This window comes from Bradyrhizobium sp. UFLA06-06 (assembly GCF_054820065.1).
On record NZ_JADFUD010000036.1, the window covers coordinates 1 to 57,671 of the forward strand.

Genomic DNA, 57,671 nt, shown 5'->3' on the forward strand with positions numbered 1-57,671 from the left:
AGTGATAGAGGTTCATGGTGCCGCGCGAATACAGCACGTCCTTCGGCGTCGAGCCGAGCGACGGGCCGGAGCTCGAGAAATACTCGACGCCCTTGATGCTGCGCTGGATCGCGCGCTGCACCTCGGACTGCACCCGCTCGGAGATCGAGGCGAAATCAAAGGGGGTGGGAGCATTCATTTGCTGCCTCCCTCCGCTGGCGGCTGCTTGGTGCGCGGTGGCCGCGGCGTTGCGCCGTGGCCGTCGTCCGGCGCCAGCGAATTGTGGTGCACCTGCTGCAGCAGCGTCTTGATCTCGTTGAGCTGGTTCTCCATCGATTGCAGGCGCTCGGCCATGCCGACGAGCTGAGCGCGGCTCGGCAGGTTCATCGCCAGCAGATATTTCTCCATCAGCTCGCCAAGCTGCTTCTGCGCGCCGGCCGCGACGCCGCCGGCCTGGTTCATCGCCTTGGAAAATTCCGGCGAGGTCATGAGCTGGTTGCCGAAGGAGTTGAACCCCTTCTCCATCTCGCCAATCATCGTCTGCCAGATCACGGCAGGGTCGTTGCCCTTGTCGGCCATGCGGCGCTCCTCCACACCAAATCCGAGCGCTTGCCGCGCTTCCATTTGTTTCTGCCATACGACACTGTTGCTGCTGATCGGTCAACTGCGCGGCGCGACCAGCGACGCCGAGGCTCTTCTGCGCTGCGTCAAACCGTGGCATAGAGGTTCCTGACCGCGACACCAGCAGGGGACGCCCGTGACCACGCTCGCCCATCAGCCGCCGCAGATCATCCGCGCCAATGGCATCGACATCTGCTACGAGATTTTTGGCGATGCGAATGCCGAGCCGCTGCTCCTGATCATGGGCCTCGGCGCCCAGATGATCCATTGGGACGACGAGTTCTGCCGCCAACTCGCCGCGCGCGGTTTTCGCGTCATCCGATTCGACAACCGGGATATCGGCAAATCCTCCCGCCTGAGCGGCGGCAAGCGGCTGACCGCGCTCGAACTGCTCAAGCTCCGCTTCCTGAAGATCCCGGTCGCAGCGCCCTACAAGCTGGCCGACATGGCCCGCGACACCATCGGGCTGATGGATGCGCTCGGCATCCGCACCGCGCATCTGGTCGGGGCCTCGATGGGCGGCATGATCGCGCAGGAGGTTGCCATCACCTTCCCCGAGCGCGTGCGCTCGCTGACCTCGATCATGTCGACCACGGGCAATCCAAAGATCCCGGGGCCGACCCGCGAGGCGACCGCGGTGCTGATGGCGCCACCGCCGAAGAGCAAGGAAGAGTATTTCGTCCGCTTCGGGCAGACCTGGAAAGTCCTGCGCAACGGATCGTTTCCCGAGGATGAGGCGCTCGATCCCGAACGCGCGCGGCGCACCTATGAGCGCGGCCTCAATCCCGAGGGCGTCGGCCGCCAGCTCCGCGCCATCCTCGCCTCCGGCAGCCGCAAGGAGCGCCTGCGCGGCGTCAAGGCGCCGACGCTGGTGATCCACGGCACCATCGATCCGCTGGTGCATCCTGAAGGCGGCAAGGACACCGCGGTCTCGATCCCGGGCGCGAAGCTTGTGATGATCGAGGGCATGGGCCACGCCCTGCCGATCCCGATGTGGCCGCAGATCATCGACGCCATCGACAAGCACGCGCATGGCGCGGCGGCGAAGGCGGCGTGAGGCCGGAGCGTTTTCGAGCGAAGTGGATCCCGGTTCGCGTGAAGAAAACGCCCCAAAGCCAGAATCGAGAGCCCCGTCCCGATTCAATCGGAACGGGGCTCCGGTATCTTCCGGTAACCATGTGAGCCAGGAGTGCGTTCTTCCGGGCGTGGCATGGACGCTGTAGAGAGCGCTATCCACCGCTCAGCCACCGGGAGCAACTAGATGAAGACCATCCTCCGGCCACGGACAGCCGTCGCCGCTCTCCTCCTCGCGCTGGCATCTTCATCGGCAATGGCGGCCGCCGGCGAGGCGCAGCAGGAGGCCAACCGCAAGGCGGTGCTGGCGTTCTACGAGAAGGGGCTGAACCAGAAGGACGCCGACGCAGCGCTCGCCTATGTCGGCAACCGCTATGTGCAGCACAATCCCGGCGCGGCCGACGGCCCGGAAGGCTTCCGCAAGTTCATCGGCTTCCTGCGCGAAAAGTTTCCGAACTCGCACAGCGAAATCAAGCGCTCATTCGTCGACGGCGACTACGTGATCCTGCACGTCCACGCCGTGCGCGAGCCCGGCACCCGCGGCAATGCGATCGTCGACATCTTCAAGCTCGAGGACGGCAAGATCGTCGAGCATTGGGACGTGGTGCAGCCAGTTCCGGAAAACCCGGCGAACAGCAACACGATGTTCTGAGGCATCGTGACGGCTTGTGCTCGGCCGCTGGCATGATCAGGCTGGCGAGCGCGCCGGGACGCCGGCTATTGCTTGACCGCGATCCAGATCACGTGGCGGACACCGCGGCCCCGGCCGGTGGCGCGGACGGCAATTTCGTTGACCGCGAACCCGGCCCGGGACAGCGATTTCGGGAACTTGGCATTCGGACCGGACGACCAGACGGCGAGCACGCCGCCGCGGCGCAATGCCGTGTGTGCGATCCTGAGCCCGGAGACATCATACAGCGCGTCATTGGCCGTACGGGTGAGACCTTCAGGCCCGTTATCGACGTCGAGCAAGATGGCATCGAAGCTGAGCGGTTGGCGTTCGATCACGCTGGCAACATCCTCCTCCCGGATGCTCACGCGCGGATCGTTCAGGCTGTCGCCGAAGATCTCCGCCATCGGGCCTCGCGCCCAGGCAACGACAGCCGGCACCAGTTCGGCCACCACGATTCTCGCCTCGGGCCCGAGCACGGCGAGTGCGGCCCGCAGCGTAAAGCCCATGCCGAGACCGCCGATCAGAAAATGCGGCCGTGCGACCTTCTCGATCTTCTTCGCGGCAAGCGTCGCCAGCGCCTCTTCCGAGCCCGACAGGCGGCTGTTCATCAGCTCGTTGGTGCCGAGCATGATCGAGAATTCGCGGCCACGCCGCATCAGACGCAATTCACCCTCGGTGCCGGGAATGCGCGCGGTATCGATCTTTTCCCATGGAATCATGCGGCGGCTTGTAACATGGCCGTCAGGGCGGGCGAAGCTCGCGTCCGGAGAATGCGAAATAGTGACTCACGAATGGCGCAACAAACTCAGTGTCGTCCCTGCTTTCGCAGGGACGACGATGGGGATGCATCACGCTCATCCTAGGTCGCAAGCCTACCCGCCTGCCCAGACGTCGAGCACGTAGCGGTTCCTGGTGCCCATTTCCTCGATCCAGCGCGCGGCGGCGTCAGTGTCGACACCGGTGCGCTCGCGATAGATCGACATCAAGGTCGCCTTGACGTCGGGCTCCATCTTGCCGCCGTCGCCGCAGACGTAGACGATCGCGCCCTTCTGGATCAGCTCCCAGACCCGGTCCTTGTGCGCGGCGACGAGGTGCTGCACATAGGTCTTCGGGCCATCGGCACGTGAGAAGGCGGTGTGGAGTTCACTGACGCCGTCGGCTGCGAACGCCTTCAGCTCATCCGCATAGATGAAGTCCTGCGCGGGGTGCCGGCAGCCGAAGAACAGCAGCGCCGGCCCCAGCGTCGCGCCCTGCGCCCTGCGCGCGGCGCGCTCCTGCAGGAAGCCGCGGAACGGTGCGAGCCCGGTGCCCGGCCCGATCATGATGATCGGCACGGCATTGTCATCGGGCAGGCGGAAGCCCGCCTTGGTCTCCTTGATGGTGGCGTGGACAGTGTCGCCGGCACGGCGGCGCGCCAGATAGTTCGAGCAGATGCCCTTGTAGATGCCGCGGCCGGAACTTGCCGGCGCCTCCACCACGCCCACGGTGACGCTGCAGCGCTGCGCCTCGCCGGCCGGAGACGACGAGATCGAATAATAGCGCGGCGCCAGCAGCGACAGCATTTCGAGATAGAGGTGGAACGGCAGCTCGCAGGCCGGATATTCCTCGAGCAGGTCGAATACCGATTTGCGCTTCGCCAAGACGTCGGTGCGATAGCGCGCGGCCGAGGCATCGTCGTCCCCGACATAGGCCATCAGCTTCGGCTTGGTCACCGGGCAGCGGGTGTGCTCGGCCATGATCTGGATCTGCTTGCGGGTCGCGACCTGCTGCAGCTCGACGAACTCGGTGAGCAGCCGCCCGACCGACACCGCATTGCCGACCGGCAATTGCGCGCGGCGGCCTTCCGAGACCTGCAGGCGGATCTGGTCGGCCGGCAGGAAGCCGAAGCGGCGCGCAACGGAATCGACCAATGTCGGGTCGTTGCGCGGCACCACGCTAAGATGATCGCCGACACGGTATTTCAGACTGGCCGGCAGCTCGACCTCGATATGCCGGGTCGAACGCTCCGACGGATTGGCGCCTGCCTTGGTCTGCAGCTCGCTGTTGGCGAGCACCTTCATCGGCACCGCGCCGCCCTGCGTCACGATGGTGTTGACCGCACCCTGCGCCACCGGCTCGATCGCATAGAGCGGCTCGTCCTCGGCGGTGCGGGTGAAATTCCAGTCGATGCCGAATTCCTTGGTCGCGACCTTGGCCGCCTCCGGGAACCATTTCTGGAACTGGCCGTCGAGATCGCTGCGCGCATCGCCCTCGCCGCGCGGATAGACCGCGCGTGCGCCATGTTTGGTGAGCTGCTCGTCGATGAAACGCGGCACCGACTGGTAGGTCGCCGCCCAATCGCTGTTGCCGCAACCGAACACCGCGTAGCGCACCTTGGCGAAGGCATCCTTCGGCAGGTCGCTATCGAGCCATTTGACGAACTGCGTGGCGTTGTCGGGCGCCGCGCCGTTGTAGGAGGCGCAGATGATCAGCACGCCGCCCTCCTCCGGCAGCTTGCCGACATAGTCGTCCAGCGGACCCAACCGCGTCGCGAAGCCGTTGATCTCCGACAGATCCGCCATGCGGGTCGCCAGTTCTTCGGCCGAGCCGAGATTGGAGCCGTACAGCACCAGCATCGGCGTGTTGTGGCCCGGGCGCGTGGCCGGCGCGCGCGGTGCCTTCGGCGCGGCCGCAACCGCGCCCGTGCCGCCGGCGAACGCGCCGCGGTCCTTGTCGTCGCGCGGCCGCACCTTGATCCTGAAGCCATCCGGCTTGACGGTCAGCGTCTCCTTCAGATGCATCTGATAGCGATGCACGTCGATCAGCTTGAAGCGTTGCAGGATCATCCCGATCGCCAGCGCCGCCTCGTGCATGGCAAAGCCGCGGCCGATGCAGGCGCGCTGGCCGTTGCCGAACGGCTTCCAGGCATTGATCGGGCGCTTGGCCTCCGCCTCGCGGCTGAAATTCTCGGGATCGAACACGTCGGGGTTCGGGCCCCAGACGCTGGGATCGCGGTGCAGCGCCATCACCAGGATGGTGATGAAGGTGTTCTTCTTCAGCTTGTACTTGCCGCCGATCATCTCATCGGCCAAAGGCGCGATGCCGTAGGCCGGCGCCGGCGGCCACAGCCGCAGCGCCTCCTTCAAACATTGCGTGATGTAGGTGAGCTGCGTCACCTGCTGATAGGTCGGCCGCGCGTTGACGTCGGGACCAAGGACGCGATCGACCTCCTCATAGGCCTTCTTCAGCACCTCCGGGTGCTTCAGCAGCGCGTAGATCGTGCACGACAACAGGCCGCTGGTGGTCTCGTGGCCGGCGATCAGGAAGGTGTTGATCTGGTAGCGGATGTTGACGTCGTCGAGCTGCTCGCCGGTGGCGCGGTCGACGCCGGTCATCATCGCCGCCAGCATGTCCTTCTTGTCGTCGGTCGCGGCGGTGTTGCCGCGCCGCTCGGCGATGATCTCGTCGACCATCTTGTTCATGAAGGCGACGTCGTCGGCCAGCGTCTTGCGCCGCTTCTGCATCCACAGACCCTCGAGCGGCAGGCCGCGGGTCATCATGATGGTTTCGAGCGAGCGCACCAGCGATTCCACGAACGGGTGGTAGTCGCGGCGGTAGAACGAGTTGAAGCGGTAGTCGAAGCCGCAGAGGCCGATGGTGTCGAGGGTGAGCGCCGTCATGTCGTGGACGACCTCGATCTCCTCGTCGGCGTTGAGGCGCTCCCATTTCTTGACCAGCTGCTCGGCGATGTCGACCATGCTCGGGTGGTACGATTGCATGGCGCGGTTGCCGAACGGCTGCATCAGGATGTTGTGCGCCTTGCTCCAGTTCGGCTCCCTGGTGTCGGCGGTGAACAGGCCGTCGCCGCCGACCGCGCGCACCCGGCGCAGCGAGCCGCGCACCGCCTTGTCGAAGCGCTTCTCGTCGGAGAGCTCGTCGACCAGATCGTGACCGGACACGATCACGAGCGGCGCGCCCATCATGTCGAGCCAGAAGATCGGTCCCAGCTCCTTGGAGAGCTTGACGAGATGCTGCACCGGCGCGGTCGAGTCCAGCGACAGCATGTTGCCGACCACCGGCTTCGTCGGCGGATGCGGAATCGGACTCAGTCTGTTGCCGGACGCCATGTCGAGATTGCCCCCTGTCACCTATTCGTCATTGCGAGGAGCGAAGCGACGAAGCAATCCATACATCCTCGTATGCGGACCGATGGATTGCTTCGCTTCGCTCGCAATGACGGCGTTGGTGTCCCGTCGTCACCCAAACCGCTTTCTGCGCCATTCGATCAGCTTCGCGCTGACTTCGTCAGGCTTTTCCTGCTGCGTCCAATGGCCGCTGTCCTTGACCAGGTACTTCTCGAGGTCCGGCACCAGCCGCTCCATGCCGTCGGCGGCCGAGGGCGGCAGCACCGCGTCGTTCTCGGCCATGATCATCAGCGACGGCACCCGGACGTGATGGTCCAGCCCGGCCGAGCGCTCCCAGTTGCGGGTGAAATTGCGATACCAGTTGATGCCGCCGGTGAAGCCGGTCTTGGTGAAGGTGTCGACGAACACCTTTTTCTCGTCCGCGGACAGGATCGGCGTGCGCGGATCATGCTTGGCGTCGTAATTCGCGATCATCTGCGGAAACGCCAGATTGAGCCGCGCCGAGGCACCGACGCCGGCGATCGGCTGTTCGGGCGGCGCGTCCGCCGGACGCGGCGCCGGCTTGCGCATGAAGGCGTCGAAGGTCTGCTCGACGCGGCTGCCGAAGATGCGGTCGGGCTCGCGCCCCGGATCCTGGAACTGGACGATGTACATGTGGTCGCCGAAGCGTTGGCGGAACAGCGCGACCGGGTCCATCGGCGCGCGGTCCCAATGCGGCGTGTTGACGCCGACGACGCCGGCGACCCGCGCAGGATGCCTGAGCGGCATCTGCCAGACGACAAAGCCGCCCCAATCGTGACCGGCGAAGATCGCCTTGTCGATCTTGAGATGGTCGAGCAGGCCGACGAGATCGCCGGTCAGGTGCTCCATGTCGTAGGCCTCGACCGGCTCCGGCCGGTCGGTCGCGCCATAGCCGCGCTGATCCGGCGCAATCACCCGGATGCCGGCCTCGCCCAGCGCCTTGATCTGGTGGCGCCAGGAGAACGCCAGTTCAGGCCAGCCGTGGCACAGCACCACCGGCGGCGTGTCGGTCTTGGGGCCTGCTTCATAAAACCCCATGCGGATGCCGTTCGTCTCGGCGAACTGCAGCGGTGGCATCTCAATCATCGGCAGGGATCCTTATTCGGCTGCGCCCTTGATGTCCGCAGGCGGGGGAGCGAACGCCGCCTCGAGTACATCGAACTCGAGCGGCAGCATGTCGCACATCACCTGCACGTGGGGAATGATGTTGGCGCCCACGATGAAGCCGAAATCGAGCTGATCGCGGTAGCTCTGCACGGTGATGTTGAGCGCCACGCCGTGGGTCGAGATCGAGACCGGGAAGATGTGCAGCAGCTCGGCACCCGCCGCATACAGCGTCTGCCGCGGCCCCGGCACGTTCGAGACCGTGATGTTGGTGGCCGGCGGCAGCACGTTGGAGAGGTCGGAGCGGCTGTAGAGCAGCGCCAGGATCTGCACCAGGATCGGCGCCCCCAGCAGCGAGATGTTGGTGACCTGCGGCACCAAGGCGCGCAGCGGATGCGACATCTCCTTGGACCTGGTCGACTGCGCGATGATGGTTTCCAGCCGCTTCCTGGGGTCTTCGATGTCGGTCGCGATCGAGCAGATCATGCCGAACACCTGGTTGTTGGATTCGGCATTGCCCTCCTCGCGCAGCGAGATCGGAACACCTGCCGTCAGCGACTTGTTCGGCAGCGCGCCCTGGCTGATCAGATAGCGCCGCACCACGCCGGAGGCGAGCGCCAGCACGACGTCGTTGAGCTTGCCGCCGGACGCCTTCGCCAGTGCCTTGGCACGCGACAGCGAGATCGAGGTGCCGGCAAAGCTGCGTTCGGACGAGATCGCCTTGTTGAGGATGGTCGGCGGCGAGGCCATCGCCTGCAGGCTCTCGCGCGACCTCGGATCGGCGACCTTGGCGACGACGTCGGACAGGCTCTTCATGACCGTCGGCATCGAGCCGGCGAACTTCACCGCGCTCTCGATCTGGAACATGGCGTTGTCGAACAGGATCGAGCCGAGGTCGCTCTTGCCGGAACGCGGCAGCTCCAGGCTCTTCTGCGCGGCGGCAGCGGCCTCGAACGGCTGGGTCCAGAGCTGCTGATAGGCATCGATCAGATTGGCCGCGATGTCGCGCGGCTCCTGCGCGACTTTCTTCGCGCTCGGCGGCTCGATCTCGCGCGGCACCGGCGTCAGGTCGTAGATCATGCTGGTCAGCGCCGCGCCGGCGCCGCCGTCGATGCAGGCATGGTGCATCTTGGAATAGAGCCCGATCTCGTTGTCCTTCATGCCCTCGAAGACGTAGAACTCCCAGAGCGGGCGGGCGCGGTTCAACAGCTTGGCGTGCATCCAGCCGACGATACGCTCCAGCGTCGCGCGATCGCGCGGCGCCGGCAGGCTGGCGCGGAAGATGTGACGGTCGATGTCGAACTGATCGTCCTCGACCCAGGACGGATGATCGATGTCGAGCGGCGCCTTCTGCAGGCATGCCTTGAGGATCGGCGCGATGTGCAGCCGCGAGGCGATCATCGCCTTGAACTCCTCGAAGAAGTCGCCCTTGTAGCCGTCGGGCAGGCGGAAGATCGCCATGCTGCCGACATGCATCGGCATTTCCGGCGTTTCCAGATAGAGAAACGATGCGTCCAGCGAGGACAGCTTCTTGGCGTCGCTCATGATCTCCTCCCGAGAGCCTACTTACGCGGGCGCCTTGGGCGGCGCTTCTCGTCTTTTGGTCAGGATAGTGCCTGTTCTGCCGGCCCGTAGGCAATGGCAAAGGGGCCCGAGCGGTCAAAATGCCGGAATTCCCCTTCCGGCTGGGCCAGCCGGTCCGCAATCGCCCACAGCGCCGCGGGATTGACGCCGAGGCCGATATGGCTGGCGAAATGCACCTCGATGTTCTCGGCGGTGGCCGACGGCCGCACGCGCGAGGTCCGCCAGTTCACGATGCCATCGGTGCGGGAATAGATCGAGGTTGTCGGCACCGGCATGTCGCCGGCGATCGCGGCGCGGATCTCAGGGATGTCACCCACAGCTTCGCCGGACAACAGCTCATAGAGCCGCGTCGCATTGGTGGCGCGGATGTCGTCGGCGAACGGGCTGCCCAGCGTGATGATGGAGCGCACCAGCTCCGGCATCTGCGACGCCAGGTCGCGCGCATAGACGCCGCCGAGGCTCCAGCCGATGATCGAGACCTTGCGCCCGGACGCCTCATGGACCCGCTTCAGCAGGTCGCGCAGCGCAGCCCGCCTGCTGGAAATCCCGCCGAAATTGCGGCCCATGTTCCAGGCATAGGCGTCGTAGCCGAGCTCCTTCAGATAGCGCCGCATCGGCGCCATCGAAAGGTCGCTGGCGAGGAAGCCCGGCAGCGCGAGCACCGGATGACCATCGCCTCTCGGCGCCCGCATCAGCAAAGGCGACAGCAGCAGGCTCGAATTGAGCTCGAGCACGCCGCGCGCCTCCGCCAGCATCAGGAACAGGCTCGGCGGGCGCAACCGGCGTTCGGTCCCATCAACGCTCCTGTCCATGCCGGCCACTATTTCTTCTTGCTCGCGCCGCCGAAGCCGGCCATCGCCACGAACATGTCCTGGAAGCGCTCGGCGAGCTTGGGATCGAAGGTGAACCAGCTCTGCATCAGCGATTCCGGCGAAATCTTCTCGATGTTCGACAGCATCTGCTGCTGCAGCTTGTCCATGACGGCGGTTTGCATCGGCGCCACATCCGGCAGGCCGAAGAACTGCCGCGCTTCGAGGGGCGTACAATCTATCTCAACGTTGACCTTCATATCCGCCTCCTCAAATGCGCCTTGGCCCGCCATAGTATCGCCGCGACGGGGCGAGTTGCGCAAGCGAGCCGTACCTGCCCCGGGGGGCAGTCGGCCTCAATCATCCGTTATGGTCAACCAAACCGTTTGGAGCCGCTGCTCCAAACTGGTTGGAGCGGCCGGCATAACGCGGCGCGCCCGCGATCATTCCCGGGAGCGACAAGCGGGCACTCCGAAAGTCGAATGTCACGCGTTCGCGCCTGCCGCCTGCTCTTAGATCGCTTCATTGCGCTGCACCCGCGCAAACCGGTTAACCCTTTGGCAAATCGCGCTTGCGCAGCCGGTAAACTCTGGCAACATGGATCGATAATACCAGCCGGACACAGCAGCCGGCGGACAAAAACGGGGACGCGGGATCACATGTCGGTACGTTGGAGTTTTGCGGCGGCTGCCGTCGCATTCGTTGCCTTTGCTTGGCCGGCATCGGCCCAGACGTTGAAGTATGCGAACCAGGGCGAGCTGAAGTCGCTGGATCCCTACACGCTGAAGGAAACCACGACGATCGCGCACCACGCCCACGTCTACGAAGGCCTCACCGCGCGCGACAAGGACCTCAAGATCATTCCGGCCCTGGCGGAAAGCTGGGAGACGCTGAGCCCGACCAAATGGCGCTTCCATCTGCGCAAGGGCGTGAAATTCCACAATGGCGACCCCTTCACCGCCGACGACGTGCTGTTCTCGGCCGAGCGCGTCCGCGCCAAGGGCTCGAATTTCCTCAGCAACGTCCCGGCCGACGCCAAGTTCAGCAAGGTCGACGACTACACCGTCGACGTGACGCTGGACTCGCCCAATCCCATCCTGATCTCGCAGTGGGATAGCTGGTACATCATGGACAAGAAGTGGTCCGAGGAGAACAACTCGGTTGCACCGACGCCGGCCTCCGCAACCACGCCGAGCTACGCGGCGCTGCACGAGAACGGCACCGGCCCCTTCACGATCGAGAGCCACCAGCCAGGCGTGAAGACCGTGTTCAAGGCGTTTGCCGGCTATTGGCGCAAGCCCGAGCATAATCTCAAGGAGATTATCTTCACGCCGATCGGCTCCGACGCCACCCGCGTGGCCGCGCTGCTCTCGGGCGAAGTCGACGTGATCGAACCGGTTCCGCTCCAGGACATCCAGCGCGTCAATTCCAGCGGCGTCGCCACCGTCATGACCGCGCCGGAGATTCGCACCATCTTCATCGGCATGGATACGGCGCGCGACGAGCTGCTGTATTCCAACATCAAGGGCAAGAATCCGTTCAAGGACATCCGCGTCCGCGAAGCATTCTACAAGACCATCGACGTCGATCTGATCAAGACCCGCGTCATGCGCGGCATGTCGACCCCCTCGACGTTGATGATCGCCCCCGAGCTCTATCCGCTGTCGAAGGAATTCACCCGGCCGAAGCTCGATCCCGATGGTGCCAAGAAGCTGCTGGCCGACGCCGGCTATCCGAACGGCTTCGAAGTCACGATGGACTGCCCGAACGACCGCTATGTCAACGACGCCGCGATCTGCCAGGCGGTGGTCGGCATGCTGGCCCGCATCGGCGTCAAGGTGAACCTGCTGGCGCAGCCGAAGGCGCAGTATTTCGCCAAGGTGCTGAAGCCCGGCGGCTACCAGACCTCGTTCTTCATGCTGGGCTGGACGCCCGCGACGTCCGACTCGCACAACGTGCTGCACGACATCCTCGGCTGCCGCGACGATCCGAAGGATGCCACCCGGGGCGAGGCCAATCTCGGCGGCTATTGCAACAAGGAAGTCGACGCGCTCACCGACAAGGTCCTGATCGAGGGCGACACTGCCAAGCGCGACCAGTTGATCAAGCAGGCCTACGACATCGTCATCAAGGATTACGGCTACATTCCGCTGCATCAGCAACCGCTGGTGTGGGGCGTGTCGAAAAAGGTCAAATTGACCCAGCGCGCGGACAACCAGGTGCTGCTCTACTGGGCGACCAAACAGGGTGAATAGTGGCTCTGGCGAATTGGGTCCCGGAAGCGCAGGCTTCCGGGACCGCTCGTTTTCCGGCCGCGCAAAGCCGCGCGCCGAATGTCAAAAGCAGTGAAAGGTAGAGATGCTGGCTTTCACTCTTCGCCGCTTCCTGCAGGCGATCGGCGTGATGCTCGCCGTGGGCGTGATTGCGTTCGCGATGTTCCGCTTCGCCGGCGACCCGGTGAACCAGATCGTCTCGATCGACACCTCGGCCGCGCAGCGCGCTGAAATCCGGCAGTCGCTCGGCCTTGACGATCCCGTGCTGGTGCAGTTCGGCCGCTACTTCATCAATGCGCTGCAGTTCAAGTTCGGCGTGTCCTACCAGTTCCGCCTGCCGGTCTCCTCGCTGCTGGCGGAGCGGCTGCCGGCGACGCTGGAGCTTTCGATCTGCGCGACGCTGTTCGCGATGGTGGCCGGCATCCTGATGGGGGTCTATTCGGCGCTGCGCCGCGACACCGTGCTTGCCAAATTATTCCAGGCGGTATCGCTGATCGGCATTTCGCTGCCGACCTTCCTGATCGGCATCCTCCTGATCTATCTGTTCGCGGTGACCTTGGGCTGGCTGCCCTCGTTCGGCCGCGGCGAGGTGGTGAAGCTCGGCTGGTGGACCACCGGACTGCTCACCGTCTCGGGCCTGAAGGCGCTGATCATGCCGGCGATCACGCTCGGGCTGTTCCAGATGACCCTGATCATGCGGCTGGTGCGCGCCGAAATGCTGGAAGTGTTGCGGACCGACTATATCCGCTTCGCCCGCGCCCGCGGGCTGACCACGCGCGCGATCCATTTCGGCCATGCGCTGAAGAACACCCTGGTTCCGGTGATCACGGTGGCCGGCCTGCAGTTTGGCTCGGTTATTGCTTTCTCGATCATCACCGAAACCGTGTTCCAATGGCCGGGCATGGGACTTCTGTTCGTGCAGGCCGTGCAAAATGTCGATATCCCGATCATGGCCGCGTATCTGTTGATGGTCTCGCTGATCTTCGTCACCATCAATCTCGTGGTCGACATCCTCTACACCGTGGTCGATCCGCGCTTGCGCTCGACCGTCGGCCGCGCGGCGTGAGGGGCTGACCGATGTCCGACGCCGTCGTCCCCCATCGCTCCGAAGGCCACCAGGCACCCGCCGGCTGGTTCAAGCGCGCGCTCGACAGCGACATCTTCTATTCGTTCCGCCGCTCCAGGCTGACGATGGTCGCCGCCGTGATCACGCTGCTGTTCTTTCTGCTCGCAATCTTCGCATCATGGCTCGCGGTGCAGAACCCGTTCGACCCGGCGCAGCTGCAGCTGATCAACTCGCGGATCGCGCCGCTGTGGACCGCCGACGGCCAAAGCCCGTTCCTGCTCGGCACCGACGAGCAGGGCCGCGACGTGCTCTCGGCGATCCTTTACGGCCTGCGCATCTCCCTTGCGGTCGGCTTGGCCGGCGTGGTCTTTGCCGGCGCGCTCGGCATCGCCCTCGGGCTGATCGCAGGCTATTTCGGCGGCGTGGTCGACACCGTGATCATGCGGATCGCCGACGTGCAGCTCACCTTCCCCGCGATCCTGATCGCGCTGCTGGTCAACGGCGTCGCCAAATCGCTGCTCGGCAACCGGCTCGACGAGATGAGCACGCTCGGCGTCCTCATCATCGCGATCGGCCTCAGTTTCTGGGTGCAATATGCCCGCACCGTGCGCGGTTCGGTGATGGTCGAGAAGAACAAGGATTACGTGGCCGCGGCGCAGCTGATCGGCCTGCCGGCGCCGAAGATCATGCTGCGGCACGTGCTGCCGAACACGATGGGCCCGATCCTCGTCATCGCCACCATCAACCTCGCGCTCGCGATCATCACCGAGGCGACGCTGTCATTCCTTGGCGCCGGCATGCCCGACACCATGCCCTCGCTCGGCACCCTGATCCGGATCGGCAACAACTATCTGTTCGCCGGCGAATGGTGGATCGTCGCCTTCCCCGGCATTGCGCTGGCCGGCCTGATCCTCTCCATCAACCTGCTCGGCGACTGGCTGCGCGACGCCCTCAATCCAAAGCTCCGATGACCAAGCCTGTTCTTTCCGTGCGCAATCTCGAGGTGGAATTCGTCACCCGCCGTGCGACCTTGCGCGCCATCAACGGCGTGTCGTTCGACATCGCCAAGGGCGAGGTGCTCGGCGTGGTCGGCGAGTCCGGCGCCGGCAAATCGGTCACGGGGCTAGCCGTGATCGGGCTGATCGATCCGCCCGGCCGCATTTCCGGCGGCGAGATCGAACTATCGGGCACGCGGATCGACCATCTTCCGCCGGAGGAGATCCGCCGCATCAGGGGCAAGCGGATCGGCATGATCTTCCAGGATCCGCTGACCAGCCTCAATCCGCTCTACCGGATCGGCGACCAGATCGTCGAGACCATTCGCACCCACAGCAATCTCAGCGAGAGCGCCGCGCGCAGGCGCGCCATCGATCTGTTGGCCGAGGTCGGCATTCCTGCGCCGGAAAAGCGCATCGACGGCTATCCGCACGAATTCTCCGGCGGCATGCGCCAGCGCGTCGTGATCGCGCTTGCGATCTGCGCCGAGCCCGAACTGATCATCGCCGACGAGCCGACCACCGCGCTCGACGTCTCCGTGCAGGCGCAGATCATCGCGCTGATCAAGCGGCTCGGCCGCGACCACGGCACCGCCGTGATGCTGGTGACCCACGACATGGGCGTGATCGCCGAGACCTGTGACCGCGTGGCGGTGATGTATTCCGGCCGCATCGCCGAGATCGGCCCGGTGCAGGAGGTGGTGCGCAACCCGCTGCATCCCTATGCCAAGGGCCTGATGGGCGCGATCCCGACCCTCGCCGGCGAGGACAAGCGCCTGGTGCAGATCCCCGGCTCGATGCCGCGGCTGTCGGCGATTCCGCCAGGCTGCCCGTTCAATCCGCGCTGCGCGTTTGCCTTCGATCGCTGCCACGTCGAACGCCCCGAGCCGATCCGGCAGGGCACGCAATCCGTCGCCTGCCATCTGTTCGAGCCGGCGAAGGAGACGGCGGCATGAGCGGGACATTGATCGAGGTCAGGAACCTGCGCCGCGTCTTCGACGTCTCCAAGCCGTGGCTCAACCGCGTGATCGAGGGCGGCCATCTCGAATTCCTGAAAGCCGTCGACGGCGTCTCTTTCGACATCAAGCGCGGCGAGACCTTCGCGCTGGTCGGCGAATCCGGTTCCGGCAAGACCACGGTCGCGCGCATGGTGGTCGGCCTGCTGCCGCCGAGTTCGGGCGAGGTCGTCATCGACGGGGTCTCGATGACCGACCCGCGGCAGGGCCAGGCGCGCCGCCGCTTGCGCCGGCGCATCCAGATGGTTTTTCAGGATCCCTATGCGAGCCTCAATCCGCGCTACCGGGTCGCCGCCATCGTCGCCGAGCCGATCCGCGCCTTCGACCTGATCCAGGGCGAGCGCGACATCAAGGCCCGGGTCGGCGAATTGCTCTCGCTGGTCGGCCTGCACCCCGACGACGGCCAAAAATTCCCGCACGAATTTTCCGGCGGCCAGCGCCAGCGCATCGCGATCGCCCGCGCGCTGGCATCCGAGGCCGAGTTCATCGTCTGCGACGAGCCGACCTCAGCGCTCGACGTCTCCGTGCAGGCGCAGATCCTCAATCTGATGCGCGACCTGCAGGACAAGTTCGGCCTCACCTATCTCTTCATCAGCCACAATCTCGCGGTGGTCCGCCACATGGCGAGCCGGATCGGCGTGATGTATCTCGGCCGCATCGTCGAAATCGCCGAGGGTCGGGAATTGTTCGAGAACCCGCGGATGCCCTACACGAAGATGCTGCTCGGCGCGGTTCCGGACCTTGCGATGTCCGGCCGCCAGCGCATCCCGGTGAAGGGCGAGATTCCAAATCCGATCGATCCGCCGCAGGGCTGCTCGTTCAACCCGCGCTGTCCCCTCGCCTTCGATCTCTGCCGCCAGAAGACGCCGGAACTGATCGACGGCGTCGCCTGCCATGCCGTCAACAGTCCCGCCGCCGTTCCGGCATGATCACGCGGATGGGAGCGGCCATGTCCACCAAGCGGTTGGCATACCAGCCGGCCTGTGATCAAGTGCGCCCGCCGAAGAGGTCCAACAACAAACCGACGAACGGTCAATCGCCATGAGCAACATCAACCCCGATCCGTTCACAACGCGGCCCGAGATCGAAGGCACCTTCGGCGTCGTCACCTCGACGCACTGGATCGCCACCGCGGTCGGCATGGCAACGCTGGAGAAAGGCGGCAACGCCTTTGACGCCGGAGTGGCCACCGCCTTCACGCTACAGGTGGTCGAGCCGCATCTGAACGGCCCCGGCGGCGACGTGCCGATCATCGTGCACGACGTCAAGCGCGGCAAGAGCGAGGTGATCTGCGGCCAGGGCCCGGCGCCGGCGAAGGCAACCATCGCGCATTACCGCAGCGAGGGGCTCGAGATGGTGCCCGGCACCGGCCTGCTTGCGGCCTGCGTGCCCGGCACATTCGAATCCTGGACGCTGCTGCTGCGCGACTACGGCACCATGAAGCTGCGCGACGTGCTGGAGCCCGCGATCGCCTACGCCCGCGACGGCTACCCGCTTGTCGAGCGTGCATCGGCCACCATCAAGACCGTCGAACAACTGTTCCGGAAATACTGGACCACATCGGCCGACGTCTATTTGCCTGGTGGCGAGGTGCCGAAGCCCGGCACCATCTTCACCAACAAGAAGCTCGCGGAAACTTACACACGCATCCTCGATGAGGCAGAGAGCGCCGGCAGTGACCGCGTCGCGCAGATCGAGCGCGCGCGGCAGGCCTGGTCGAAGGGCTTCGTCGCCGAGGCGATCGACAAGTTCTGTCGCACCCAGGAGGTGATGGACGTTTCCGGCTCGCCGCATCGCGGCGTGCTGTCGGCCGACGACATGGCACGCTGGCAACCGACCATCGAGGCGCCGCTCACCTATGATTACGGCCGCTACACCGTGCAGAAGGCCGGGGTCTGGAGCCAGGGTCCGGTGATGCTGCAGCAGCTCGCGCTGCTGAAGGGTTTCGAGCTCGACGGGCTCGATCCCGCAGGCCCCGATTTCATCCATCTGCAGATCGAAGCCGCCAAGCTCGCTTATGCCGATCGCGAGACGTTCTACGGCGATCCGAAATTCACCGCGATCCCGATCGAGACGCTGCTGTCCGATGCCTATAACAACGAACGGCGCAAGCTGATCTCAAAAGACAAGGCTTCGCTCGACTTCCGCCCCGGCTCGGTCGAAGGCTTCGGCGGCGTCGTAAAGTTGCGACACGCCGAAGGGCATCGCGAAGCGGTCGGCGCCATGGGCGCGGGCGAGCCGACCGTCGGCCGGTTCGGCGAGGTGCGCGGCGACACCGTGCATTTCGACATCATCGACAAGGCCGGCAACATGATCTCGGCGACGCCGTCCGGCGGCTGGCTGCAGTCCTCGCCGGTGATTCCCGAGATCGGCTTCTGCCTCGGCAGCCGCGCCCAGATGTTCTGGCTCGAGGAGAACCACCCTGCCTCGCTCGCGCCGGGCAAGCGGCCGCGCACCACGCTCTCGCCGACCATGGCGCTGCGCGACGGCGAGCCGTATCTCTCCTGGGGCTCGCCGGGCGGCGACCAGCAGGACCAGTGGATCACGCAGTTCTTCCTGCGCCATGTCCACGCCAAGCTCAATCTGCAGGAGGCGATCGACGCGCCGGCCTGGCACTCCGAGCATTTCCCGATTTCGTTCTGGCCGCGCACGTCGCGGCCCGGCGTGCTGGTGCTGGAAAACCGCGTGCCGAAATCGACCATCGACGAATTGAAGCGCCGCGGCCATGTGGTTGAGATCGGTCCCGATTGGTCGGAAGGCCGCCTCACCGCGGCCTCGAAGGTCGGTGCCCGCCGCCGCGCCGCCGCCAATCCGCGCGGCATGCAGGGTTACGCCGCAGGCCGCTAAGCACGAAGGTTTGAGATGACCTGGTCGATCATCGCCCGCGACAGCGCCACCGGCCAGCTCGGCATCGCCGTCGCGACGCGGTTCTTCGCGGTCGGCGCGCTGGTGCCGCACATCGCACCCGCAATCGGCGCGGTGGCGACGCAAGCGCTGGTCAATCCCTATTACGGCATCGACGGCCTCGCGCTGTTACGCGGCGGCAACAGCCCGTATGAGGTGATCGCGGCGCTGATTGCGCCCGACAGCGGCCGCGAGAGCCGGCAGGTCCATGTCATGGACGCCAGGGGCCGCATCGCGGCGCATTCCGGCAAGGACTGCATCGACTGGTTCGGCCATATCGCCGGCGACGGGTTCTCGATCGCCGGCAACATGCTGGCCGGACCCGCAGTGCTCGACGAGACCGCGCGCATTTATGCCGAGAACGAGAAGCTGCCGTTCGCGGAACGGCTGATCAAGGCGATGTTCGCCGGCGAAGCGGCCGGCGGCGACAAGCGCGGCAAGCAATCGGCGGCGCTTCTGATCCACGGCGCGGAGGAATGGCCGGCGCTCGACCTGCGCGTCGACGACCACGCCGATCCCCTGCGCGAGCTTGAGCGGCTGGAAGCCGTCAGCCGTGAGCACTGGGTGCCGTTCCGGAGCTTCATGCCGACCCGCGGCAACCCGGCCGGAACCAGCGATCGCGCCACAATCGACGCCGGCATCGCCACGGCAACCACGAGCCGCGAATGACGGCAGGCCCGCTGATCGAGATCGAAGGCCTGCGCGTCACCTTCCAGGGCGATGACGGCCGCAAGACGCATGCCGTCGACAGCGTCGATCTTTCCGTCGCCAAGGGCGCGACGCTCGGCCTCGTCGGCGAGTCCGGCTGCGGCAAGAGCGTGACCTCGCTCGCGATCATGGGGCTGTTGCCGAAGCAATCCGCCGCGGTCTCCGGCGCGATCCGCTTCGACGGCTTCGACCTGCTCGACGTGCCTGATACGACGCTGCGCGACCTGCGCGGCAATCGCCTTGCGATGATCTTCCAGGAGCCGATGACCTCGCTCAACCCGAGCTTCACCATCGGCGACCAGATCACCGAGACCATCTTGCGCCACCGCGGCGGCTCCCGGCGCGCGGCGCGCGAACGCACCATCGAGCTGCTGCGCCGCGTCCATATCCCCTCGCCCGAGAAACGCATCGACGAGTTTCCGCACAAGCTGTCCGGCGGCATGCGCCAACGTGTGATGATCGCGATGGCGCTGGCCTGCGATCCGCAGCTTCTGATCGCCGACGAGCCGACCACCGCGCTCGACGTCACCTTGCAGGCGCAGATCCTCGATCTGATGCGGGACTGTCTCTTATACACATCTGACGCTGCCGACGAACTATGTGTATAAGAGACAGTCCCTACACTGTCGGCCTGCTCGGCTCGATCCCGCGGCTCGACCGCCGCACCAGCCATCTCGCCACCATCGAGGGCATGGTGCCGAATATGGCCAACCCGCCCGCCGGCTGCCGCTTTGCCGCGCGCTGTCCGTTCGTGGAACTTGCCTGCACCCAAGCGCCGCCGCCGCTCGCGATGCTGAGCCCGACCCACGCCTCGCGCTGCATCCGCGCGCCGCTGGAGCGGCTGGTGTCATGACCGCGCTGCTCGAGGTCGAAGGGCTGGTGAAGCATTTCGTCGCCGAACGCTCGCTGATCGGCCGGCCGACCGCCCATGTGAAGGCAGTCGACGGCGTCAGCTTCACGGTCGAGGCCGGCAAGACGCTGGCGCTGGTCGGCGAATCCGGCTGCGGCAAATCCACCGTCAGCCGGCTGGTGCTGCGGCTGATCGAGCCGGATGCCGGACGGATCCGCTTCGAGGGCCGCGACCTCGGCACGCTCAATGCCGGGCAGCTGCGCGCATTCCGCCGCGACGCGCAGCTGATCTTCCAGGACCCCTACGCCTCGCTCAACCCGCGCATGACGGTGAGCCAGATCCTGACCGAGCCGCTGGCGCTGCATAGTCTCGTCCCGGCCGCGGACCGCCGCGCGCGGGTCGAGGAGCTGTTGCGTCTGGTCGGGCTCGAGCCGCGCTTCGCGCGGCGCTATCCGCATGAATTCTCCGGCGGCCAGCGTCAGCGCATCGCGATTGCCCGCGCGCTTGCGGTCGAGCCGAAGCTGATCATCTGCGACGAGCCGGTGTCGGCGCTCGACGTCTCGATCCGTTCCCAGATCCTGAATTTGCTGCGCGACCTGCAGGATCGCCTGAAGCTTGCCTACATCTTCGTCTCGCACGATCTGGCCGTTGTGAAGCACATCGCCGACCGCGTCGCGGTGATGAATCTCGGCACCATCGTCGAGACGGCGGATGCACAAGCGCTGTTCGCCGCGCCGCGCCATCCCTATAGCCGCGCGCTGCTGTCGGCGATCCCGGTGCCGAAGCCGCGCGCCAGGCGCAGCCGCATCGTGCTGGAGGGCGAGCTGCCGAGCGCGCTCAATCCGCCCTCCGGCTGCCGCTTCCATACCCGCTGCCCCTATGTGATCGCGCGCTGCCGCAGCGAAGTGCCGCAGTTGCGCGAAGATGGCACCGGATATGCAACGGCCTGTCACCGAACGGGCGAGCTGCCCGGCGCGGAGGCGATCGTGCCCTCCGATGGCGGGTTCTCGCCGACACTGGAAAAGCTGGTGGCGGCGTTCAATGCGGCGGAAGCCTCGGGGCAGCCCGGGGTTATTTCACAGGGAACAAAGGCGTAGGGAATAAGGGGTTGGCGATGAGATTTTGGCGCTTGGCGGTCCTGATGGCGGCCCTCGTGACCTGGTGCGGAACGAGCGCGCGTGCCGAGACGACACTTCGCATCGGGCTCGCCGAGGACCCCGACATCCTCGATCCTTCAATCGGACGCACCTATGTCGGCCGCATCGTCTTTTCAGCCTTCTGCGACAAGCTGTTCGACATTGACGAGAAGCTGAACATCGTTCCGCAGCTCGCGCTGTCCTACGAGAACTCGGCCGACGGCAAGGAGATGACGATCAAGCTCCGGCCGGGCGTCAAGTTCCACGACGGTGAGCCGTTTGACGCCGAAGCCGCCAAATTCTCGCTGGAGCGCCATCTGACGCTGCCGACCTCGTTTCGCAAACCGGAATTGGCTGCGCTCGACCACGTCGACGTCGTTGATCCCCTGACCATCAAGCTGGTGCTCAAGACGCCCTACTCGCCCCTGATCGCCCAGTTGACCGACCGCGCCGGCATGATGGTTTCGCCGAAGGCGGTGAAGGAAGCGGGCGACAAATTCGGGCTGCATCCAGTCTGCGCCGGACCCTACAAGTTCGTCGAACGCGTGCAGCAGGACCGCATGGTGTTCGAGAAATTCGGGGATTACTGGAACAAGGACAACGTCTTCATCGATCGCATCGTGTTCCTTCCTATCGTCGATGCCACGGTGCGGCTCGCCAATCTGAAATCCGGCGGGCTCGATCTGATCGAGCGCGTGCTCGCCACCGATATCAAGGACGTCCGAGCTGACAAGCGGCTCGTGCTGTCGACCGCACCTGAACTCGGCTATCTCGGCCTCACCATCAACATCGGCAACGACAAGAGCAAGGGGCCGCTCAGCCAGTCGGAAAAGGTGCGCCAGGCGCTCGATCTGTCGATTGACCGCGAGGCGCTCAACCAGGTCGTCTTCAACGGCGAGTTCACGCCGGGCAATCAGTGGGTCAGCCCGACGCATCCTTACTATCAGAAGGCGTTTCCGGTTCGCGGACGCGACATTGCCAAGGCCAAGGCGCTGCTGAAGGAGGCCGGTGTCACGCTGCCCGTCGCCATCGACTACATGGTCCCCAAAGGCGCCGAGAACGAAGCCGTAGCCCAGGTCGTGCAGTCGATGGCGGCCGAAGCAGGCTTTGACATCAAGATCCGCGTGGTCGAATTTGCGACGACTTTCAAGCAGGCCCAGGCCGGCGAATTTCAGGTGTTTCAGATCAACTGGAGCGGCCGGATCGACCCTGACGGCAATTCCTATGTCTTCCTGCACACCAAGGCGCCGCAGAACGATGGCGGCTATTCCAACGCGGAAGCCGACAAGTTGATGGAAGATGCGCGGCTGATCAATGATCCCGCCCAGCGCAAGGCAATCTACGAGAAGATGACTAGGGTCGTGCTCAATGACGAGCCGATCATCTACATCTATCACCGCACACTCCTGATCGCGCACTCCACCAAGGTCGAGGGTTACCGCCAAATGCCGGATGGATTGGTGCGCGTGGTCGGGCTGAAATTGAAATGATCGCCGCAGCGCAGGACACGCGGGGCCTACAATGCTGAACTTCCTCGCCAAGCGGCTGGTTCAGCTGGTCCCGACGCTGTTCTTCGTCTCGCTCCTGATCTTCTCGCTGCAACATTTGCTGCCGGGCGATCCGGCACTCGTCATGGCCGGCGAGGAGCGCGATCCGGCCGTCATCGAACAGATCCGCCAGCAATATCACCTGGATCAACCGATTCCGGTGCAATATGCCTATTGGGTCAAGGGCGTGCTCATGGGCGACCTCGGCGAGTCCCTGCGCAACAAGATGCCGGTGTCGAGCCTGATCGCGCAGAAGCTGCCGGTTACGATGCAAATCGCCGGCATGGCGATCGTGGTCGCCTTCCTGATCGGCATTCCCGCCGGCATCATCTCGGCGGTGAAGATCGGCACTGCGTGGGACTATGGCGCCAATTTATTCGCGCTGTGGGGTATCTCGACGCCAAATTTCTGGCTCGGCATCATGCTGATCTTCCTGTTCTCCGTCGAACTTGGCTGGCTGCCGGCCTCGGGCTACGTGCCGCTCAGCGAAAACTGGCGCGCGAGCCTCGCCGCGTCCGTCATGCCGGCCTTCGTGCTCGGCAATGCGATCGCGGCGATCCTGATGCGGCATACGCGAAGCGCGATGCTGCAGGTGCTGGAGAGCGACTATGTCCGTACCGCGCGGGCGAAGGGCCTGTCCGAGCGCACGGTGATCCTCAAGCATGCGATGCGCAACGCGCTGACACCGATCATCACGCTCGGCGCGCTCGAGCTCGGCACGCTGCTGTCGGGTGCGGTGCTCACCGAGCAGATCTTCTCGATCCCGGGCTTCGGCAAGCTGATCGTCGATGCCGTGTTCAACCGCGACTATGCCGTCGTGCAGGGCGTGGTGCTGACAACGGCGACGATCTACATCACGCTCAATCTGATCGCTGACATCGCCTACATCCTCGTCAACCCGCGGCTGAGGGGCTGATCGGATGACCGACGCTGCACTCGGCCCCCTCGCTCCGCTTGCCGCCGCCGAAACGCTCGAGAGCCCGGCGCGGCGCGCCTGGCGGCGGCTGATCCGGCGCAAGGGTGCCGTGCTCGGCCTCACCGTGATCGCGCTCTTTATCCTGCTCGCCGTGTTCGCGCCGCTGATCGTGCCCTATGATCCGGTCGCGACGAGCTGGTCGCTGGTGCGCAAGGCGCCGTCGGCGCAACACTGGTTCGGCACCGATGAACTCGGCCGCGACGTGTTCGCCCGCGTCGTGTTCGGCGCCCGCGCCTCGCTGCTTGCCGGCGTCATCTCGGTCGGCATCGCGCTTGCGATCGGCGTGCCGCTCGGCCTCGTCGCCGGCTATCGCGGCGGCTTCATCGACGCGCTGATCAGCCGCATCACCGATGCCATGCTGGCCTGCCCGTTCCTGATCCTGGCGATTGCGCTCGCGGCGTTCCTCGGCCCGAGTCTTAGCAATGCCATGATCGCGATCGGCGTCTCGGCGACCCCGATCTTCATCCGCCTGACCCGCGGCCAGGTGATGAGCGTCAAGGTCGAGGATTATGTCGAGGCGGCGCGCGCCATGGGCAATCCGCGCTGGCGGATCGCGCTGGTCCACATCCTGCCCAACATCCTGCCGGCGCTGCTGGTGCAGGCGACGCTGTCGATCGCGGCCGCGATCATCGCCGAGGCCGCGCTGTCGTTCCTCGGCCTCGGCCAGCAGCCGCCGGCGCCGTCCTGGGGCAGCATGCTCAACGCCGCGCAGCGCTTCCTGACCAGCGCGCCCTGGATGGCGGTCTGGCCGGGGCTTGCGATCTTCCTGGTCGTGCTGTCGTTCAATTTGGTCGGCGACGGCCTGCGCGACGCGCTTGATCCGAAGGCGCGGTGACCGGTCGGCCGTATCGAGCGCGCGCCATTCTTCCCCGTCACCCTGAGGAGCGCGGAACGCGCGTCTCGAAGGGTCGACGGCCCGGCTGGTGGCCGTGCATCCTTCGAGGCTCGCTTCGCTCGCACCTCAGGATGACGGGGAGAGTTGCGTGACACCAAGTTCTCGTCATTGCGAGCGAAGCGAAGCAATCCATCATCACCGAGCATGCGGAGCTATGGATTGCTTCGTCGCTTCGCTCCTCGCAATGACGACGGAAGCTAAATCACGACCTCGCGCAACACCCTCCTGCAATCCATCTCGTATTCGAGATCGACCACCGGCGGGCGGCAGAAGTGCCAGGTCAGGCCGGAGCGGGTGGCGCCGCGGCGGACCAGTTCGTCGACGAGCACCGGATGGATGTCGTGCACGGTGTAGGCCTGCACCGCCGTCGTCTCCTGCCAGCCGAAGCTGAACTCCGCCAGACGCCGCTCCATCTCGCTCGCGGTGAAGCGGACCTTCTCGCGCCACGCGCCGGGACTGAGATCGCGATAGCAAACGATGCGGTCGGGATAGCTGGCGGTGCCGCCGCGTGCCTCGGCGCCACCGGCGATCACGAAGGACGGCGACGTCGTCGTGCTCGGCCGCGTGAACGAGAACGCATGGAACGATGGCTCGCCCGGCGGATCGATCTCGGGACAGACATTGCTGCGCGCCACCGGATTGATGGTGCCGTCGAACAGGCCCCATTCGGCGAGCGTCTTGACGTAGTGCTGGTTGAAAGCCCGGAAGCCGTCCTCGGTGAAGGCGGCCGGCGAACGCAATTCGCAGGCGCAGAACGCGGTCAGCGGCCGGCCGGCGTCCCGGATGTAGGCCGCGATCCGCGCAAAGCCTTCCGCGAGCGGCAGCAGGCGATCGAAGCGCACCCGCTCGATCTCATAGCCCGCGTTCGCCTGCGCGCCGCTTGAATATTGGAACACGGCCGGAATGAACCGGTAGTTGCCCGCCGCAAACTCGCTCGCCATGCCTGTTTCCTCCGGATTTCCTGAGGCGAGTATTTTCTGCCCGCCGTCGGCAAAGCCTATCACGGGACAAAGAAAAGGCGGCAGTGGCTTTCGCCAGTGCCGCCTTCTCTGCGAGCATGAGCTTGGAGGGCTCAGGTCGGTTTCAGCGCGCCGCCACGCTGGTCGAGCTCGTAGTCGGCGATCTGCTTGGCGCGATCGGAATGGGCCGCGGCCTGGTGGTCGGTCGCGATCACCGTGTAGACCATCGGCAGCACGAACAGCGTGAACAGCGTGCCGATCGTCATACCGGCCACGACGACAAGCCCGATCGAGAAGCGGCTGGCAGCGCCCGCGCCCGAGGCCGTGAGCAGCGGCAGCAGGCCGGTGACCATGGCCGCCGTCGTCATCAGGATCGGACGCAGGCGGATCCGGGCGGCCATCTCGATCGCCGCGCGGCGGTCGAGTCCCTCGTTGAGCTGCAACTCGTTGGCGAACTCCACCATCAGGATGCCGTGCTTGGTGATCAGTCCGACCAGCGTCAGCAGGCCCACCTGGGTGTAGATGTTCATGGTGGCGACGCCGAAGAACAGCGGGATCAAGGCGCCGACGATCGCCATCGGCACGGAGATCATGATGACGAACGGATCGCGCAGGCTCTCGAACTGCGCCGCCAGCACCAGGAAGATGATGATGATGGCGAACGCGAAGGTGACCAGCAGCTGGTTGCCTTCGTGGACGTATTGCCGGGAGTCGGCCAGGAAGTCGTAGGTGAAGCCGGACGGCAGCTTCTTGGCTTCACCCTGCAGGAACTCCACCGCCTGGCCCATCGAGACGCCGGGCATCGGCACGGCCTGGAAGGTCGACGAGTTGAGCTGGTTGTAGTGGGTCAGCGCATTGGGATCGACGCCGGTCTCGACCGAAACCACGGTCGACAGCCGCACCAGCTGCCCGGTCGCGGTGGGAACGTAGTAATCGTTGAATGCCTCGGGCGCGAGCCGGCTGGCGCGCGGCACCTGCGGGATCACCTGGTAGGAGCGCCCTTCCAGATTGAAGCGGTTGACGTAGTTGCCGCCGAGCAGCGTCGCCAGGGCGCCACCGATCGACTGCATGGTGATGCCGAGGTCGCTCGCCTTGGAGCGATCGACCTTCACCCGGACCACCGGCTGGTTGAAGTCGAGATCGCTGTCGGTGACGATGAACAGGCCGCTCTTGCGCGCCGCATCCTTCAGCTTGCTCATCTGGTCGAACACCTGCTGGAATCCGGCCGTCGAAGAGATCACCATCTGCACCGGCAGACCGCCGGGGCCGCCGGGCAGCGGCGGCAGGCTGAACGCGAACGCGCTGATGCCCTCGATCTTGGACAGCTCGGCCTGAACCAGCGGCTGCAGCGCCTGCGCGCTGCGCTTGCGCTCATCCCACGGCTTGAGCAGCATGCCGGCGAAGCCGCCCTGCGGACCGGTGATGCCGTTCAGGATGAACCGCAGGTCGGTCTCGGGAAACTTCTGGAACTCCTTGTCCATCTTGTCGCCGTAGAAATCGATGTAGTCGATGTTGGCGTATTTCGGCGCCTTGGTCACCGCGAACACGATGCCCTGGTCTTCCTGCGGCGCCAGCTCCTTCTGGATGTGCATGTAGAGGAAGCCGACCAGACCGAGGATGGTCACGGCGAACAGCGCCGTGATCGGGCGGTAGTCGAGCGAACGGTCGAGCTGACGGCCATAGGCCCGCGTCAACGCGCCGAACACGCGATTGACCAGCCTGGCGAACCGCCCCTCGTCCGCGCTCTTGAGGAACACCGAACACATCATCGGCGACAGCGTCAGCGCGATCACGCCTGACACGATCACCGAGCCGGCCAGCGTGAAGGCGAATTCGCGGAACAGCGTGCCGGTCACGCCGCCGAGGAAGCCGATCGGCGCGTACACCGCCGCCAGCGTAATCGTCATGGAGACGACGGGACCGACGATCTCGCGGGCACCCTTTAGCGAAGCCTGCACCGGTGGCAGGCCCTCCTCGAGATGCCGATGGATGTTCTCCACCACCACGATCGCGTCGTCGACCACGAGACCGATCGCCAGCACCATCGCCAGCAGCGTCAGCAGGTTGAAGCTGAAGCCGGCGGCCAGCATCAGGATGCAGACGCCGATCAGCGACAGCGGGATGGTGACGACGGGAATGATCACCGACCGCAGCGAGGCCAGGAACAGGAAGATGACGACGACGACGATCAGCACCGCTTCGGTGAGCGTCTTCTCGACCTCATCGATCGACGATTGAATGAACTTGGTGGAATCGTAGGCCACCTTCATCTTCATCGACGGCGGCAGGTTGCGCTCGAGGTCGGGGAACAGCGCGCGCACGCCCTTCACCAGGGTCAGCGGGTTGCCCTGCGGCGTCGCCTTGATGCCGATGAAGATCGCATGCTCGCCGTTGAAGGCGACGCTGGCGTCCGTGCTTTGCGCCGCGAGCTCCACCGTCGCGATGTCCTCGATGCGCACGAAGCCGCCGTCCTTCGCCTTCACGATCATCCGCTTGAACTGATCGATGTTCTGAAGATCGGTATTGGCTGAGACGTTGGAGACGATGAAGAAGCCTTTGGTCTGGCCGGCGGCGGCCTGGAAGTTGTTGGCGGCGATCGCGGCGGCGACGTCGTTGGGCGACACGCCGCGTCCGGCCATGCGGGTCGGATCGAGCCAGACGCGCATCGCAAAAGTCTGGCCGCCGAGGATGTCGGCCGACGCGACGCCATCGACCGTCGAGAGCACCGGCTGCACGACGCGGGTCAGGTAGTCGGAGATCGACGATCCGGTCAGCTCTTCGCTGGAGAAGCCGAGATACATCACGGCGATGGTGTCACCGGTCGCCTTGGTCACGACCGGATCGAAGGCTTCCTTCGGGATCAGGTATTTGACCGAGTTGACCTTGGCGAGCACCTCGGTCAGCGCCTGGTTCGGATCGTGATTGAGTTTGACGTAAACCTGAATCGTCGAGGTGCCGAGCACCGAATTCGACGTCATGTAGTCGACGCCTTCGGCCGACGCGACGGCCTGCTCGATCGGCGTGGTGATGAAGCCGTTGATCAGCTCGGGCGAGGCACCGGGGTATGACGTGGTGATCGTCACGACGGTGTTCGAAAGATTCGGATATTGCCGGATTGGCAAAACCATCGCCGCGCGCAGGCCGATCAGCAGGATCAGCAGGCTGACGACGACCGACAGCACCGGGCGCTTGATGAAAATATCAGTGAAGGCCATCGCCAACTCGATTCGTGTTCTGCCGTCTTGCGGCAAGATGTGGCGGAGGGCCGATGGCCCTCCGAGTTCGATGAATGAAGATCAGTAGCGCGGCGGTTCGGCCGGAACCGGCGGCGGCGGATCGGTCGAGATCGCAACTGCCATGCCCGACTGCAGCTTGATCTGGCCGACGGCGACGACCTTGTCCCCAGCCTTCAGGCCCTTGAGGATCTCGACCCGGCCCTCGACGCGGTTGCCCGTCTTCACGAAGGTGCGGTCCGCGGTCAGGGTGGTCTTGCCGTCGTCGCCCTTCTTCTCGGTGATCAGGAACACCGAGTCGCCGTACAGCGTGTAGTCGACCGCGGTTTCGGGAATGGTCACGACCGGCGGCTTCCCGGGCAGCACGATCGTGGTGGTCGCGAACATGCCCGGCTTGAGGATGCTGTCCGGATTCTGGATCGTGGCCTGAACCCGGATGTTGCGGGTGTCGGTCGCGATCTGCGGCTCGATGGTCGTGATCTTGCCCTCGAAGGTGCGGCCCGGATAGGCGTCGACCGAGACCCGTACGGCCTGGCCGACCTTGATCTGCGAGCTCTGCTTCTCGGTGACGGTCAGGTTGGCGTACAGCACCGACAGATCGGTCAGCGACACGATCTGGGTGCCGGCCGTCAGGTACTGGCCGACTTCGACCTGGCGCACGCCGAGATCGCCTTCGAACGGTGCGCGCACCAGCTTCTGCGAGATCAGCGCTTCGGTCTTGGCAATGCCCGCCTTGGCCTGGTCGTAAGCCGCCTGCGCGGTGTCGACGGTCGATTGCGGACCGAACTGGCGCGACGCGAGTTGCTTGGCGCGGTCGAGCTGCAGCTCGCCGACGGTCGCCTGCGCCTTGTAGTTGGCGAGGTCGCCCTGCTCCGGTGCGTCGAACAACTGCACCAGCGGCGTGCCGGCCTTTACGTGGCTGCCGGCGGTGAACAGGATCTCGGTGATGCGGCCCGGCACGTCGGTCGTGACGTTGACCTGGTGCACGGCGACGAGATCGCCGACGGCGGTCAGCAGGTTCGGAATCACCTCCGTCTTCGCCTCGACGGCCGACACGTTCGCCGGCGGCGGCTTATTGTTGGCAAAGAACTGCGCGATCATGTGGCTGCGGAAGGCATTGAAGCCGACCAGCGCACCGACGAGCAGGGCCAGCAACAGGCCTACGATGATGAACCAGCGCACCATGCGGACGGGACGCTTGGCTTGCTTCTCCTTGATCGGTTGCCCCGAGATGTGGCTTTCGGTCTGAATATTCATGTCATGCACTTTCTGCAGTTACCGACGGTCCTGCGATCGGCGACGGCTGGCGGCCCAAATGAGTTGAAATTGCGGCTTCGGTAAGTCCGATGCCGCGAAGGATGAATTGGCAAAGCTGGCGCTCGGCCGCGGCGGCATCGCCGTAGGGGAGGCATGGTGTCGCAGGCAGCTGGGTCAGCGCACCCATCAGCACGGTATGGTGCGCAAACCAGAACAGGTTGAGCGGCTCGTCGCCGATCTTCGTGGCCTCGCCGGCGGCGATCGCCCGCTCGAGCGAGGCGGCGAAGGTCGGACCGATCAGCTTGCCGACCTTGTCGTAGAGCAGGCGCGCAAACTCGCCGTCGTCGAGATGGCTCGTCACCATCAGCCGCATCCGCTGCGCCTCTTCCTGGTCCGGCGCATCACGCAGCTGCATGAAGTGACCGACCATGCCTTGCACCAGCTCGACCAGCGTCGCAGTCGAGGGCTCCTGCCCGAGCAGGTGCGCGAGATCGGGATCCGCCTCGCACTCTTCGGCAAGGATCTCGGCATAGAGCGCCGCCTTGGACGGGAAATGCTTGAAAAGCAGCCCTTCCGAAATGGCAGCCGCGGCCGCCACGCTCTTTGTCGTGGTGCCGGCGAAGCCGTTGCGGGCGAAACACCGCTTTGCGGCGCTCAGGATCAACTGACGCCGCAAGTCACTCGTCATGCGTAAGGTAGACATTTGGGTCGTGAGTAATCACTCACTTTACCAAAAGTCAAGGTTCTATTGCACCGCGAAAGCCACTTTAAATAGGAGTGTGGCCGATCGACCCTCTGATGCGGTTCACGAGGTAGGTACCGTCGCGGCTGGACAGCACGCGCTCCAGATTGGCCCCGTCGATCTTGGCGCTGGCGAACCGCGGCCCCGCCGTAACATCTTGCAAAGACGAGGCAAAAGCCTCGACCTCAGCCATCGTGCTGATCGCCCGGCTATCTCCGATTCCGCAGGCTTTGGCAACACCGACCAGGTCGGCAGGCCCGCCGGTGTGGCTGGCCTGGCCGCCGGTCTCGCCATAAGCCTCGTTGTCCAGCACGATGATCGACAGATTTTTGGGCTGCTGCAGGCCGACGGTGGCAAGGCTCCCCATCCCCATCAGCATCTCGCCGTCGCCGGTGATCACGACGACCGGCAGCGTCGGCTGGGCCAGCGCGAGGCCGAGCCCGATCATCACGGCGCCGCCCATGCCGCCCCAGAGATAGAAGTTGCGGTCGTGGTCGCCGGCGGCGGCGATGTCATAGGTCGAGGCGCCGAGGCCGCCGACGGCGAAGGCGCCCTTGCGATCCCTGAGCAGTTCGGAAACGACGGCACGGCGGTCGAGGAGATTGGCTTTGCTCATTTGGTGAAGACCTTTGCCCCGATCAGGCGCTGCGACAGCAGGACGGCGGTGGGCGTGCAGGCGTTATAGGCCTGCGCTGCGCCGGCCTCGACGACTTCGCGGACCTCTTCAGGGTGCGAGGCGCGCAGCACCTTGATCCCGGACAGTTCGAGGATCCCTTGCGTGTTCGAGCCCATCGGCACCTGCCAGGGATTGAACTCGCCCCATTCGCCGCGCATCGTCACCAGCGTGAGGAACGGCAAGCGGAAGATCTGCACCAGCGACAGCATGTTGATGCAATTGCCGACCCCGCTCGACTGCATCAGCAGCACGCCGCGCTGGCCGCCGGCCCAGGCGCCCGCGAGCAGCGCCACGCCCTCCTCCTCGGTGGTCAGCGCAATGCCGCGCATCGAGGACGACCCCAGCACCCGCTCGATCAGCTCTGAATGCCCGGCGTCCGGCACGTAGGGCACCTGACGCACCTCGAAGCGCTGCAATATCGAGAAGATCTCCTCGGGCCAGGAGGCCGCAGTGTCGGCACGGGCATGCATTGGCGTTTCCGGTCTTGTTGTTTGGTCGCGACTGTAGAGGGGCGCGCGCGCTTCATCAAAGCGCAAAACCGCATATGGCTCTGCGATTTACTCGCACCACGCGACGCCGGGCGCGCTGTGCCCGGCGCCTGGCAAATTGTGTTGCGCGGCCGCCGCCCGCGGCTTACGATAGTTGCAAATGAAACTAATTGGGTTGGATGCGCCATGAACGAACACGCGCGCGAGCTGGCTGACGGCTTCGACCTGGAGAAGCTGACGCCGGAGTTCTACGCCGACCCCTACCCGACCTATCGCGCGTTGCGCGAGAACGCGCCGGTCAAGCGGCTGCCGAACGGCTGCTATTTTCTCACCCGCTACGACGACCTCATCGCTGCCTACAAGAACACCAAGGTATTCTCCTCCGACAAGAAGAAGGAGTTCTTGCCGAAATACGGCAACTCGCTGCTCTACGAGCATCACACGACCAGCCTCGTCTTCAACGATCCGCCGGCGCATACCCGCGTGCGGCGGCTGATCATGGGCGCATTGTCGCCGTGGGCGATCGCCGGCATGGAGCCTGACCTGATCGCGCTGGTCGACAGCCTGCTCGACCGGATCGAGACCCGCGACCGCTTCGAGTTGATCGGCGACTTCGCCTCGGCAATTCCGGTCGAGGTGATCGGCAATCTGCTCGACGTGCCGCACGACGAACGCGAGCCGCTGCGCGACTGGTCGCTGGCGATTCTGGGCGCGCTGGAGCCGGTGATCGGCAAGGACGCGTTCGACCGCGGCAACAATGCGGTGAAGGATTTTCTCGCCTATCTCGAAACGCTGGTTGAACGCCGCCGCAAGAAGCCTGGCAATCCGGAACGCGACGTGCTGACAAGGCTGATCCAGGGCGAGGACAATGGCGAGCGGCTGACCGCGAAGGAATTGCTGCACAACTGCATCTTCCTGCTCAACGCCGGCCATGAGACCACGACCAATCTGATCGGCAATGGGTTGGTGACGCTCACCCAAAATCCGGATCAGAAGCAACGGCTGATCGCGCAACCCGAGTTGATCAAGACCGCGGTCGAGGAGATGCTGCGCTACGAAAGCTCGAACCAGCTCGGCAACCGCATGATCGTGGAAGAGACCGAGCTTGGCGGCATCAAGCTGCCGGCGGGCACGCTGGTCACGCTGTGCATCGGCGCCGCCAACCGCGACCCGGCGCAATTCCCCAATCCCGAAGGCTTCGACGTCGCGCGCACGCCGAACCGGCACCTCGCCTTCGGCACCGGCGCGCATCAATGCGCCGGCATGGCGCTGGCGCGGCTCGAAGGCGCCATCGCGATCTCGCGGTTCCTTGAACGCTTCCCGAACTACGCGCTCGACGGCGAGCCGGTGCGCGGCGGGCGGGTGCGCTTCCGCGGCTTCCTCAGCGTGCCCTGCAGCATCAGCGCATAAACTGTCGCCTGCGAATTTGGCCGGCGACACACTTCCCTGTGGAGGAACCGATGCCCAAATCAACTGCAGGCACGATTTGATGTAATCTCTGGTGCGCTGCAGCGGGAGTGACGCATGATGAATGCATCGGTCACTGATTTCCTCGCAACCGAAGCGCAGTTCGGCACCTACAATTATGAGCCGATCGGGGTCGTGCTGTCCCGCGGCGAAGGCGTCTGGGTCTGGGATACCGATGGCAACCGGTATCTCGACTGTCTCTCCGCCTATTCGGCGGTGAGCCAGGGCCACTGCCATCCGAAGATCCTCGCCGCAATGATCGAGCAGGCGCATCGGCTGACGCTGACCTCGCGCGCCTTCCACAACGACCAGCTCGCTCCCTTCTACCGCGAGCTCGCGGAACTGACCGGCTCGCACAAGGTGCTGCCGATGAACAGCGGCGCCGAGGCGGTGGAGAGCGCGATCAAGTCGGTGCGCAAATGGGCCTATGAGGTCAAGGGCGTGCCGGACGGGCAGGCCGAGATCATCGTCTGCGCCAATAATTTCCACGGACGCACGCTCGGCATCGTCGGCTTCTCGACCGACCCCGGTTCGCGCGACCATTTCGGCCCGTTCGCGCCGGGCTTCAAGATCATCCCGTTCGGCGATGCCGCCGCGCTCGAGCAGGCGATCACGCCGAACACCGCGGCCTTCCTGGTCGAGCCGATCCAGGGCGAAGCCGGCGTCGTGATTCCTCCGCCAGGCTATTTCGTCCGCGTGCGCGAGCTGTGCACCGCGCACAATGTAATGCTTGTGCTCGACGAGATTCAGACTGGGCTCGGCCGCACCGGCAAGCTGCTCGCCGAGCAGCACGAAGGGATCGAAGCCGACGTGACGCTGCTCGGCAAGGCGCTGTCGGGCGGCTTCTATCCGGTGTCGGCGGTGCTTTCCAACAACGCCGTGCTCGGCACGTTGCGGCCGGGCCAGCACGGCTCGACCTTCGGCGGCAACCCGCTGGCCTGCGCGGTGGCGCGGGCGGCGCTACGCGTGCTGATCGACGAGGGAATGATCGAGAACGCGTCGCAACAGGGCGCGCGCTTCCTCGCCGGATTGCAGGACATCCGCGCCAACGTCATCCGCGAGGTGCGCGGGCGCGGGCTGATGCTGGCGATCGAGCTGCATCCGGAAGCCGGCGGTGCCCGCCGCTACTGTCTGGCGCTGCAGGCGCGCGGCATCCTCGCCAAGGACACCCACGAGCACACCATCCGGATCGCTCCGCCGTTGGTAATCACGGGCGATCAGGTCGACTGGGCGACGGAGCGGATCGCGGCGGCCCTCACGCAGGATGTCTCCTGACGGTTCCCTGGTCGGAAGACCGTAACGCCGGCCGTAACCACAACGAACGAATCCGACGTCAGTGCGTTAAAGCACTGCGGGCGACTGTTGAAACGAGAGCTACGCTCATGCTTTCCCGTCGCGCTTTGTTTGTTGTCTTTTCGATTGGCAGCTCGATGCTCGTGGCGAACGGCGGCGCGTCCGCCCAGCCACACGGAAAGGGTCCACCGGCGGCAAGGCCGGCTGCACCGGCCGCAATGGCGCGTCCCGCCCCGATGGTACACGCCGCCCCTCCCGCGATGGCCAGGCCGCCCGCAATGGCGAGACCGCCTGCAATGGCGCGGCCACCCGCGATGGCACGACCGGCGGCACCCGCGTTCCACGCCCCGCAGCGACCGGCGATGGCGCCGCGCCCGGCACCGCATTTCGCCGCCCCGTCGGTACGCCAGGCCCCCCATATCGCCGCGCCGCGTGTCGCAACGCCACGCCCCGAATTCCGTCGAGGAGCGCCGCAGCGTCAGGCTCCGCATATCGCGGCGCCATCACGCCCGAGCCCACCGTCGCGCTTGAGCGAGCGGCCGTCGCCGACGGAGCGCGTTCAACAGCGCGCGCAGCAGCATCAGCAAATGATCCAGCAACGCCAGCAGGCGGCGCAGCAGCGGCAGCGTGACGCGTTCTCGCGCCAGACCACCGAGCGGCAAACCCGGATCGATCGCCTGCAGCAACGCGTGCAGCAATTGCAGTCGCAAAAGGTGCAAGGCGCACGCGCGCAACGCGTCCATGACCGTACCCTGCAGGCGCAGAACCGCCTGTTGCAACGCGAGCAGCGTGCGCAGCAAACCGACGTTGCCCGCCAGCAGAGATTGGCGCCGGCAGCGGCAGCGACGGTTGGAGCCGCGGTCGCGACCACGGCCGCGACGCACGCGGCTCAGCGCGAGCGATTTGCCGCGCACTTCCGCGAGCAGGCAGGTGCGCAAGGCCAGGCCGCGCTTGCCGCGCGCGAGAGCGGCTGGGCGCCCCGGCATGCCTGGCGACGCGGCCATCGCGCGGCGTTCGTGGCGTGGCTTGGCCCGGTGTTCTGGCCCTACGCCTATTCGGATATTTTTGACTACACGTTCTGGTCCTATGCCTACGAGCCCGGTTATTGGGCCTATGCCTATGACGACTTCGTCGACACCGTATTCTGGGACACCAACAGTCCCTATTCCGCCTACGCCAGCATCAACCCGGATGACTATCGGGGCGCCGCAGGCCGTAATCGGTCTCGTCCGCGCACCGACATGAGTCCGCAGGCGATCCAGCAGCTGTGCGGAGAACCGGACAAGGGCGTCACGGCCTGGCCGCTTGCCGACATCACGCGTGCGGTACGGCCCAGCGCCGAGCAGCGCACGCTGCTCGACGAGCTGAGGACGGCGGCGACCAGGGCTGCCAATGTCTTCAAGGACTCCTGCACGGACAGCTATGCCATGACGCCAACCGGCCGCTTGCGGTCGATGCAAAACCGCATCAGCGCGACGCTCGAGGCGATCAAGATCGTGCGGCCGGCGCTGGAGAATTTCTACAGCTCGCTCAGCGACGAGCAGCAGGCCCGCTTCAATGCGCTCGGTCCACATGTCGGCGAGCGTTCACCGCAGCAGCAGAGGGCGACCGCGCAAACCGGCAATTGCGGCGATTCGAAATCCGACCTGGCCCGGCTGCCGATCAACCGGATCGCGGCCTCGCTTCATCCGGCGGGCAAGCAAAAGGAAGCGCTCGACCGCCTGAGCGATGCGACCACAAAAGCCATCGCGGATTTGCAGGCGGCCTGTCCGAACGACGTGCCGCTGACGCCGGTCGGCCGGCTGGAGGCGATGCAGCACCGGCTCGAGGCCATGCAAAAGGCCGCGAAGCTGATCGAGCCTGCACTGGATGAGTTCTATACGATGCTGAGCAGCGAGCAGAAAGCCCGCTTCAACACGTTGCAACAGGTCGCGAGCCCCTGAGACGGCCGGCGGGCGATCTGGATCGCCGGGTGCGCCATAGGACGCCTGTCCCCCATCTTGCCTTTGCGGCCGACGCGCAGCAATGTCTGTCACCGGCATCCCGATGCGATGCCGAATGACGGGGCGGGAATGACGCGCGGCTGGATGAACACTGGCGAGCTACGCGAGCGCTGGGGCGATTCCTTATTGACGGTGCTCACTATCCTGCTCGTGGTCATGATTTTCGTGGTCGCGCCGTTGCAGGCGTTGGGCCTGTTCGAATTCCAGATTTTTGAACTCCTGCTCGCGCTGGTCCTGGTCGGCGGCGTCTTCCTGATGTCAGGCAGCGCGGTGGCGGTCGTCACGATGCTGGTCGCGCTCGTCATGATCGTCACGGGCGGAATCCTGAGGTTGCGCTCACCTTCGATTGTCGATCTCAACCTGTTTGCCGGGTCCTGGCTGCTCGTCGGCCTCACCATGGCCGTGACGGTGGCGCGCGCGACGTTTGCGCCCGGCCGCGTCACCTATCACCGTGTGATCGGCGCGGTTCTGCTCTATCTCACGGTCGCCGTGATCTTCGCAGCGCTTTTCACCTTTGTCGGCACGCTGAGGCCCGACGCATTTCCCGGCATGAAGGTGGAAGACAGCCCGACGCTGGCGAGCCGCGTCCTCTATTTCAGCTTCGCCACGCTCACGACGACAGGTTATGGCGACGTCGCTCCGCTGCATCCGATCGCGCGGAGCCTGTGCAATCTCGAGGCGATCTTCGGCCAGCTCTATCCGGCAACGCTGCTGGCGCGGCTGGTCACGCTGGAGATCGAGCACCGCAACGAGGAGTCCTGAGCGCGAAGCGGGCATGCGGCTGCTTGGCGCGGTCTTGGTTCACCTCTCCCCGTTGGGGAGAGGTCGGATTGCGCTTGGCGATGCGAAGCATCGTCCAGTGCAATCCGGGTGAGGGCTCTTGCTCTCTCAATAGACCGCAACCCCTCACCCGATTTGCTGCGCAAATCGACCTCTCCCAAGGGAGAGGTGAACTCTCGACGCCGTTCCAGCTCAACCTAATCTCATCAGGTCCTAGACCACCGTCCGGTGCCGCTCGATGCAGGTTCGCAGCACCTCGTCGAGCGGACGGCCCCACCAGTCATTCGAGAAGATCTCGATCTCCGAATAGCCGGCAAAGCCCTGCGCCTCGACGGCGGCGCGCACCGATCTGATGTCGATGACGCCGTCGCCCATCATGCCGCGGTCGTTGAGGATGTCCTTGGTCGGCACCAGCCAGTCGCAGACGTGGAACGTGAGCAGGCGATCCTGGCCGGCGCGCGCGATCTGGCTCATCAGTTCCGGATCCCACCAGATGTGATAGACGTCGAGCGCGACGCCGATTGCGCCGGTTCTGTCGGGATCGAGGGCGTCGCAGATATCGAGCGCATGCTTGGTGGTGTTCACGCAGGCGCGGTCGGCGGCATAGGCCGGATGCAGCGGCTCGATCGCGAGCGGCAGCTTTGCCTGCTTCGCATAATCCAGCATCTCGGCGATGCCGTCGTGCACCTGTTGGCGCGCGGCCGCGATGTCCTTCGAAGCCGCGCTGCCCGGCCGGGAATATTGCGGCAGGCCGCCGACCACCAGCACGATGCAGGAGGCGCCGAGTGCCGCCGCCTCGTCGACCGCGCGGCGGTTGTCGTCGCGCGCCTCGCTGCAACGCGCGCCATCGGCCGTGAACATGCCGCCGCGGCAATAGCCCGACAGATCGAGCCCGGCATCCTTGATCGCACGGACGGCGCGATCGAGGCCGACGGCTGCGACCTGGTCGCGCCAGGGATCGATGGCGCGGATGCCATGGCGCGCGCAGGCCTCGACGATGGCGAGGAGATCGCCCTGCTTGCGAACGGTCGCCGTGTTCAGCGACAGCCAGCGGTGGTCGTTGGAGAAGTCGCGCATCAGGCGTCGATGCCGCGGGTGGCCAGGATCGTCGTCATCCGGCGCGTCGCGAGCTCCGGATTGGCGAGCAGACCGGCCCTGTCGGCGAGCCGGAACAGCTCGGCAAGATGTAAGGTCGAGCGCGCGCTCTCCTGCCCGCCGACCATGGTGAAATGGTCCTGGTGCCCGTTGAGATAGGCCATGAACACGATGCCGGTCTTGTAGAAGCGCGTCGGCGCCTTGAAGATGTGGCGCGACAACGGCACCGTCGGTCCCAGCACATCGTGGAAGCCGGCCTCGTCACCCGCGGCGAACCGCGACAGCGCGTAGGACGCCGCCGGCGCGATGGCATCGAAGATGCCGAGCAGCGCGTGGGAAAAGCCCTTGTCGTCGCCGGCGATCAGTTCGGCATAGTTGAAGTCGTCGCCGGTATACATCTTGACCCGCGGATCGAGCCGGCGCCGCATGTCGATCTCACGCTGCTTGTCGAGCAGCGAGACCTTGACGCCATCGACCTTGGCCGCATTGGCGTTGATGATCGCAACCGCCGTATCCATCGCCCTTTCGAGATCGGCCGTACCCCAGTAGCCTGATAGCGCCGGATCGAACATGTCGCCGAGCCAATGGATGATTACGGGCTCACGGACCTGCAACAGCACGCGGTTGTAGACCCTGGCGTAGTCATCAGCGCTCTTGCCGAGCTTTGCCAAAGCGCGCGAGGCCATCAGGATGATGCGCCCCCCTGCCTTCTCCACTGCCGCGATCTGCTCCTCATAGGCACGGATCACATCGTCGATCGACCTGGCGTCCTCGACCGCGAGATGGTCGGTGCCGGCGCCGGAGAATACCAGCGCGTTGCCCTTGGCCTTTGCCGCCTTCACCGAGCGCTGGATCAGTTCGAGCGAGGTCGCCCAGTCCAGCCCCATGCCGCGCTGCGCGGTGTCCATGGCTTCGGCGACGCCGAGGCCGAGGTCCCAGACGTGCTCACGGAACGCGATCGTCTTGTCCCAGTCGATCGCGGCCGTCAGCCAGGGATCGACGTCGGCGCTGGGATCGGCGACCACATGGGCGGCCGAGAACGCGACGCGGTTCAGCGTGCCCTCGAGCTTCGCCGGAAAGGTCCGCGACGCCGCGAGGCGATAGGTCTCGAGGCCACCCCCGGCGGTCGGCAGTTTCAGCGACAGCGATGATTTTGTCAGGGTAGGCTTGGGCAGGACTGGCTTGTTCATGGCAAGGTCCTTTCTCAGACTGATATCGGGGCGACGTCGATCCAGCGCCGCTCCTTCCAGCTCATCAGCGCGCATTCGGCGAGCTGCACACCCTTGGCCCCTTCGAGCAGGGTGTATTTGTAGGGCGCATCCTCGCAGACATGGCGGATGAACATCTCCCACTGCTCCTTGAAGCCGTTGTCGTAAACGACGTTCTCCGGCAGCTTCTGCCAGTCGGCATAGAAATCGTGCATCCGCTTCTCGTCCGGATTCCACACCGGCCGCGGTGTCGCCTGACGTGCCTGGATCACGCAGTCGGTGAGCCCCGCGACCGCCGAGCCGTGGGTGCCGTCGACCTGGAAGGTGACGAGGTCGTCGCGGTAGACGCGCGTCACCCAGCTCATGTTGATGTGTGCAATGACGCCACCCTTCAGGCGGAAGGTGGCGTAGGCGGAATCATCGGCGGTCGCCTGGTATTTCTTGCCCTTCTCGTCATAGCGCTCGGGGATATCAGTCGTGCCGAGGCAGGTCACGCTCTCGACCTCGCCGAACAGATTGTCGAGCACGTAGCGCCAGTGGCAGACCATGTCGAGGATGATGCCGCCGCCATCCTCGGCGCGGTAATTCCACGACGGCCGCTGCGCCTCCTGCCAGCCGCCTTCGAACACCCAATAGCCGAACTCGCCGCGCACCGAGAGCATGCGGCCGAAGAAACCGGAGTCGCGCAGGAAAGCGAGCTTCTTCAGGCCCGGCAGGAACAGCTTGTCTTGCACGGTGCCGTGCTTGAGGCCCTTGGCATTGGCGAGCTTCACGACCGCAACGGCCTCCTCGAGATTTGTCGCGATCGGCTTCTCGCAATAGACATGCTTGCCGGCATTGATCGCCTTGGTCAGCAGTGAGGGCCGCGCCTGCGTGGTCGCGGCGTCGAAGAACACGGTGTCGCCCTTGTCGGCGAGCGCACGATCGAGATCGGTGGTGTGGCGTTCGATGTTGTAGCGTTTTGCCAACGCGCCGACCTTCTCGGCGTCGCGGCCGACCAGGATCGGATCGGGCATGACGCGGTCGCCGTTCGCGAGCTGCACACCGCCCTGCTCGCGGATCGCGACGATCGAGCGGATCAGATGCTGGTTGAGCCCCATCCGGCCGGTGACGCCGTTCATGATCAGGCCGAGGCGTTTGGTCGTCATACTGTCTGCTCCTGCGAAACGCGTGATGTTGGCCGCTTGAGCGGCTGCGTGGTGGACCAGTCCGGATGGATCGAACTGGCAAAGCCCGGCGCGGCGGCGATCGATTCGGTCAGCAGATCGCCGTCATGGATCGCGAGGCGGACCTTGCCGCCCGCGCGCGTGTAGAGATCGGGATGCGCGGTGAGGAAGGCGTCGGCCTCGTCAGCCGGGGTGTCGGCAAAGCCATCGACATAATGGTGTCCGTTGCGCTCGGTATGGGTGACGCCGATCAGCGCACCGAGCGCGAGGTCCTGCTGCACGCCGAGCCCGGCCTGGCAGGTCAGGTCCTCGCCGCTGACGAAATACCCGCCGCTCTCAGCGCTCCACGCCGCCGCGCGGGTGGCGTTGATGATCGACTTGTAGATACCCTTGCACGATTTCGAGGAGATGCCGCGGTAGCCGAGCGCGCGCGCCTGCGGGAATGCATCATAGGAATCGTCGGCCTCGTCGATGATGAAGCCGTGCGCCGCCAGCTTCCCGAGCGGCGAGGCTCTTGTGATATCGCGCGGCATCGGCTGCTCGATATAGAGCAGGTTTGCCCTGATCGGCTGCAGCGCCGCGTCGTGGTCGAGCCGGTCGACCAGCGCGTTCAGCGCGGCAAGGTCGGCATATTGCTCGTTGGCATCGAGCGTGATCCTGGTTGCGTAAGGCAGCTTTGCGAGCTCGCTGCCGATCCGCGCCAGCCGCGCCGCGTCATGCGCGGGATCGCCGTTCAGCTTGAGCTTGAAATAGCGCGCACCGGCGTTCTCGTTGCGGTCGGCGACGCCGCCCTCGCCTTCAACCTTGTCGTCCATCCCGACCGTGTGCCTGACGGCGACACGCTCGAGCCGTTGGCGCGTCGACAGGAACCGCGCGATCGCCGCATCGTCGAGATCGGGTGTCAGCCGCGCGTCGATGCCGACGATATTGCCGGCCATGCCATCGAAGAAATTCGCGCCGGCGGCGCGCAGCAACGCATCCAGGATCGCCTTGTCGATCTCGGCCGGGCCGAAGCCGGCGGCGAGCGGCGGAACGTCTTCCGCGGCGCAGGCCGCGACCTGCGGGCCGGTACATTCGGCATGGAGGCCGAATGCCGTGTCAAAACCCTTGTTCGCCAGATAGAGCTCGCGTGCGGTCGCAAGCGAGCGGCGAAGTCCGTCGAGCGACTGCGCTTCGGTCAGATGCGGCCGCTTGTCGAACCATTTCGGTGCCAGCATCTCGGCGCCGGCGCCGGTGGCTCGGCCCTTGCCCTCCACCTCGATCTCGACCCGCACGAACATCTGCGTCGATGCGGTGATCGTCACCGCGCCGAAGCGGAACGGCCGGGCGAATACCAGCGGCCGTTCGAAGAACGCGATATCGTTGACTTTGAGGCGAAGCGGCATTGAAGGCTCGGGTGTTAGTCCAGCGACCCCTGTGTGAAGAAATGCTTCCGGATCCGCTGCACCAGTTCGTTGAAGACGGGATCGGACATCGTCTCGAGCGAGCGCGGCCGCGGCATCGGCACGTCGTAGATCGCGGCGATCGCGCCGGGCCGCTCGGTCATCACGAGCACACGGTCAGCGAGGAACACGGCCTCGGGAATCGAGTGCGTGATCAATAGAACCGTCTTGCCGGTCTCGCGCTGGATCCGCATCAATTCGACATTCATCCGCTCGCGCGTCATGGCGTCGAGCGCGCCGAACGGCTCGTCCATCAGCATGATCTTCGGATCGTGCACCAGCGCGCGGCAGATCGAGGCGCGCTGCTGCATGCCGCCGGACAGCTGCCAGGGCAGCTTCTTCTCAAAACCTTCGAGGCCGACCAGCTTCAGCAGGTCCTTGGCGCGGGCAAGATATTTGTCCCGCGGCAGCTGCTTCATGTCGATCGGCAGCATCACGTTGGAGAGGATGTTGCGCCACGGCAGCAGCAGCGCGTTCTGGAACACGATGCCGACATTGCCGTGCGGTTTCGTCACCGGCTCGCCGTCGACCAGCACCTCGCCCGTCGTCGGCGGCAACAGGCCCGAGATCATCTTCAGCAGCGTGGACTTGCCGCAGCCCGACGGCCCGACCACGACGAAGAACTCGCCGTCATTGATGGTGAAGTCGAGCGGCCGCAGCGACGGCACATCGCCGTCGCGCGAGCGGTAGGTCTTCGACACGCCGGAGAGTTTGATACCCGGCGCGGCGCCCGCCGCGCGGTCCGACACCAGGCGCAGATGCGCGGTGGGCTGGACATCGGCTGATTTGGTTGCAGGATTCATCACAGCCCTCTCCACCCGTCGTCCCCGCGAAAGCAGGGACCCATACGCCGTGTCCTCTCATTCGGGCACGCGGGTGGAGACCTTCCGTAACAATCAAGGTTGGTGGTTATGGGTCCCTGCTCCGTGCGCAACAGCGCACTCGGCAGGGACGACAGCGCAAGTCTACGGCTCACGAGTCACCCTTCGGCAGATAGTCGTTGGTGTAGAACGCCTTCGGATTGGCCTTGGCCTTGGCGTCGAGGCCGCCATACTCGACCATCAAATTGACCGACTCGGTCATGTTCTGGTCGGTGACCTGGAACGGCCGCTTGGTCCTGGTCTCCGCCGTGCGATAAAGCGGGATCGTCAGCTCGAAGCCTTGCGTCAACGTGTCGATCTTGCCGCCCTTCGGGTTGGCGTCGAGGATCGACTGCGCAGCGGCCTTCGGGTCCTTCTCCGCGGCTTCCACCGCGTTGGTGGTCGCCGACATGAAGCGGCGGACCAGGTCGGTATTGGCCTTCACATAGTCGGAGTTCGCGATGATGCCCGACGACACCATGTTGATGCCGTAGTCGGCGAACTTGATCGGATAGACGTCCTTGCCGGTGGCGTCCTTGATCTTCATCGACTGGTCCATGACATAGCCGAGCAGCAGGTCGGCCTGGCCGTTGATCACGGCGTTGAGCTTGGTCTGGCCGTCGCCGGCGACGGTGTTGAAATCGCTTTCCTTCAGGCCGGTCTTCTTCAGGAACAGCGGCCAGATCTGTGTCATCGAATCCGCCGGCGTGATCGCGACCGTCTTGCCTTTGATGTCCTCCGGCTTCCTGATGTTCTTGTCGGCAAGGCTCATCGCCGACATCGGGCTGGTCTGCAGCAGCACGCCGGTGGCGATCACGGGCGCGCCCTTCACCGCGGCGCGCATCATGGTGGGCACGTCGACATAGCCGAAATCGGCGGTCTTGGCGGCCACCGCCTGCGTGGTCGCGGCCGAGCCACGGCCTTCCTGGATCTCGAGGTCGATGCCCTCAGCGGCATAGATGCCCTTGGCCTTGCCGTAATAGAACGGCGCGTGCTCACCATAGACGTACCAGTTCAGCATCAGCACGACCTTGTCGGCCGCGGACACTGGTGCCACCGCAAGCGCGGTCCAGGCCAGCGCGGCGCCTGCGACCGCAATCAAACGCTTCATGGTTGTTCTCCCTTTATTGTCCGCGGTCCTTGTGTGGACCGCTTGTCCGGTTGCTGCGCTAGGAAGCGAAGATGATGTCGTCGCGCTGGCTGACGTGCCAGGGGATCACCAGCCGCTCGATGCGGTCGACGATCCAGAACAGGATGACGCCGAGCAGCGCGAGGATCACCAGCGCGGCGAACATCGTCGGCAGGTCGAAGGTGCCGATCGAGCGCTGCATCACATAGCCGATGCCGGAATTGGAGCCGACGAACTCTCCGACGACGGCGCCGACCACGGCGAGCGTCACCGAGACTTTCAGGCCGGAAAAGATCGCGGGCATCGCGTGCGGCAGGTTGACCGCACGGAACACCTGGAAGCGGCTGCCCTGCATCGCGCGCGCCAGATCGACCATATCAGGGTCGACCGACTTGAAGCCCTGCACCGCCGAGACCACCACGGGGAAGAAGCCGAGCAGGAACGCGGAGATCACCTTGGGGATGATGCCGAAGCCGAACCACACCACGAACAGCGGCGCGATCGCGATCTTCGGTACGGACTGGGAGAACACCAAGAGCGGATAGACGTAGCTCTCGACCGTCTTCGAACCCGCGATCAGCATCGCGACGGGAATGCCGAACAGCGCCGAGAGCAGGAATCCGCAAATCGTTGCATAGGTTGTCGGCCAGGACTGCCGCAACAGCTCCGGCCAGTCGCTCCAGAGCACCGCCACGACGTCGCCGGGCGAGGGAATTTGGTAGGCCGGAATATGGAACAGGCGGATCGCGAGGTCCCAGGCCGCCACGATGACGACCAGGAACAGGAACGGACGTACCCACGCCGCATTCAGCACCTTCGACAGGCCCGAAGGGCTCTTTGCCTCCGCCACGTCACGCTCCCCTTGCAGTTTCTCTGTTCGTTCAGAAATTAACCCGTTGGATAAATACTGTCCAGTCCCAAGCGCGCGGCAAAATCGCACCGAAATCCGCTACTTTCGTCAGGCGAAAATTTTTGTCGGGTGAAACTTTGTAGCCCGGATGGAGCGCAGCGAAATCCGGGAACGTCGATCCGCGGATAGACCCGGATTTCGCTTCGCTCCATCCGGGCTACACGCCAGAATGATGGGCAATGAGCGCGGACAAGCCGCGCCGCCTCACACCACGCGGTGTTCCATCGACTTCAGCATCGGCAATGTCCCACCGAACGCTGCCGTCGACTTGCCGGTCAGCGCCGCCAGCACCAGCGCGGTCATGTGCTCGAGGCGCTCGTCGCGGGCGTCCTTCTTCAAGAGGTCGCGGCCGAAGATCACGCTCAGCGTGGCGCTGTTGGAGAGATAGAAGAACGCCAGCCCGGCGATCGAAATGTAGAGCTGCACCGGATCGACCGCGACGCGGAAATCGCCACTCTCGACCCCGCGCGTCACCACGGTGCGGATCATCTCGACAAAGGGCGAGTGCATCGACTTGACCTTGGTCGAACGCTTCAGGTGTTTTGCCTTGGCGAGGTTTTCGGTGTTCAGCAGCGCCAGGAACTCGGGATTACGCAGAAAATAGTTCCACGTGAAATCGATCAGGCGCCCGATCGCCTCGGGCGGATCGAGATGCTCGAGATCGAGGGTGCGCTCCTCGGCGCGGATCTTCTCGTAGGCGCCTTCCAGCACCTCGAGATAGAGATCCTCCTTGTTGCCGACGTGATAGTACAGCATGCGCTTGTTGGCGTCGGCGTTGGCCGCGATGCGGTCGACCCGCGCTCCGGCGAGGCCATGGGCGGCGAATTCCTGCTTGGCGGCCTCGAGAATCCGCAGCCGCATCCCCTGGGGGTCGCGCTGCCATCTCTGTATTCGCTTCGCCTTGGCCAAATCGATCGCCCGGTGATGCTGGGTTGGTGAATGTAGCATGACGCGCGACGTTTGAGAACGAATGTTGTCGTGATGCTCGTGCGGGAATATTTCTCGCAGATGCCCTCTTCGTCACTCCCCGGCGCGCAATTGCGCACCGGAGGGGCGCGCCACCGGGTCGCGCGACGCACGCTGCCGGGACGACCCGCGGATAAAACGCGGCCTAGCCTGGCTTTCCCTGTGACGGCTGCACCAGAAGCGTCGGCACACCGCATGTGCCGTTGCGCACCGTCATCACGCGCGTGCCGGGCTTGCGGCCGGTGCGGACTTCGGAGACGTCGACCCCAGCGGCAATCAGCCGCGCACGTGTGGCGTCGATATCGGCGACGCGCCAGCAGATGCCGCGCAGCCGGTCCGGCGCGTCCGCCTCCGATTTTCCCGGCCGGTGCGTGACCTCGACGACGAGGTCGCCGCAGCGGAAGAACATCAGCCGGCCCCACTCCGGATGCGACCGGTCGAGCGCCATGTCGAGCCCGAGCCGAGCACCATAGAGCGCGGCGGCACGTTCCGGATCGGCGGTCGACACCACCACGTGATCCATCGCGGTGATCGATGCGGTCGTGGTGCGGACCGATAGCGGCCGCTCCTGCTCGCGCTCCAGGAAGAACATGCGCACGCCGCGCGTCGCATCGGTCGCAGCGCGGGTCCGCTTCCACGACAGCGTGGCGCCACTGGTGTCGTCGCGGCTCTCGACCTCCGCGACGGGTTCGGGCTTCAGCGTCAAGCGCTCGAGCCTGCGGTGTGTCTTCGCGATATCGCTGGTGCGGAAGCAGAGACTCGCAAGCCCCTCGCCCTGGGTGGCAAGCGCGCTGCGGATGCGCTGGGCTGCATCGTCGTCGCCGTGCGGCGCCACCAATTCCAGCGTGGTGTTGTCGAGCGTGAACAGCGTGCGGTCCGCGCCGCCGCCGCTGTAGCGCCAGGAAGGCGTCCGCGCGAACAGCGTCTCGTAGGCCGCGCTGGCAGCAGCGATGTCGCCGGTCAGGACGACGACGTGATCGAGACCGGTAATCATGGCCGCAACCTCCCCGAATCTGCCGTCATCGTGTTTCTCCCTTAACCCAACCCGGAACCACGGACTGCCGCCGGCCGTTATGCCGCCCAGAAGGGCCCGGCGCAGCCATCATCTCTACCTGTAAACCAGGCAGGGTTGCGAATATTTTCAGCGATATCGGCCGATCAGCAATGCTAGTCTGGAACCGCCGGCCGGGACCACACCAGCCACGACGGAAAGCGAATGCAGGCTCTCTTCATCGGACAGACCTATATCGACGTCACCTTCATCACGGATCACATGCCCGTTGGCGACGAAAAGCACGTCGCCGACGCCTATGCGGTGTCGTTCGGCGGCAACGCCGTGACCGCGGCATTCTGCTGCGCCAAGCTCGGCGTCCCGCCGGACCTGATCGCCACCATGGCCAATGACTGGCTGGGACGGATGTTCTGGGACATGGCCGACAGGTACGGCATCTCGTTCCACCCTCGCAAGGTCAAATCCTCCTCGCTGTCCTTCATCATGCCGAACGACGGCAAGCGCGCCATCGTCCGCTGCCGCGACGACCAGCACATCCACCCCTTTCCGCTGCTGAACATCAAGGGCTGTCGCGCACTGCACATCGACGGCCACCAGCCGGACGCCGCGATCCATTATGCAAAGCTGTGCCGCGAGGACGGCATCCTGACCTCGCTCGACGGCGGCGGCCTGCGCACCAACACCCACGAGTTGCTCGCATTCATCGACATTGCGATCGTCGCCGAACGGCTGTGCGAGCAGATGGACAAGACGCCGGAGCAGATGCTCGACTATCTCAAGGGCCGCGGCTGCAAGGTCGGCGGCGTCACCATGGGCGAGCGCGGCCTGCTCTGGTATGACGAGGCCGGCACGGTGCGCACGCTGCCGGCCTTCCCGATCCCGCGCGCGCGCGTGATCGATACCAACGGCGCCGGGGACGTCTTCCACGGCGCCTACATCTACTCCTACCTTTCGAACCCGAGCAAAGGCTGGCATGAGCACTTCAAGTTCGCGCGTGCAGCCTCGACCTTCAAGATCCAGAAGCTCGGCAACGAGGCCGGCTTGCCGACACTCGCCGATATCGCAGCCGTCAAGCAGGAATTTCGCGCCGAGGCCTGATATCGGTGAATGGGGCTAGGCCATGAGGCACGTCTTCGTCGCCGGCAGCATCAATATGGACGTGGTGGCGACCGCCGAGCGCCATCCGCGGATCGGCGAAACCGTCGCCGGCGAGGCCGTGCTGTATTTTCCCGGCGGCAAGGGCGCCAACCAGGCGGTGGCTTCGGCCAAGCTCGGCGTAGCGACCACGCTGATCGGCCGGCTCGGCATGGATGCGTTCGGCAAGGAGCTGCGAGCGTTCCTTGCCGCGCAAGGCGTCGATCTTACCTCGGTCAAGACCACGAATGGCACGCATTCCGGCACGGCGATCATCACGATCGCCAATGCAGACAACACGATCGTCGTCGTGCCGGGCGCCAACGGGCTCGTTGACGCTCGTGATGTCAAGGCCCCCTCACTTATGAAGGGTGACGTCGCGGTGAGCCAGTTCGAGATTCCGCTGCCGGCGATCACTGCCTTCTTCCGGCGCGCCCGCACCGTCGGCGCCACCACGATCCTCAATCCGGCACCGGCAAAACAGGCCGACAAGGCTCTGCTCGAGCTCGTCGACATTCTCGTTCTGAACGAGACCGAACTCGGCTATCTGACCGGCACGGAGCTGCGCGACAGCGACGACCCGTCCCGCTTCGCACAGGCGGCCCGGACCTTGGGGCAAGGCAAGATCGTCTGCGTCACGCTCGGCAAGCGCGGCGTGCTGGCGCTGGTCGAGAACCAGCCGCTGCTCGTGCCGGGACGCGAGGTCAAGGCCATCGACACCACAGGCGCTGGCGATTGCTTCGTCGGCGCGCTCGCCTCACAGCTCGCCATCGGCAAGCCGCTCGGCGACGCCCTGGCCTACGCCAACGCCGCCGCCTCGATTTGCGTGCAACGGATGGGAGCCGCGCCGTCGATGCCGACGGCGGATGAGGTGGCCGCCGTTCTTTCCACGCGTCGTCCCGGCGGAGGCCGGGACCCATAACCACGACTGTCAAATGTTTGCGGCGCTGGAATGACGAGTCCCGTTCACTAGACCCGCTGCAGAGTATGGGTCCCGGCTCCGTGCGCAATCGCGCACTCGGCCGGGACGACGAGGTTGTTAGGCCAGCGCACTCTTCAAATCAAAGCTCGCATCTCCCGCCTGCTCCGGCGTGATCGAGCCACCGGCACCGAGCAGCCGGCGGCCGAACATGTGATCGCCGGCGCGGTTGACCGACTCGATGCCGAGCAGTTTGTCGCCGCGATAGCAGAACGCCGAGAACGCGCCCTGCGCGCGGTCGCCGCGCACCACGACGCGGTCGTAGCCGGTGGTGAGACCCGCCATCTGCAGCTTGTCGGGGCCCTGGTCGCTCCAGAACCACGGCAGGCCGTCATAGACCTCGGTCTTGCCGGTCAGCCGCGACGCCACGCAGCGCGCATGGTCGGTCGCGTTCTGCACCGACTCGAGCCGCAGCGATCCGCCGAAGCGTTTGCTGGTGTAGAGCGCGCAGTCGCCGATCGCGGAGACATTCGGATCGGCGGTCAATAGATGCTCGTCGACGATAATGCCGGATGCCACCAGCAGGCCGGCCTCCGCGGCAAGCTCGACATTCGGCAGCACGCCGACGCCGACCACGACGAGATCGGCAGGGATATGCGTGCCGTTGCTCAGGCTGACGCCGGTAACCTTGCCGCCATCGGCCTCGATCGCCGTGACCTGCACCCCCATGTGAATCCGGATGCCGGCCGCGCTGTGGCGGGATTGCGAGAACTCGGAAATCTCCGCGGTCACCGCCCGCGCCATCACGCGGGAGGCGAGTTCGACCACGTCGACCTCGAGGCCCTTGGCCCGGGCGGTGGCGGCGAATTCGAGCCCGATGAAGCCGGCACCGATCACGACGACGCGCATGCCGGGCGCGATCAAATCGCGCAGCGCCTGGCTCTCGTCCAGGATGCGCAGGTAGCGGACAGCATCGAGCCTGGCGTTGGGGATATCCAACAGCCGGTTCCGCGCGCCGGTGGCGAACACCAGGTGACCGTAGTCGAGCGACGCGCCGGAGGCGAGCGCCACCTTCCGCGCATTGCGATCGATCGCATGGGCGCGATCGGTGATCAGCTCGATCTTGTTGTCCTGGTAGAACTTGTCGGGCCGGAACATCAGGGTTTCGGGCCCGCCGGTCCCCTTCAGATAAGCCTTCGACAGCGGCGGCCGCTGATACGGCAAATGGCCTTCATCATTGATCAGGGCGATGCGTTCGACGAAGCCGGCCTGGCGCAGCGACGCCGCGAGCTGGAAGCCGGCGTGTCCGGCGCCGACGATGATGACCGAGCCCGTCATCGGAACAACCCAAATACGCGCGAGCAGGAGCAACCCATGCCGTTTCCTCTTGTCGATGTTAGCTTGCTTGCCCCGTCCCCACAGCGCTCGTGTCTGCGTACCGAAGGCGCGTGCCATTTGGCCTCATGGCTCGCACCGATGCAAGGGGGTCTCAGGCGATTCTGGGCGCACCCGCGGTCCCCGGCCGCCGGGCCGGATTGCCACGGCTCCCGCCAAGGCCTTAAATGTCCGGAACCAACAAGCCCAAGGTCTTCAATATGCCAGCACCCGCCCCCTCCGCCAACGACCCCGCTTTGCTCCGCATCGACGGCGCCATCGCGACCATCACGCTGAACCGGCCGGCCGCGTTCAACGCGATCGACATGACGATCGCCAAAAAGCTCGAGCAGCTCAGCGCCGAGGTCGAAGCCAACAAGGACGTTCGCGTACTGGTCATCGAGGGCGAAGGCCGCGCCTTCTGCGCCGGCGGCGATCTGCAGACCATCGGCGCTGCGACCGAAACCAACAATGTCGCCCCCGTGGTCGGCGAGATGCTTCACCACTACCACGCCTTCATCGAGACGGTCCGGCGGATGCCGAAGATCGTGCTATCCAGCGTGCATGGTTCGGCGGCCGGCGCCGGCATGGGCCTCGCGTTCGTGACCGACCTGTGTATCGCCGCGGACGATGCCCGCTTCACGCCCGCCTATGCCAAGATCGGCGTGTCGCCGGATGGCGGCAGCACGGTCGGCATCGTCGGCACGGTCGGGACCCGCCGCGCGCTGCAGATTTTCCTCGCCGAGGATGGTTTCACCGCGCAGCAGGCCTATGAATGGGGTCTCGTCGTCAAGACCGTCCCCGCGGCCGAGCTGAAGGCGGCGACGCGGCAGCTCGCCGAGCGCCTGGCGCAAAATCCGCCCGCCGCGATCGCTGGGACCAAATCACTGGTCTATCAGGCCGCCACCACACCGACCAAGCAGCAGCTCGACGCCGAGGAACACAAGATCATCACGGCGATGCATACCGACGATTTCCGCGTCGCCGTGAAGAAGTTCACCAGCAAGTCGAAGTAGGAACAATAATTACGACAGCGTTACAATGGTCTCTCCCCTCATCCTGAGGAGCGCGGATCGCGCGCGTCTCGAAGGACGAGGCCACAGACGGGCCTCATGGTTCGAGACGCGCGTTCCGCGCTCCTCACCATGAGGGGTTCTGTGCCGGTAAGATTAGTTAGGGCAGATGTACCCCGTGCCGCCGGGCGCCTTGAAACAGCCGACCGATTCCGGGATCACCTGCTTGGGCAGCCACAGCACGACCTTCGGAAAATAGATCGTGAAGCAGATCGTGACCAGGAACACGACATAGATCGGCAACGCCGCCCGCAACGCTTTTGCAAAGCTGACGCCGACGAATTTCGAGGCCATCAGCAGCACGAGCCCGTAGGGCGGCGTGATCAGGCCGAACGCCAGCGTTGCGATCAGCACCACGCCCATATGCACGCCGTTGATGTCGCCGGCCTGGGTCAGCGCGTTGACCAGCGGCATGAAGATGATGATGGTCGGCACCGGCTCGATGAAGTCGCCGACCACGGTGAACAGCAACACCATCAGGAGCATGATGAGGTGCGGATCGTTGCCGGCGATCGAGGTGATCCAGTCGGCGATGTAGATCGCGCCGCGCAGATAGGCCAGCATCCAGCCGAACGCGTTCGCCGCGCCGATCGTGATCAGCGGCAGCGAGAAGATCAGGCCCGCCAGACAGAAATCATACGGGATCTTCTTCAGGTGCCCGCGGTTCAGCGCCGGGATCACCACGACGATGATGTAGGCGACCGCTACCACCCCGGCCTCGGTCGGCGTGAACCAGCCGGTCAGGATGCCGCCGAGCAGGATCACCGGGATCATCATCGGTAGCGCCGCATCACCGGCGGCGAACGCGACCTGGCGCAGCGGCGCGCGCGGCTTGCGCAGTCCCGAGGGCCCGAAGAAGTAGCAGTAGATCATCAGCCCGAAGCCGATCATCAGCCCGGGGACCACGCCGGCCATGAACAACCCGGCGATCGAGACATTGCCGACCGCGCCATAGACCACCGCCGTGATGCTCGGCGGCACCAGCGCTGCGATCGTCGACGCCGAGGCGATGATCGCGGCGATGAAGGCCGGCTCATACCCTTCCCGCCGCATCGGCCCGCCGAGGGCCCGGCTCATGACCGCGACGTCGGCGGTGGTCGAGCCCGACATCTCCGAGAAGAACATGCTGAAGACGACGACGACCTGCGACAGCCCGCCCCTGATGTGGCCGACCAGCGAGACCGACAGGTTGGCGATGCGGACCACGACATTGGCCGAGCTCATGAGCTCGCCGACCAGCAGGAAGAACGGGATCGCTAGCAGCGCCTCGGAATCGACGCCGTCGAAGATCTTCTGGATGATCGCCGCCAGCGAGACGTCTGATAGCACTGCGCCGACGAACACGCCGGCCATCAGCGAGAACGGCACGGGCACGCCGAGATAGCCGAAGAACAGGAAGCAGAACGACATCAGCGCAAGCACGACCGGTGCGCTCACGGCTGCACTCCCGTCGTCGCGCGGGTATCGATCGCAGGAATCGGAAGGTCGTCATCCGGCGGCTCTGGATGGTCGAAGCCATTGCGGATGCCGTTGACGAGCTGCTCGATCGTGAACAGGCCGATCAGGATGCCGGACAGTGGGATCACCGCATAGAGCGAGGCGATCGGCGTACCCGACGGCAGGCGGAAGCTGCCGAAGCCGCGCAGGTAATTTTGATAGCCGTACCAGACCAGGCAGAAGGCGACGCCCAGCACCACCAGACGGATGACGATCTCGACGAACAGCCGCGACCTGCCATGCAGCGCTTCGGAGATCGCGGTGAGATAGAGATGGTCGTTGCGCCGTGTCGCGACCGCGGCCCCGATGAAGATCGCGTAGATGAACAGCGTCGAGGTCACCTCCTGCAGCCACAGCCAGGGATGACCGATGGTGCGGGTGACGATATCGGCGGTCACCGACAGCGAGAAACCGAAGCACAGCAAGCCGCACAGCATCATCAGGATCAGCTCGAGCCGGTCGAGCGCCCGCCATTTCAGATACCGCTGCCGTTGCAGCACCAGTATGTCGGCGATGGCCATGCTCGAAATTCCTCGTCGTCCCGGCCTAGTGCGCAATTGCGCACGGGGGGCCGGGACCCACAACCCCCGGCTCGAGTTGCTTGCAGAAAGTCGGCGACCTAATCGCTCAACTGAAGGGCCGCGGCGTATGGGTCCCGGCCTTCGCCGGGACGACGCAGGAAGGGGGTTAGTTGACCGCGCGGATCAAATTCTTGATCTTCTCCGCATGGGGCCCGAGATCCTTGGCGAGCTTGTCGAGATAGGGATCGGCGACCGCCGTAAAGCTCTTCTTGTCCACGTCCTCGACCACCTTGACGCCGAACGACTTCAATTTTGCAGCCGCGGCCTTCTCCAGTTCGAACGCCTTCGCCGGCTCCTTGGCGCTCACCTCGGCGGCCGCCGTCGTCACCCAGGCCTTCTGCTCGGCTGAAAGGCTCTGCCACAGCTTGTCGCTGACGAACAGCAGCGCATTGTTGGCCTCGTGCTCGGTCATCGAGAGCACCGGCGCGACTTCGTAGTGCTTATTGACGAGGTAAACGTTCACGCTGTTTTCCGCCGCATCGACCACGCCGGTCTGCAATGACGTGTACACGCTGCCGAACGGCATATGGACGGTTTGCGCCGCGTAAGCCGGGAAGATCGTGTCTTCCGTAGCCGTCGCCTGAACGCGAATCTTTACACCCTTGAGGTCGCCGACGTTGTGGATTTCCTTCCTCGCATAGATGCTTCTCACACCTTGGCTGCCCGTCGCGATGACATGAAGGCCTTGCGACGTGTCGTCGATCATAGCCTTGATCGCATCGATCACCTTCGGATCGGCAAGCGCCTTGACCACGTGGTTGGCGTCGCGGAACAGGAAGTGCAGCGACATCACACCGGCCTGCGGCGAGATGGTTGCAGTGTTCGCCGACGAGATGATGGCGAATTCAATGTCTCCGGATTTCACAAGCTGCAGCAGCTGCGGCTCCTGGCCGAGCTGCGCACCGGGATATTGATCGACGATCATGGTCCCCTTGCTCAATTCCTTGAGCTTGGCGGAGAACATGTCGTAGGCGACGCTATAACCGGTATTGAGCTGCTGATCGTGCGCGAAGCGGTAATGCTTGACCTCCTGCGCGCCGGCGCCCGCGGACAGCAGCAGCGCTGCCGCGGCCATGGCAATCCCGACGATCCTGGCTGAATAGCCCATCGCGACGTTCCCCCTGCTTTTAGTTGAGGGGATCATCCCCCCAGTCGCGCGGGATTGTCAATAAAACAGGCGAAACGAGCCGCCCGCGGGTATTATCGAGAGCCGCGGCGCAGAAATTATCGACAATTCGACCACAAGGCCGAACGAAGCCGGCTACTTGCGATTTGCTACTTGCCCTTGGCGCGCATGAAGTCGAAATCGCAGCCCTCGTCGGCCTGCAGGATGGTCTCGTTGAAGAGATGCGCGTAGCCACGCTTGGCCCAATCGGGCGTCCCGGCCGGCGCGAGCGCGTCGCGGCGTTTGCGCAATTCGGCCTCGTCGACCAACAGATCGATGCTGCGCTTGGCGACATCGAGCCGGATCATGTCGCCGTTCCGCACCAGCCCGAGCGGACCGCCGACGGCGGATTCCGGCGTGATGTGCAGCACGATGGTGCCGAACGCGGTGCCGCTCATTCGCGCATCGGAGATGCGGACCATATCCTTCACGCCGGCGCGCGCGAGTTTCTTCGGGATCGGCAGGTAACCCGCCTCAGGCATGCCCGGCGCGCCCTTCGGGCCGGCATTGCGCAGCACCAGCACGTCGTCGGCGGTCACATCGAGCGCGGGATCGTCGACCCGCAGCGTCATGTCCTCGACCGACTCGAACACCACGGCGCGGCCGATATGCTGCAATAGTTTCGGGCTCGCCGCCGACTGCTTGATCACGGCGCCGCGCGGCGCGAGATTGCCGTGCAGGATCGCCATCGCGCCTTCGGATTTGATCGGGTTCGCCTTGGAGCGGATCGCGTCCTGCCCCGGCACATCCTCAGCATTGGCGACGACCTCACGCAAGGTCTGGCCGGTGATGGTTTTGGCATCGAGATCGATGAGGTCGCCGAGCTGCGCCATCAGCTTCGGCACGCCGCCGGCATGATGGAAATGCTCCATGTAGTGTTCGCCCGACGGCTTGAGGTCGACCAGCACGGGGACCTCGCGGCCGAGCTTGTCGAACGCCTCGAGGTCGATCTTGTGCGGCGAGCGATTGGCGATCGCCGTGAGGTGGATCAGCCCGTTGGTCGAGCCGCCGATCGCCTGCATGACGACCTGGGCGTTGCGGAACGAGGATGGCGTCAGGATCTCGCTCGGCTTCGGTCCCTTGGTCTTCGCCATCTCGGCGGCGACGCGGCCACTGGCCTCCGCAGAGCGGAAGCGTTCGGCATGCGGCGCCGGGATCGTCGCGCTCATCGGCAGCGACAGGCCGAGCGCTTCGGTGATGCAGGCCATGGTGGAGGCGGTGCCCATCACCATGCAGGTACCGACCGACGGCGCGAGGCGGCCGTTCACCGCCTCGATCTCGTTGTCGTCGATCTCGCCGGCGCGATACTTGCCCCACAGCCTGCGGCAGTCCGTGCAGGCGCCGAGCACCTCGCCCTTGTGATGGCCGACCACCATCGGTCCGACCGGAATCACCACCGTCGGCAGATCGGCGCTGATGGCGGCCATGATCTGCGCCGGCAGGGTCTTGTCGCAGCCGCCGATCACGATCACCGCATCCATCGGCTGGGCGCGGATCATCTCCTCGGTATCCATCGCCATCAGATTACGCAGATACATCGAGGTCGGATGCGCAAAGCTCTCGGCGATCGAAATGGTCGGGAACACGAACGGCATCGCGCCCGACAGCATCACGCCGCGCTTCACCGCCTCGATGATCTGAGGCACGTTGCCGTGGCAGGGATTGTAGTCGCTGTAGGTGTTGGTGATGCCGACGATCGGGCGATTGAGCGCATCGTCCGAATAGCCCATTGCCTTGATGAACGCCTTGCGCAGGAACAGCGAAAAGCCGGCGTCACCATAGCTTGTCAGTCCCTTGCGAAGTCCGTCGGCCATTTTCTTCTATCCCGTGGTTGTTCGGCCGCACTTAAGGAGCGGCAGGAATTATTGTCAATATGAGATAATCCGGTCGCGGTGGGTGGCCGGTCTGCGGCAAAATCGCCCCCATTATTGACAATAACCGTGGCGCCATGCTGACCTCAGGCATCGACCAAAGCCGAGAGCGCATGACAGCCGAGCCCACATTGCCCGAACTCCAGGCCCCCTCGCGCGAGGAGGAACAGGCGGAGGTGATCCGCCGGCTGGAGGAGGACATCATCTTCGGCCGCTTCGCGCCCGGTTTGCGGCTGGTCGAGGATACCCTGATGCAGCGCTATGGCGCGAGCCGGCATTTCGTCCGCCAGGCGCTGTTCCAGCTCGAGCGCCAGGGCATCGTGCTGCGCGAAAAGAATGTCGGCGCCACGGTGCGGTTCTATTCGGCCGAGGAAGTGCGACAGATCTATGAGGTGCGCGAGATGCTGACGCGCCAGGCCGCGCTGATGATTGCCCTGCCCGCGCCGCAAAGCCTGATCGACCAATTGAGCGAGCTGCAACGGCATTACTGCATCAAGGCCGAGGCGCAGGACATGCGCGGCATTCACGAGACCAACGATGCGTTCCACCTCGCGCTGTTCTCCGCCTGCGGCAATCCCTATCTGGTCCGCTCGCTGCAGGACTACATGAACCTGACGCTGCCGATGCGCGCCAAAAATCTCGCCGACAGCGAGGGCCTCGCATTGTCGCGCCGCCAGCACGAATTGATGATCGAGCTCTTGAAGGGCCGCGACAGCTGGGCGCTGGCGCAGCTCTGCGTCGATCACATGCAGTACAGCAAGGCGGATTATCTCGTCCGCATCTCCAACGACAAAAAGCCGCAATAGCGCGATACGCGGCCTCCTCGTGAAGGAGACGGCGATGCGCTATGTGGCTATATTCCTTGGATCGTTCGCCGTGCAGCTTGCGCTCGGCGGCGTCGGCGAAGCGGCCGATCCGCGCGCGACGCAGCTCACCTACGAGCCCTGGACCAAGACCTGCCTGACAGAGGCGAGCTGCTTCGTCGCTGCGGCTGCGCGTGGCCAATGCGTGCCGTC

The 57,671-nt window shown here is 65.0% G+C and carries 50 protein-coding genes and 2 pseudogenes (1 of these 52 running past the window's edge); 23 read left to right on the top strand and 29 right to left on the bottom strand.

Annotated features, from left to right (window positions below; translation table 11 throughout):
• A pseudogene (locus IF803_RS26830) lies at positions 1-178 on the bottom strand (poly-beta-hydroxybutyrate polymerase); the annotation flags it as partial.
• The gene (locus IF803_RS26835; RefSeq protein ID WP_028338794.1) at positions 175-558 is read right to left on the bottom strand and encodes a hypothetical protein; all 384 of its coding nucleotides are present in this window, start codon (positions 556-558) and stop codon (positions 175-177) included. The pseudogene IF803_RS26830 and the gene IF803_RS26835, both read right to left, overlap by 4 nt.
• 178 nt (positions 559-736) lie before the next feature.
• Between IF803_RS26835 and IF803_RS26840 the strand changes: the two genes are divergently transcribed.
• Both IF803_RS26840 and IF803_RS26845 read left to right on the top strand, forming a co-directional pair.
• On the top strand, positions 737-1,657 hold the full coding sequence (locus IF803_RS26840) for an alpha/beta fold hydrolase (RefSeq protein WP_028331820.1): 921 nt from the start codon (positions 737-739) through the stop codon (positions 1,655-1,657).
• 204 nt (positions 1,658-1,861) lie between these two features.
• Positions 1,862-2,326: a nuclear transport factor 2 family protein gene (locus tag IF803_RS26845; protein ID WP_461194115.1), complete on the top strand. Its 465-nt coding sequence runs from the start codon at positions 1,862-1,864 to the stop codon at positions 2,324-2,326.
• A gap of 65 nt (positions 2,327-2,391) precedes the next feature.
• Here the strand turns inward: IF803_RS26845 and IF803_RS26850 are convergent, their stop codons facing one another.
• From IF803_RS26850 to IF803_RS26875, 6 genes are all read right to left on the bottom strand, one after another.
• Positions 2,392-3,066: a spermidine synthase gene (locus IF803_RS26850; RefSeq protein WP_461194116.1), complete on the bottom strand. Its 675-nt coding sequence runs from the start codon at positions 3,064-3,066 to the stop codon at positions 2,392-2,394.
• A gap of 153 nt (positions 3,067-3,219) precedes the next feature.
• A complete protein-coding gene (locus IF803_RS26855; RefSeq protein WP_461194165.1) occupies positions 3,220-6,453 on the bottom strand; it encodes a bifunctional cytochrome P450/NADPH--P450 reductase in 3,234 nt (1,077 codons plus the stop codon).
• A gap of 129 nt (positions 6,454-6,582) precedes the next feature.
• Positions 6,583-7,578, bottom strand: a complete 996-nt coding sequence (locus IF803_RS26860) for an alpha/beta fold hydrolase (RefSeq protein ID WP_461194117.1) — start codon at positions 7,576-7,578, stop codon at positions 6,583-6,585.
• A 12-nt stretch (positions 7,579-7,590) separates the two neighbouring features.
• Positions 7,591-9,141 (bottom strand): WS/DGAT/MGAT family O-acyltransferase, encoded by a 1,551-nt coding sequence (locus tag IF803_RS26865; protein WP_461194118.1) that lies wholly within the window; start codon positions 9,139-9,141, stop codon positions 7,591-7,593.
• Between the two features lie 59 nt (positions 9,142-9,200).
• Positions 9,201-9,992: an alpha/beta hydrolase gene (locus IF803_RS26870; protein WP_028338800.1), complete on the bottom strand. Its 792-nt coding sequence runs from the start codon at positions 9,990-9,992 to the stop codon at positions 9,201-9,203.
• Positions 9,993-10,000: 8 nt separating this feature from the next.
• Positions 10,001-10,249 (bottom strand): DUF6489 family protein, encoded by a 249-nt coding sequence (locus IF803_RS26875; RefSeq protein ID WP_018270495.1) that lies wholly within the window; start codon positions 10,247-10,249, stop codon positions 10,001-10,003.
• Positions 10,250-10,648: 399 nt separating this feature from the next.
• On the opposite strand from IF803_RS26875, the gene IF803_RS26880 reads away from it, so the two are divergent.
• The 12 genes and pseudogenes from IF803_RS26880 (at position 10,649) to IF803_RS26935 (ending at position 24,295) form a co-directional block, all read left to right on the top strand.
• Positions 10,649-12,244 (top strand): ABC transporter substrate-binding protein, encoded by a 1,596-nt coding sequence (locus IF803_RS26880; protein ID WP_461194119.1) that lies wholly within the window; start codon positions 10,649-10,651, stop codon positions 12,242-12,244.
• 103 nt (positions 12,245-12,347) lie between these two features.
• Complete coding sequence (locus IF803_RS26885) at positions 12,348-13,328, top strand: ABC transporter permease (protein ID WP_038383837.1); 981 nt, start codon at positions 12,348-12,350, stop codon at positions 13,326-13,328.
• Positions 13,329-13,339: 11 nt separating this feature from the next.
• Positions 13,340-14,299 carry an ABC transporter permease gene (locus IF803_RS26890; RefSeq protein ID WP_461194120.1) on the top strand — a complete coding sequence of 320 codons (960 nt, stop codon included), beginning with the start codon at positions 13,340-13,342 and terminating at the stop codon, positions 14,297-14,299.
• The gene (locus tag IF803_RS26895; protein ID WP_461194122.1) at positions 14,296-15,279 is read left to right on the top strand and encodes an ABC transporter ATP-binding protein; all 984 of its coding nucleotides are present in this window, start codon (positions 14,296-14,298) and stop codon (positions 15,277-15,279) included. The genes IF803_RS26890 and IF803_RS26895 overlap by 4 nt, the downstream gene beginning before the upstream one ends.
• Entirely contained in the window at positions 15,276-16,268 is a 993-nt protein-coding gene (locus tag IF803_RS26900) for an ABC transporter ATP-binding protein (RefSeq protein WP_069276165.1), read from the top strand. Before IF803_RS26895 ends, IF803_RS26900 begins: the two co-directional genes overlap by 4 nt.
• Positions 16,269-16,380: 112 nt before the next feature.
• Complete coding sequence (locus tag IF803_RS26905; protein ID WP_461194123.1) at positions 16,381-18,186, top strand: gamma-glutamyltransferase family protein; 1,806 nt, start codon at positions 16,381-16,383, stop codon at positions 18,184-18,186.
• Positions 18,187-18,201: 15 nt separating this feature from the next.
• Complete coding sequence (locus IF803_RS26910; RefSeq protein ID WP_461194124.1) at positions 18,202-18,912, top strand: DUF1028 domain-containing protein; 711 nt, start codon at positions 18,202-18,204, stop codon at positions 18,910-18,912.
• Positions 18,909-19,804, top strand: a pseudogene (locus tag IF803_RS26915) (ABC transporter ATP-binding protein). Before IF803_RS26910 ends, IF803_RS26915 begins: the two are co-directional and overlap by 4 nt.
• A complete protein-coding gene (locus tag IF803_RS26920; protein ID WP_461194125.1) occupies positions 19,801-20,898 on the top strand; it encodes an ABC transporter ATP-binding protein in 1,098 nt (365 codons plus the stop codon). Before IF803_RS26915 ends, IF803_RS26920 begins: the two are co-directional and overlap by 4 nt.
• A 17-nt stretch (positions 20,899-20,915) precedes the next feature.
• Entirely contained in the window at positions 20,916-22,427 is a 1,512-nt protein-coding gene (locus IF803_RS26925) for an ABC transporter substrate-binding protein (RefSeq protein ID WP_461194126.1), read from the top strand.
• Between the two features lie 31 nt (positions 22,428-22,458).
• A complete protein-coding gene (locus IF803_RS26930; protein WP_038383844.1) occupies positions 22,459-23,400 on the top strand; it encodes an ABC transporter permease in 942 nt (313 codons plus the stop codon).
• Between the two features lie 4 nt (positions 23,401-23,404).
• Positions 23,405-24,295, top strand: coding sequence for an ABC transporter permease (locus IF803_RS26935; RefSeq protein WP_461194128.1), 891 nt, complete (start codon positions 23,405-23,407; stop codon positions 24,293-24,295).
• A gap of 257 nt (positions 24,296-24,552) precedes the next feature.
• On the opposite strand, the gene cnbZ is transcribed toward IF803_RS26935, so the two are convergent.
• The 6 genes from cnbZ to IF803_RS26965 all read right to left on the bottom strand — a co-directional run bounded on the left by cnbZ (position 24,553) and on the right by IF803_RS26965 (position 31,692).
• Positions 24,553-25,296: a 2-amino-5-chloromuconate deaminase CnbZ gene (gene cnbZ, locus IF803_RS26940; RefSeq protein ID WP_461194130.1), complete on the bottom strand. Its 744-nt coding sequence runs from the start codon at positions 25,294-25,296 to the stop codon at positions 24,553-24,555.
• A 131-nt stretch (positions 25,297-25,427) separates the two neighbouring features.
• Positions 25,428-28,529 (bottom strand): multidrug efflux RND transporter permease subunit, encoded by a 3,102-nt coding sequence (locus IF803_RS26945; protein WP_461194131.1) that lies wholly within the window; start codon positions 28,527-28,529, stop codon positions 25,428-25,430.
• Between the two features lie 81 nt (positions 28,530-28,610).
• Positions 28,611-29,804 carry an efflux RND transporter periplasmic adaptor subunit gene (locus IF803_RS26950; protein WP_016842923.1) on the bottom strand — a complete coding sequence of 398 codons (1,194 nt, stop codon included), beginning with the start codon at positions 29,802-29,804 and terminating at the stop codon, positions 28,611-28,613.
• A 1-nt stretch (position 29,805) separates the two neighbouring features.
• Positions 29,806-30,507, bottom strand: coding sequence for a TetR/AcrR family transcriptional regulator (locus tag IF803_RS26955; RefSeq protein WP_026192475.1), 702 nt, complete (start codon positions 30,505-30,507; stop codon positions 29,806-29,808).
• A 64-nt stretch (positions 30,508-30,571) separates the two neighbouring features.
• Positions 30,572-31,162 carry a thiamine pyrophosphate-dependent enzyme gene (locus tag IF803_RS26960; RefSeq protein WP_304499255.1) on the bottom strand — a complete coding sequence of 197 codons (591 nt, stop codon included), beginning with the start codon at positions 31,160-31,162 and terminating at the stop codon, positions 30,572-30,574.
• Positions 31,159-31,692 carry a thiamine pyrophosphate-binding protein gene (locus tag IF803_RS26965; RefSeq protein WP_018270486.1) on the bottom strand — a complete coding sequence of 178 codons (534 nt, stop codon included), beginning with the start codon at positions 31,690-31,692 and terminating at the stop codon, positions 31,159-31,161. Before IF803_RS26965 ends, IF803_RS26960 begins: the two co-directional genes overlap by 4 nt.
• Positions 31,693-31,896: 204 nt before the next feature.
• Between IF803_RS26965 and IF803_RS26970 the strand changes: the two genes are divergently transcribed.
• Both IF803_RS26970 and rocD read left to right on the top strand, forming a co-directional pair.
• The gene (locus IF803_RS26970; protein ID WP_461194134.1) at positions 31,897-33,120 is read left to right on the top strand and encodes a cytochrome P450; all 1,224 of its coding nucleotides are present in this window, start codon (positions 31,897-31,899) and stop codon (positions 33,118-33,120) included.
• Between the two features lie 117 nt (positions 33,121-33,237).
• On the top strand, positions 33,238-34,452 hold the full coding sequence (rocD, locus tag IF803_RS26975; protein ID WP_304500246.1) for an ornithine--oxo-acid transaminase: 1,215 nt from the start codon (positions 33,238-33,240) through the stop codon (positions 34,450-34,452).
• Positions 34,453-34,973: 521 nt separating this feature from the next.
• On the opposite strand, the gene IF803_RS26980 is transcribed toward rocD, so the two are convergent.
• Entirely contained in the window at positions 34,974-35,474 is a 501-nt protein-coding gene (locus IF803_RS26980; protein ID WP_461194135.1) for a hypothetical protein, read from the bottom strand.
• Positions 35,475-35,486: 12 nt separating this feature from the next.
• Here IF803_RS26980 and IF803_RS26985 point away from each other — a divergent pair, with 12 nt between their 5' ends.
• Together IF803_RS26985 and IF803_RS26990 are read left to right on the top strand one after the other, a co-directional pair.
• Complete coding sequence (locus tag IF803_RS26985) at positions 35,487-36,413, top strand: Spy/CpxP family protein refolding chaperone (protein WP_461194136.1); 927 nt, start codon at positions 35,487-35,489, stop codon at positions 36,411-36,413.
• A 192-nt stretch (positions 36,414-36,605) separates the two neighbouring features.
• Positions 36,606-37,235 (top strand): ion channel, encoded by a 630-nt coding sequence (locus tag IF803_RS26990; protein ID WP_461194167.1) that lies wholly within the window; start codon positions 36,606-36,608, stop codon positions 37,233-37,235.
• Between the two features lie 231 nt (positions 37,236-37,466).
• Here IF803_RS26990 and IF803_RS26995 read toward each other — a convergent pair whose 3' ends face one another.
• The 9 genes from IF803_RS26995 to IF803_RS27035 all read right to left on the bottom strand — a co-directional run bounded on the left by IF803_RS26995 (position 37,467) and on the right by IF803_RS27035 (position 47,023).
• Positions 37,467-38,330: a sugar phosphate isomerase/epimerase family protein gene (locus tag IF803_RS26995; protein WP_461194137.1), complete on the bottom strand. Its 864-nt coding sequence runs from the start codon at positions 38,328-38,330 to the stop codon at positions 37,467-37,469.
• Positions 38,330-39,538, bottom strand: a complete 1,209-nt coding sequence (locus IF803_RS27000; protein WP_461194138.1) for a dihydrodipicolinate synthase family protein — start codon at positions 39,536-39,538, stop codon at positions 38,330-38,332. The genes IF803_RS26995 and IF803_RS27000 overlap by 1 nt, the downstream gene beginning before the upstream one ends.
• 14 nt (positions 39,539-39,552) lie before the next feature.
• On the bottom strand, positions 39,553-40,704 hold the full coding sequence (locus tag IF803_RS27005; RefSeq protein WP_461194140.1) for a Gfo/Idh/MocA family protein: 1,152 nt from the start codon (positions 40,702-40,704) through the stop codon (positions 39,553-39,555).
• Entirely contained in the window at positions 40,701-42,107 is a 1,407-nt protein-coding gene (locus tag IF803_RS27010; protein WP_461194141.1) for a hypothetical protein, read from the bottom strand. Before IF803_RS27010 ends, IF803_RS27005 begins: the two co-directional genes overlap by 4 nt.
• Before the next feature lie 14 nt (positions 42,108-42,121).
• Positions 42,122-42,967: an ABC transporter ATP-binding protein gene (locus IF803_RS27015; RefSeq protein WP_461194142.1), complete on the bottom strand. Its 846-nt coding sequence runs from the start codon at positions 42,965-42,967 to the stop codon at positions 42,122-42,124.
• A gap of 169 nt (positions 42,968-43,136) precedes the next feature.
• Positions 43,137-44,135 carry an ABC transporter substrate-binding protein gene (locus tag IF803_RS27020; RefSeq protein WP_461194143.1) on the bottom strand — a complete coding sequence of 333 codons (999 nt, stop codon included), beginning with the start codon at positions 44,133-44,135 and terminating at the stop codon, positions 43,137-43,139.
• A gap of 58 nt (positions 44,136-44,193) precedes the next feature.
• A complete protein-coding gene (locus IF803_RS27025; protein WP_016842153.1) occupies positions 44,194-45,003 on the bottom strand; it encodes an ABC transporter permease in 810 nt (269 codons plus the stop codon).
• Positions 45,004-45,267: 264 nt separating this feature from the next.
• Positions 45,268-45,924: a TetR/AcrR family transcriptional regulator gene (locus IF803_RS27030; RefSeq protein ID WP_304499247.1), complete on the bottom strand. Its 657-nt coding sequence runs from the start codon at positions 45,922-45,924 to the stop codon at positions 45,268-45,270.
• 250 nt (positions 45,925-46,174) lie between these two features.
• On the bottom strand, positions 46,175-47,023 hold the full coding sequence (locus IF803_RS27035; RefSeq protein WP_461194144.1) for a VOC family protein: 849 nt from the start codon (positions 47,021-47,023) through the stop codon (positions 46,175-46,177).
• 222 nt (positions 47,024-47,245) lie between these two features.
• Between IF803_RS27035 and IF803_RS27040 the strand changes: the two genes are divergently transcribed.
• A complete protein-coding gene (locus IF803_RS27040) occupies positions 47,246-48,139 on the top strand; it encodes a sugar kinase (protein ID WP_028338830.1) in 894 nt (297 codons plus the stop codon).
• A gap of 22 nt (positions 48,140-48,161) precedes the next feature.
• Entirely contained in the window at positions 48,162-49,097 is a 936-nt protein-coding gene (rbsK, locus tag IF803_RS27045) for a ribokinase (RefSeq protein ID WP_461194146.1), read from the top strand.
• Between the two features lie 117 nt (positions 49,098-49,214).
• On the opposite strand, the gene IF803_RS27050 is transcribed toward rbsK, so the two are convergent.
• On the bottom strand, positions 49,215-50,432 hold the full coding sequence (locus tag IF803_RS27050; RefSeq protein ID WP_461194147.1) for an NAD(P)/FAD-dependent oxidoreductase: 1,218 nt from the start codon (positions 50,430-50,432) through the stop codon (positions 49,215-49,217).
• Between the two features lie 257 nt (positions 50,433-50,689).
• On the opposite strand from IF803_RS27050, the gene IF803_RS27055 reads away from it, so the two are divergent.
• Positions 50,690-51,484: an enoyl-CoA hydratase/isomerase family protein gene (locus IF803_RS27055; RefSeq protein ID WP_461194148.1), complete on the top strand. Its 795-nt coding sequence runs from the start codon at positions 50,690-50,692 to the stop codon at positions 51,482-51,484.
• 153 nt (positions 51,485-51,637) lie between these two features.
• Here the strand turns inward: IF803_RS27055 and IF803_RS27060 are convergent, their stop codons facing one another.
• From IF803_RS27060 to IF803_RS27075, 4 genes are all read right to left on the bottom strand, one after another.
• Entirely contained in the window at positions 51,638-52,978 is a 1,341-nt protein-coding gene (locus tag IF803_RS27060; RefSeq protein WP_411780386.1) for a TRAP transporter large permease, read from the bottom strand.
• Positions 52,975-53,559, bottom strand: a complete 585-nt coding sequence (locus IF803_RS27065) for a TRAP transporter small permease (protein WP_304499241.1) — start codon at positions 53,557-53,559, stop codon at positions 52,975-52,977. Before IF803_RS27065 ends, IF803_RS27060 begins: the two co-directional genes overlap by 4 nt.
• A 166-nt stretch (positions 53,560-53,725) precedes the next feature.
• A complete protein-coding gene (locus tag IF803_RS27070) occupies positions 53,726-54,727 on the bottom strand; it encodes a TRAP transporter substrate-binding protein (protein WP_461194150.1) in 1,002 nt (333 codons plus the stop codon).
• A 167-nt stretch (positions 54,728-54,894) separates the two neighbouring features.
• Positions 54,895-56,598 (bottom strand): IlvD/Edd family dehydratase, encoded by a 1,704-nt coding sequence (locus IF803_RS27075; RefSeq protein WP_461194152.1) that lies wholly within the window; start codon positions 56,596-56,598, stop codon positions 54,895-54,897.
• Between the two features lie 170 nt (positions 56,599-56,768).
• Between IF803_RS27075 and IF803_RS27080 the strand changes: the two genes are divergently transcribed.
• Together IF803_RS27080 and IF803_RS27085 are read left to right on the top strand one after the other, a co-directional pair.
• Positions 56,769-57,461, top strand: a complete 693-nt coding sequence (locus IF803_RS27080) for a GntR family transcriptional regulator (RefSeq protein WP_028331865.1) — start codon at positions 56,769-56,771, stop codon at positions 57,459-57,461.
• 34 nt (positions 57,462-57,495) lie between these two features.
• A protein-coding gene (locus IF803_RS27085; RefSeq protein ID WP_461194153.1) for an invasion associated locus B family protein crosses the window boundary here: on the top strand, positions 57,496-57,671 show its 5' portion. The gene runs 391 nt beyond the window's last position; only the first 176 of its 567 coding nucleotides appear in the window; the start codon lies at positions 57,496-57,498; the stop codon falls past the right edge of the window.

Excerpts from the sequence above, each read along its gene's own strand:
- IF803_RS27070 (WP_461194150.1), bottom strand. The coding sequence starts at position 54,727 with ATGGGCTATTCAGCCAGGATCGTCGGGATTGCCATGGCCGCGGCAGCG.
- IF803_RS26945 (WP_461194131.1), bottom strand. The coding sequence starts at position 28,529 with ATGGCCTTCACTGATATTTTCATCAAGCGCCCGGTGCTGTCGGTCGTC.
- IF803_RS26900 (WP_069276165.1), top strand. The coding sequence starts at position 15,276 with ATGAGCGGGACATTGATCGAGGTCAGGAACCTGCGCCGCGTCTTCGAC.
- IF803_RS26860 (WP_461194117.1), bottom strand. The coding sequence starts at position 7,578 with ATGATTGAGATGCCACCGCTGCAGTTCGCCGAGACGAACGGCATCCGC.
- IF803_RS26955 (WP_026192475.1), bottom strand. The coding sequence starts at position 30,507 with ATGTCTACCTTACGCATGACGAGTGACTTGCGGCGTCAGTTGATCCTG.
- IF803_RS26895 (WP_461194122.1), top strand. The coding sequence starts at position 14,296 with ATGACCAAGCCTGTTCTTTCCGTGCGCAATCTCGAGGTGGAATTCGTC.
- IF803_RS26865 (WP_461194118.1), bottom strand. The coding sequence starts at position 9,141 with ATGAGCGACGCCAAGAAGCTGTCCTCGCTGGACGCATCGTTTCTCTAT.
- rocD (WP_304500246.1), top strand. The coding sequence starts at position 33,238 with ATGAATGCATCGGTCACTGATTTCCTCGCAACCGAAGCGCAGTTCGGC.
- IF803_RS27020 (WP_461194143.1), bottom strand. The coding sequence starts at position 44,135 with ATGAAGCGTTTGATTGCGGTCGCAGGCGCCGCGCTGGCCTGGACCGCG.
- IF803_RS27065 (WP_304499241.1), bottom strand. The coding sequence starts at position 53,559 with ATGGCCATCGCCGACATACTGGTGCTGCAACGGCAGCGGTATCTGAAA.
- IF803_RS27055 (WP_461194148.1), top strand. The coding sequence starts at position 50,690 with ATGCCAGCACCCGCCCCCTCCGCCAACGACCCCGCTTTGCTCCGCATC.
- IF803_RS26845 (WP_461194115.1), top strand. The coding sequence starts at position 1,862 with ATGAAGACCATCCTCCGGCCACGGACAGCCGTCGCCGCTCTCCTCCTC.
- IF803_RS27005 (WP_461194140.1), bottom strand. The coding sequence starts at position 40,704 with ATGACGACCAAACGCCTCGGCCTGATCATGAACGGCGTCACCGGCCGG.
- IF803_RS27080 (WP_028331865.1), top strand. The coding sequence starts at position 56,769 with ATGACAGCCGAGCCCACATTGCCCGAACTCCAGGCCCCCTCGCGCGAG.
- IF803_RS27000 (WP_461194138.1), bottom strand. The coding sequence starts at position 39,538 with ATGAACAAGCCAGTCCTGCCCAAGCCTACCCTGACAAAATCATCGCTG.
- IF803_RS26970 (WP_461194134.1), top strand. The coding sequence starts at position 31,897 with ATGAACGAACACGCGCGCGAGCTGGCTGACGGCTTCGACCTGGAGAAG.
- IF803_RS26905 (WP_461194123.1), top strand. The coding sequence starts at position 16,381 with ATGAGCAACATCAACCCCGATCCGTTCACAACGCGGCCCGAGATCGAA.
- rbsK (WP_461194146.1), top strand. The coding sequence starts at position 48,162 with ATGAGGCACGTCTTCGTCGCCGGCAGCATCAATATGGACGTGGTGGCG.
- IF803_RS26950 (WP_016842923.1), bottom strand. The coding sequence starts at position 29,804 with ATGAATATTCAGACCGAAAGCCACATCTCGGGGCAACCGATCAAGGAG.
- IF803_RS27030 (WP_304499247.1), bottom strand. The coding sequence starts at position 45,924 with ATGCGGCTGCGGATTCTCGAGGCCGCCAAGCAGGAATTCGCCGCCCAT.
- IF803_RS26870 (WP_028338800.1), bottom strand. The coding sequence starts at position 9,992 with ATGGACAGGAGCGTTGATGGGACCGAACGCCGGTTGCGCCCGCCGAGC.
- IF803_RS26980 (WP_461194135.1), bottom strand. The coding sequence starts at position 35,474 with ATGGCCGCGTCGCCAGGCATGCCGGGGCGCCCAGCCGCTCTCGCGCGC.
- IF803_RS27010 (WP_461194141.1), bottom strand. The coding sequence starts at position 42,107 with ATGCCGCTTCGCCTCAAAGTCAACGATATCGCGTTCTTCGAACGGCCG.
- cnbZ (WP_461194130.1), bottom strand. The coding sequence starts at position 25,296 with ATGGCGAGCGAGTTTGCGGCGGGCAACTACCGGTTCATTCCGGCCGTG.
- IF803_RS27040 (WP_028338830.1), top strand. The coding sequence starts at position 47,246 with ATGCAGGCTCTCTTCATCGGACAGACCTATATCGACGTCACCTTCATC.
- IF803_RS26910 (WP_461194124.1), top strand. The coding sequence starts at position 18,202 with ATGACCTGGTCGATCATCGCCCGCGACAGCGCCACCGGCCAGCTCGGC.
- IF803_RS26875 (WP_018270495.1), bottom strand. The coding sequence starts at position 10,249 with ATGAAGGTCAACGTTGAGATAGATTGTACGCCCCTCGAAGCGCGGCAG.
- IF803_RS26855 (WP_461194165.1), bottom strand. The coding sequence starts at position 6,453 with ATGGCGTCCGGCAACAGACTGAGTCCGATTCCGCATCCGCCGACGAAG.
- IF803_RS26885 (WP_038383837.1), top strand. The coding sequence starts at position 12,348 with ATGCTGGCTTTCACTCTTCGCCGCTTCCTGCAGGCGATCGGCGTGATG.
- IF803_RS26880 (WP_461194119.1), top strand. The coding sequence starts at position 10,649 with ATGTCGGTACGTTGGAGTTTTGCGGCGGCTGCCGTCGCATTCGTTGCC.
- IF803_RS27015 (WP_461194142.1), bottom strand. The coding sequence starts at position 42,967 with ATGAATCCTGCAACCAAATCAGCCGATGTCCAGCCCACCGCGCATCTG.
- IF803_RS26965 (WP_018270486.1), bottom strand. The coding sequence starts at position 31,692 with ATGCATGCCCGTGCCGACACTGCGGCCTCCTGGCCCGAGGAGATCTTC.
- IF803_RS26925 (WP_461194126.1), top strand. The coding sequence starts at position 20,916 with ATGAGATTTTGGCGCTTGGCGGTCCTGATGGCGGCCCTCGTGACCTGG.
- IF803_RS27050 (WP_461194147.1), bottom strand. The coding sequence starts at position 50,432 with ATGACGGGCTCGGTCATCATCGTCGGCGCCGGACACGCCGGCTTCCAG.
- IF803_RS26890 (WP_461194120.1), top strand. The coding sequence starts at position 13,340 with ATGTCCGACGCCGTCGTCCCCCATCGCTCCGAAGGCCACCAGGCACCC.
- IF803_RS26850 (WP_461194116.1), bottom strand. The coding sequence starts at position 3,066 with ATGATTCCATGGGAAAAGATCGATACCGCGCGCATTCCCGGCACCGAG.
- IF803_RS26930 (WP_038383844.1), top strand. The coding sequence starts at position 22,459 with ATGCTGAACTTCCTCGCCAAGCGGCTGGTTCAGCTGGTCCCGACGCTG.
- IF803_RS27075 (WP_461194152.1), bottom strand. The coding sequence starts at position 56,598 with ATGGCCGACGGACTTCGCAAGGGACTGACAAGCTATGGTGACGCCGGC.
- IF803_RS27035 (WP_461194144.1), bottom strand. The coding sequence starts at position 47,023 with ATGATTACCGGTCTCGATCACGTCGTCGTCCTGACCGGCGACATCGCT.
- IF803_RS26835 (WP_028338794.1), bottom strand. The coding sequence starts at position 558 with ATGGCCGACAAGGGCAACGACCCTGCCGTGATCTGGCAGACGATGATT.
- IF803_RS26995 (WP_461194137.1), bottom strand. The coding sequence starts at position 38,330 with ATGCGCGACTTCTCCAACGACCACCGCTGGCTGTCGCTGAACACGGCG.
- IF803_RS26960 (WP_304499255.1), bottom strand. The coding sequence starts at position 31,162 with ATGAGCAAAGCCAATCTCCTCGACCGCCGTGCCGTCGTTTCCGAACTG.
- IF803_RS26935 (WP_461194128.1), top strand. The coding sequence starts at position 23,405 with ATGACCGACGCTGCACTCGGCCCCCTCGCTCCGCTTGCCGCCGCCGAA.
- IF803_RS26920 (WP_461194125.1), top strand. The coding sequence starts at position 19,801 with ATGACCGCGCTGCTCGAGGTCGAAGGGCTGGTGAAGCATTTCGTCGCC.